Source organism: Bartonella sp. P0282, from assembly GCF_048452985.1.
Taxonomy (GTDB): Bacteria; Pseudomonadota; Alphaproteobacteria; order Rhizobiales; family Rhizobiaceae; genus Bartonella; species Bartonella choladocola.
In genome coordinates this window covers 57,672-115,342 of record NZ_WTFO01000002.1, presented here as the reverse complement: position 1 = coordinate 115,342, position 57,671 = coordinate 57,672, and the positions used below count along the sequence as shown (strand labels likewise).

Annotated in this window: 54 protein-coding genes and 1 pseudogene; 23 read left to right on the top strand and 32 right to left on the bottom strand. The window is 46.4% G+C overall.

What is annotated here, in order from left to right:
* Positions 1-128 precede the first annotated feature (128 nt).
* The 8 genes from GQS64_RS05875 to tpiA all read right to left on the bottom strand — a co-directional run bounded on the left by GQS64_RS05875 (position 129) and on the right by tpiA (position 8,792).
* Positions 129-458, bottom strand: a complete 330-nt coding sequence (locus tag GQS64_RS05875; protein WP_077991813.1) for an FtsB family cell division protein — start codon at positions 456-458, stop codon at positions 129-131.
* Between the two features lie 310 nt (positions 459-768).
* The gene (locus GQS64_RS05870) at positions 769-1,179 is read right to left on the bottom strand and encodes a TM2 domain-containing protein (protein WP_198230970.1); all 411 of its coding nucleotides are present in this window, start codon (positions 1,177-1,179) and stop codon (positions 769-771) included.
* A gap of 205 nt (positions 1,180-1,384) precedes the next feature.
* The gene (gene eno, locus GQS64_RS05865; RefSeq protein WP_077991811.1) at positions 1,385-2,659 is read right to left on the bottom strand and encodes a phosphopyruvate hydratase; all 1,275 of its coding nucleotides are present in this window, start codon (positions 2,657-2,659) and stop codon (positions 1,385-1,387) included.
* 91 nt (positions 2,660-2,750) lie between these two features.
* The gene (gene kdsA / locus GQS64_RS05860; protein ID WP_077991810.1) at positions 2,751-3,584 is read right to left on the bottom strand and encodes a 3-deoxy-8-phosphooctulonate synthase; all 834 of its coding nucleotides are present in this window, start codon (positions 3,582-3,584) and stop codon (positions 2,751-2,753) included.
* 547 nt (positions 3,585-4,131) lie between these two features.
* Positions 4,132-5,760 carry a CTP synthase gene (locus GQS64_RS05855; RefSeq protein ID WP_077994508.1) on the bottom strand — a complete coding sequence of 543 codons (1,629 nt, stop codon included), beginning with the start codon at positions 5,758-5,760 and terminating at the stop codon, positions 4,132-4,134.
* Between the two features lie 288 nt (positions 5,761-6,048).
* The gene (locus GQS64_RS05850; protein ID WP_077994506.1) at positions 6,049-6,681 is read right to left on the bottom strand and encodes a L,D-transpeptidase; all 633 of its coding nucleotides are present in this window, start codon (positions 6,679-6,681) and stop codon (positions 6,049-6,051) included.
* A 797-nt stretch (positions 6,682-7,478) separates the two neighbouring features.
* Positions 7,479-7,946, bottom strand: a complete 468-nt coding sequence (gene secG / locus GQS64_RS05845) for a preprotein translocase subunit SecG (protein ID WP_198230969.1) — start codon at positions 7,944-7,946, stop codon at positions 7,479-7,481.
* An 81-nt stretch (positions 7,947-8,027) separates the two neighbouring features.
* Positions 8,028-8,792: a triose-phosphate isomerase gene (gene tpiA, locus GQS64_RS05840; protein WP_077991807.1), complete on the bottom strand. Its 765-nt coding sequence runs from the start codon at positions 8,790-8,792 to the stop codon at positions 8,028-8,030.
* 160 nt (positions 8,793-8,952) lie between these two features.
* On the opposite strand from tpiA, the gene GQS64_RS05835 reads away from it, so the two are divergent.
* Genes GQS64_RS05835 through glp form a run of 5 tightly spaced genes read left to right on the top strand, consistent with a single transcriptional unit; the run spans position 8,953 to position 14,375 of the window.
* Positions 8,953-10,842 carry a peptidyl-prolyl cis-trans isomerase gene (locus GQS64_RS05835; RefSeq protein ID WP_077991806.1) on the top strand — a complete coding sequence of 630 codons (1,890 nt, stop codon included), beginning with the start codon at positions 8,953-8,955 and terminating at the stop codon, positions 10,840-10,842.
* Positions 10,843-10,849: 7 nt separating this feature from the next.
* Positions 10,850-11,866: an anthranilate phosphoribosyltransferase gene (gene trpD, locus GQS64_RS05830; protein ID WP_077991804.1), complete on the top strand. Its 1,017-nt coding sequence runs from the start codon at positions 10,850-10,852 to the stop codon at positions 11,864-11,866.
* A gap of 5 nt (positions 11,867-11,871) precedes the next feature.
* Entirely contained in the window at positions 11,872-12,663 is a 792-nt protein-coding gene (trpC, locus tag GQS64_RS05825) for an indole-3-glycerol phosphate synthase TrpC (protein WP_198230968.1), read from the top strand.
* Position 12,664: 1 nt separating this feature from the next.
* Positions 12,665-13,168, top strand: a complete 504-nt coding sequence (gene moaC, locus GQS64_RS05820; RefSeq protein WP_198230967.1) for a cyclic pyranopterin monophosphate synthase MoaC — start codon at positions 12,665-12,667, stop codon at positions 13,166-13,168.
* On the top strand, positions 13,149-14,375 hold the full coding sequence (glp, locus tag GQS64_RS05815) for a gephyrin-like molybdotransferase Glp (RefSeq protein ID WP_198230966.1): 1,227 nt from the start codon (positions 13,149-13,151) through the stop codon (positions 14,373-14,375). The genes moaC and glp overlap by 20 nt, the downstream gene beginning before the upstream one ends.
* Before the next feature lie 15 nt (positions 14,376-14,390).
* Here the strand turns inward: glp and GQS64_RS05810 are convergent, their stop codons facing one another.
* From GQS64_RS05810 to yajC, 4 genes are all read right to left on the bottom strand, one after another.
* A complete protein-coding gene (locus tag GQS64_RS05810) occupies positions 14,391-15,242 on the bottom strand; it encodes a phytoene/squalene synthase family protein (RefSeq protein WP_198230965.1) in 852 nt (283 codons plus the stop codon).
* Positions 15,239-15,625: an Mth938-like domain-containing protein gene (locus tag GQS64_RS05805; RefSeq protein ID WP_077991794.1), complete on the bottom strand. Its 387-nt coding sequence runs from the start codon at positions 15,623-15,625 to the stop codon at positions 15,239-15,241. The genes GQS64_RS05810 and GQS64_RS05805 overlap by 4 nt, the downstream gene beginning before the upstream one ends.
* Complete coding sequence (secD, locus tag GQS64_RS05800; RefSeq protein WP_198230964.1) at positions 15,625-17,865, bottom strand: protein translocase subunit SecD; 2,241 nt, start codon at positions 17,863-17,865, stop codon at positions 15,625-15,627. The genes GQS64_RS05805 and secD overlap by 1 nt, the downstream gene beginning before the upstream one ends.
* A gap of 245 nt (positions 17,866-18,110) precedes the next feature.
* Positions 18,111-18,638 (bottom strand): preprotein translocase subunit YajC, encoded by a 528-nt coding sequence (gene yajC, locus GQS64_RS05795; RefSeq protein ID WP_198230963.1) that lies wholly within the window; start codon positions 18,636-18,638, stop codon positions 18,111-18,113.
* Between the two features lie 260 nt (positions 18,639-18,898).
* On the opposite strand from yajC, the gene GQS64_RS05790 reads away from it, so the two are divergent.
* Positions 18,899-19,762 (top strand): ATP-binding protein, encoded by an 864-nt coding sequence (locus GQS64_RS05790; protein WP_198230962.1) that lies wholly within the window; start codon positions 18,899-18,901, stop codon positions 19,760-19,762.
* 89 nt (positions 19,763-19,851) lie between these two features.
* On the opposite strand, the gene GQS64_RS05785 is transcribed toward GQS64_RS05790, so the two are convergent.
* From GQS64_RS05785 to GQS64_RS05730, 12 genes and pseudogenes are all read right to left on the bottom strand, one after another.
* Complete coding sequence (locus tag GQS64_RS05785; RefSeq protein ID WP_246798515.1) at positions 19,852-21,012, bottom strand: peptidoglycan DD-metalloendopeptidase family protein; 1,161 nt, start codon at positions 21,010-21,012, stop codon at positions 19,852-19,854.
* 279 nt (positions 21,013-21,291) lie between these two features.
* Positions 21,292-21,951 (bottom strand): protein-L-isoaspartate(D-aspartate) O-methyltransferase, encoded by a 660-nt coding sequence (locus GQS64_RS05780; RefSeq protein ID WP_198230961.1) that lies wholly within the window; start codon positions 21,949-21,951, stop codon positions 21,292-21,294.
* Positions 21,952-21,954: 3 nt separating this feature from the next.
* Positions 21,955-22,718: pseudogene (gene surE / locus GQS64_RS05775) on the bottom strand (5'/3'-nucleotidase SurE).
* A gap of 20 nt (positions 22,719-22,738) precedes the next feature.
* Positions 22,739-24,016, bottom strand: coding sequence for a serine--tRNA ligase (gene serS / locus GQS64_RS05770; RefSeq protein ID WP_077991786.1), 1,278 nt, complete (start codon positions 24,014-24,016; stop codon positions 22,739-22,741).
* A 61-nt stretch (positions 24,017-24,077) separates the two neighbouring features.
* Positions 24,078-24,875 (bottom strand): twin-arginine translocase subunit TatC, encoded by a 798-nt coding sequence (gene tatC, locus GQS64_RS05765; protein ID WP_077991784.1) that lies wholly within the window; start codon positions 24,873-24,875, stop codon positions 24,078-24,080.
* A 20-nt stretch (positions 24,876-24,895) separates the two neighbouring features.
* Positions 24,896-25,663 carry a Sec-independent protein translocase protein TatB gene (gene tatB, locus GQS64_RS05760; protein WP_246798514.1) on the bottom strand — a complete coding sequence of 256 codons (768 nt, stop codon included), beginning with the start codon at positions 25,661-25,663 and terminating at the stop codon, positions 24,896-24,898.
* 63 nt (positions 25,664-25,726) lie between these two features.
* Complete coding sequence (locus GQS64_RS05755; RefSeq protein ID WP_198230960.1) at positions 25,727-26,053, bottom strand: twin-arginine translocase TatA/TatE family subunit; 327 nt, start codon at positions 26,051-26,053, stop codon at positions 25,727-25,729.
* Positions 26,054-26,167: 114 nt separating this feature from the next.
* Complete coding sequence (scpB, locus tag GQS64_RS05750; protein WP_198230959.1) at positions 26,168-26,872, bottom strand: SMC-Scp complex subunit ScpB; 705 nt, start codon at positions 26,870-26,872, stop codon at positions 26,168-26,170.
* A gap of 1 nt (position 26,873) precedes the next feature.
* The gene (locus GQS64_RS05745) at positions 26,874-27,698 is read right to left on the bottom strand and encodes a segregation and condensation protein A (RefSeq protein ID WP_077994504.1); all 825 of its coding nucleotides are present in this window, start codon (positions 27,696-27,698) and stop codon (positions 26,874-26,876) included.
* 81 nt (positions 27,699-27,779) lie between these two features.
* On the bottom strand, positions 27,780-28,796 hold the full coding sequence (gene nagZ, locus GQS64_RS05740; protein WP_198230958.1) for a beta-N-acetylhexosaminidase: 1,017 nt from the start codon (positions 28,794-28,796) through the stop codon (positions 27,780-27,782).
* Between the two features lie 87 nt (positions 28,797-28,883).
* On the bottom strand, positions 28,884-31,004 hold the full coding sequence (locus GQS64_RS05735; RefSeq protein WP_198230957.1) for a molybdopterin oxidoreductase family protein: 2,121 nt from the start codon (positions 31,002-31,004) through the stop codon (positions 28,884-28,886).
* A 54-nt stretch (positions 31,005-31,058) separates the two neighbouring features.
* The gene (locus tag GQS64_RS05730; protein WP_198230956.1) at positions 31,059-31,910 is read right to left on the bottom strand and encodes a DMT family transporter; all 852 of its coding nucleotides are present in this window, start codon (positions 31,908-31,910) and stop codon (positions 31,059-31,061) included.
* A gap of 280 nt (positions 31,911-32,190) precedes the next feature.
* Between GQS64_RS05730 and GQS64_RS05725 the strand changes: the two genes are divergently transcribed.
* From GQS64_RS05725 to GQS64_RS05715, 3 genes are read left to right on the top strand one after another with little or no spacing between them, the layout of a single operon-like run.
* On the top strand, positions 32,191-32,952 hold the full coding sequence (locus GQS64_RS05725; protein ID WP_225868150.1) for a L,D-transpeptidase: 762 nt from the start codon (positions 32,191-32,193) through the stop codon (positions 32,950-32,952).
* A 25-nt stretch (positions 32,953-32,977) separates the two neighbouring features.
* The gene (locus GQS64_RS05720) at positions 32,978-33,835 is read left to right on the top strand and encodes a 23S rRNA (adenine(2030)-N(6))-methyltransferase RlmJ (protein WP_198230955.1); all 858 of its coding nucleotides are present in this window, start codon (positions 32,978-32,980) and stop codon (positions 33,833-33,835) included.
* A 19-nt stretch (positions 33,836-33,854) separates the two neighbouring features.
* Complete coding sequence (locus GQS64_RS05715) at positions 33,855-34,382, top strand: hypothetical protein (protein ID WP_198230954.1); 528 nt, start codon at positions 33,855-33,857, stop codon at positions 34,380-34,382.
* A gap of 47 nt (positions 34,383-34,429) precedes the next feature.
* On the opposite strand, the gene GQS64_RS05710 is transcribed toward GQS64_RS05715, so the two are convergent.
* Positions 34,430-34,600, bottom strand: a complete 171-nt coding sequence (locus GQS64_RS05710; protein ID WP_198230953.1) for a hypothetical protein — start codon at positions 34,598-34,600, stop codon at positions 34,430-34,432.
* 715 nt (positions 34,601-35,315) lie between these two features.
* Here GQS64_RS05710 and GQS64_RS05705 point away from each other — a divergent pair.
* The 6 genes from GQS64_RS05705 (at position 35,316) to GQS64_RS05680 (ending at position 40,694) form a co-directional block, all read left to right on the top strand.
* Positions 35,316-36,077 (top strand): SDR family oxidoreductase, encoded by a 762-nt coding sequence (locus GQS64_RS05705; RefSeq protein ID WP_198230952.1) that lies wholly within the window; start codon positions 35,316-35,318, stop codon positions 36,075-36,077.
* Between the two features lie 2 nt (positions 36,078-36,079).
* The gene (gene uvrC / locus GQS64_RS05700; RefSeq protein WP_198230951.1) at positions 36,080-38,092 is read left to right on the top strand and encodes an excinuclease ABC subunit UvrC; all 2,013 of its coding nucleotides are present in this window, start codon (positions 36,080-36,082) and stop codon (positions 38,090-38,092) included.
* 171 nt (positions 38,093-38,263) lie between these two features.
* On the top strand, positions 38,264-38,845 hold the full coding sequence (gene pgsA / locus GQS64_RS05695; RefSeq protein ID WP_077991759.1) for a CDP-diacylglycerol--glycerol-3-phosphate 3-phosphatidyltransferase: 582 nt from the start codon (positions 38,264-38,266) through the stop codon (positions 38,843-38,845).
* Between the two features lie 9 nt (positions 38,846-38,854).
* Positions 38,855-39,106 carry a molybdopterin converting factor subunit 1 gene (moaD, locus tag GQS64_RS05690; protein ID WP_077991757.1) on the top strand — a complete coding sequence of 84 codons (252 nt, stop codon included), beginning with the start codon at positions 38,855-38,857 and terminating at the stop codon, positions 39,104-39,106.
* 3 nt (positions 39,107-39,109) lie between these two features.
* Positions 39,110-39,589, top strand: coding sequence for a molybdenum cofactor biosynthesis protein MoaE (locus tag GQS64_RS05685; RefSeq protein ID WP_198230950.1), 480 nt, complete (start codon positions 39,110-39,112; stop codon positions 39,587-39,589).
* 250 nt (positions 39,590-39,839) lie between these two features.
* Positions 39,840-40,694, top strand: a complete 855-nt coding sequence (locus GQS64_RS05680; protein WP_198230949.1) for a YbaY family lipoprotein — start codon at positions 39,840-39,842, stop codon at positions 40,692-40,694.
* A 151-nt stretch (positions 40,695-40,845) separates the two neighbouring features.
* Here GQS64_RS05680 and ndk read toward each other — a convergent pair whose 3' ends face one another.
* On the bottom strand, positions 40,846-41,268 hold the full coding sequence (gene ndk / locus GQS64_RS05675) for a nucleoside-diphosphate kinase (protein ID WP_077991751.1): 423 nt from the start codon (positions 41,266-41,268) through the stop codon (positions 40,846-40,848).
* A 216-nt stretch (positions 41,269-41,484) separates the two neighbouring features.
* On the opposite strand from ndk, the gene GQS64_RS05670 reads away from it, so the two are divergent.
* Both GQS64_RS05670 and GQS64_RS05665 read left to right on the top strand, forming a co-directional pair.
* A complete protein-coding gene (locus tag GQS64_RS05670; protein WP_077991743.1) occupies positions 41,485-43,371 on the top strand; it encodes an ABC-F family ATP-binding cassette domain-containing protein in 1,887 nt (628 codons plus the stop codon).
* Between the two features lie 625 nt (positions 43,372-43,996).
* Positions 43,997-45,286 carry an MFS transporter gene (locus GQS64_RS05665; RefSeq protein WP_198230948.1) on the top strand — a complete coding sequence of 430 codons (1,290 nt, stop codon included), beginning with the start codon at positions 43,997-43,999 and terminating at the stop codon, positions 45,284-45,286.
* Positions 45,287-45,299: 13 nt separating this feature from the next.
* On the opposite strand, the gene GQS64_RS05660 is transcribed toward GQS64_RS05665, so the two are convergent.
* From GQS64_RS05660 to GQS64_RS05645, 4 genes are read right to left on the bottom strand one after another with little or no spacing between them, the layout of a single operon-like run.
* Positions 45,300-45,560, bottom strand: coding sequence for a hypothetical protein (locus GQS64_RS05660; protein WP_198230947.1), 261 nt, complete (start codon positions 45,558-45,560; stop codon positions 45,300-45,302).
* A complete protein-coding gene (locus GQS64_RS05655) occupies positions 45,557-45,724 on the bottom strand; it encodes a hypothetical protein (protein ID WP_198230946.1) in 168 nt (55 codons plus the stop codon). Before GQS64_RS05655 ends, GQS64_RS05660 begins: the two co-directional genes overlap by 4 nt.
* On the bottom strand, positions 45,724-46,173 hold the full coding sequence (locus GQS64_RS05650; protein ID WP_077991739.1) for a DNA polymerase III subunit chi: 450 nt from the start codon (positions 46,171-46,173) through the stop codon (positions 45,724-45,726). Before GQS64_RS05650 ends, GQS64_RS05655 begins: the two co-directional genes overlap by 1 nt.
* A 1-nt stretch (position 46,174) precedes the next feature.
* Entirely contained in the window at positions 46,175-47,662 is a 1,488-nt protein-coding gene (locus GQS64_RS05645; RefSeq protein WP_198230945.1) for a leucyl aminopeptidase, read from the bottom strand.
* Positions 47,663-48,015: 353 nt separating this feature from the next.
* Between GQS64_RS05645 and lptF the strand changes: the two genes are divergently transcribed.
* From lptF to rsmA, 6 genes are all read left to right on the top strand, one after another.
* Positions 48,016-49,206, top strand: a complete 1,191-nt coding sequence (gene lptF / locus GQS64_RS05640; protein WP_077994497.1) for an LPS export ABC transporter permease LptF — start codon at positions 48,016-48,018, stop codon at positions 49,204-49,206.
* A complete protein-coding gene (gene lptG / locus GQS64_RS05635; protein WP_198230944.1) occupies positions 49,203-50,294 on the top strand; it encodes an LPS export ABC transporter permease LptG in 1,092 nt (363 codons plus the stop codon). The genes lptF and lptG overlap by 4 nt, the downstream gene beginning before the upstream one ends.
* Complete coding sequence (locus GQS64_RS05630) at positions 50,295-52,658, top strand: LPS-assembly protein LptD (RefSeq protein WP_077991734.1); 2,364 nt, start codon at positions 50,295-50,297, stop codon at positions 52,656-52,658.
* 106 nt (positions 52,659-52,764) lie between these two features.
* Positions 52,765-53,736 (top strand): peptidylprolyl isomerase, encoded by a 972-nt coding sequence (locus GQS64_RS05625; RefSeq protein WP_198230943.1) that lies wholly within the window; start codon positions 52,765-52,767, stop codon positions 53,734-53,736.
* Positions 53,736-54,743, top strand: coding sequence for a 4-hydroxythreonine-4-phosphate dehydrogenase PdxA (gene pdxA, locus GQS64_RS05620; protein ID WP_198230942.1), 1,008 nt, complete (start codon positions 53,736-53,738; stop codon positions 54,741-54,743). The genes GQS64_RS05625 and pdxA overlap by 1 nt, the downstream gene beginning before the upstream one ends.
* Positions 54,740-55,576: a 16S rRNA (adenine(1518)-N(6)/adenine(1519)-N(6))-dimethyltransferase RsmA gene (rsmA, locus tag GQS64_RS05615; protein WP_198230941.1), complete on the top strand. Its 837-nt coding sequence runs from the start codon at positions 54,740-54,742 to the stop codon at positions 55,574-55,576. Before pdxA ends, rsmA begins: the two co-directional genes overlap by 4 nt.
* 232 nt (positions 55,577-55,808) lie before the next feature.
* On the opposite strand, the gene gmk is transcribed toward rsmA, so the two are convergent.
* Together gmk and GQS64_RS05605 are read right to left on the bottom strand one after the other, a co-directional pair.
* Positions 55,809-56,477, bottom strand: coding sequence for a guanylate kinase (gmk, locus tag GQS64_RS05610; protein WP_198230940.1), 669 nt, complete (start codon positions 56,475-56,477; stop codon positions 55,809-55,811).
* 60 nt (positions 56,478-56,537) lie between these two features.
* Entirely contained in the window at positions 56,538-57,425 is an 888-nt protein-coding gene (locus GQS64_RS05605) for a YicC/YloC family endoribonuclease (RefSeq protein WP_198230939.1), read from the bottom strand.
* Between the last annotated feature and the right edge of the window lie 246 nt (positions 57,426-57,671).

The window sequence follows — 57,671 nt, the reverse complement described above, 5'->3', positions numbered from 1 at the left end:
TTAAACTCCCTTAATTGGTGTTTTAAAAAATACGCTTTCCCCGCCGAACATACAAGCACTATAAATGTTTGTAAAACGTGGTGTAAAATATTGATATGATTGTTTTTTAAGAAATGAACAGAATTTTTTTATTTTGACAGATCACCTTGACCCGTCAGGATAACAAATTCATTCGGCTTGGAAAGATTTAAATTTTTACGGGCATATTCATCAAGCATATCGCGTTCGATATGCCCGTCTTTTAAAAGTGAAACCTTTTTTTCAATTCCTTTACGTTGCTCTTCAAGAGATTTCAGCTCGTTATTGAGACTATCAATATGCTGTTCTACTTTGACGCGCGAATATAATCCATATTCACCGTGATAAATGTGGTAGCCAAAATAGCTGAGCACACCAATTGTCATAAGCGGCAATATAAATCGCCCCTTGATTGATCTGCGTTTCTGTTTTGTCCACATCATATTCTTTCCTGTCGAGCTTCTATCAGTCATGCACGATTTTGATTAAAGATAGATTACCGGAAGACTAAATTCCGAAAAAACAAAACAAACTGAAATATCGCGCGCCCCCTGCCATTATCAAACCGCAAAACAATTGCCAGCAGGCAAATACCCGATCACAATAAATGAATGTTTGGTCACGAAGAAACAATGTTCTCCTATTTTCCGGTCAGAGAATGAAAAGCCGAAATTAACCCTGAGCTATATCCGATCATGACAAAAATTCCTGCCCTTTCCGGCGTTCATCCATTTATCGGAAATGATTGGCTTAAAGATATTCGCTCGTAATCGGATTTCCATCTTTGTCTTTGAATTTTCCCATAAGAATCACGATAAAGTCTATAATTGTCCAGATCAGGGAGATGATCGAACCGAAAACCGTGATTGTGAGAAGAAGCATCAACACGCCTGTACCAATTTTTCCGACCATAAAACGATGTACACCGAAAATCCCGAAAAACCAGCAAACGATTGCCAGAACAACTTTTGAATGCTTGCTGTCGGTTCGCAACGGGAATATATTTTTTGCAAAAACGCCTTCAGCAACAAAATCGACTTCCCGTCCCTCGGAAGGTTCCCCCTTGCCGTGCCAGTCAAGCCGCGAAAATTCATATCGGTTGCCGTCAAATCCCGAAATAAGACCTTTGTTCCTGTTGTAGCTTATAATCGAACCGCGCATGAAAACTCCTGATCTTTGCGTGACAAGTTGCAAAATCACCAATCTGATCGGCAATCAATTTTGCACTTTTTTAAATTCAAATCCGATGAGTTGGAATTACCCGATTAAATAAGTAACAAACTTGAAAAAACGAGTCTCAAAAACGCAAAAAAAGCGGGCATCATGCCCGCTCTTGAAAATCAAAATTGGTAAAGCCGTTTTTCAATCAGATACGAAAAGCCGAAATACCGGCATAACGTGCCTGGGAACCAAGCTCTTCTTCAATCCTTATCAATTGATTATATTTGGCAAGCCGGTCGGAACGGGCAAGAGAACCTGTCTTGATCTGTCCGCAATTGGTGGCAACAGCAAGATCGGCTATGGTCGAATCCTCGGTCTCTCCCGAACGGTGAGACATAATAGCCGTATAGCCGGCCTTATGGGCGGTTTCGACAGCATCGAGCGTTTCACTCAAAGTACCAATCTGGTTGACTTTGACGAGCAAAGAATTGGCAACACCCATTTTGATACCGTCGCGCAAACGTGCAGAATTGGTCACAAACAAATCGTCACCAACGAGTTGGCACTTTTTGCCGATGCGATCGGTCAGAATTTTCCAGCCATCCCAGTCGTCTTCGGCCATACCGTCTTCGATTGTAATAATCGGAAAATCGGAAATGAGCTTTTCGAGATAATCGGCCTGTTGTTCGGCATTGCGTGTTTTGCCTTCGCCCGAATAAACATATGATCCGTTTTTGTAAAATTCCGATGACGCACAATCAAGACCGAGTGCAACCTGTTCACCCGGTTTGTAACCGGCAGCTTTGATCGATTCCACAATAAATTCGAGTGCTGCTTCTGCACTCTTGAGATTGGGAGCAAAACCGCCCTCGTCACCGACATTGGTGTTAAGACCTGCATCTTTCAAACGTTTTTTCAATGTATGGAAGATTTCTGCCCCGTAACGTACTGCTTCCTTGATTGTGGGTGCACCGACCGGCAAAATCATGAATTCCTGAAAATCGATCGGGTTATCGGCATGAACGCCGCCATTAATAATATTCATCATCGGTGTCGGCATCAAATGGGCTTGTGTGCCGCCAACATAGCGATAAAGCGGAAGACCGGCAGAATTTGCTGCCGCTTTGGCCGCTGCCAAAGACACACCGAGAATAGCATTCGCTCCAAGACGTGACTTGTTCGGCGTACCATCAAGTGCAATCATCGCCTCATCAAGCGCAATTTGATCTTCTGCGTCGAGACCACCGAGTTCCTGAAGAATTTCACCGTTGACTGCACTTACGGCTTTTTCAACCCCTTTGCCTTGATAGCGAGAGCCACCATCGCGCAATTCGACAGCCTCATGGGCGCCGGTCGATGCGCCTGAGGGTACAGCAGCCCGACCAAACGCACCATCTTCCAACACAACATCGACTTCAACAGTCGGATTTCCACGACTATCCAGAATTTCACGGCCAACAATATCTACAATTGCAGTCATCTCACGTTTCCTTCCCGTTCAGGGTTCGTTATTTTTCAATGAATAGACAAACTCTCTTTATGAGGGAATACCCATTGCCTTATAAAATCGATTAAAGTTTTTTTGCCAGCCGGTCAAATGCCATTAATGTTTCAAGCAGATGTGGCAGGTTTTCAAGCTTGACCATATTCGGTCCGTCAGACGGCGCATGGTCGGGATCCTGATGCGTTTCAAGAAAGACACCTGCTACACCGACTGCGACAGCTGCACGTGCAAGTGTTTCAACAAATTCGCGTTGTCCTCCCGAAGATGTGCCCTGCCCGCCCGGTTGCTGGACAGAATGCGTCGCATCAAAAATGACCGGAGAACCGAATTGCGCCATGATCGGGAGTGCACGCATATCCGAGATCAATGTGTTATAACCGAAAGAAACACCTCTTTCACAAGCCATCACATTCGGATTTCCGCTTTCGGTAATTTTCGCCAGCACATTTTTCATATCCCACGGGGCGAGAAACTGGCCTTTCTTGACATTGATAACGCGCCCTGTTTTGGCAGCAGCAATCAACAGGTCGGTTTGTCTGCAAAGAAAAGCGGGGATTTGCAACACATCGACATGAGGGGCAACAATTGCACATTGTTCTTCGGTATGAATATCGGTCAAAACCGGAACTTTGAACTCGCGCTTCAAATCGTCAAAAATATCCATTGCCTTTTCAAGACCAATACCACGCTTGCTATTGAGCGATGTGCGATTGGCCTTGTCAAAACTTGATTTATATACAAAACCGATGCCCAGTTTTTCTGTAATCTCCTTGATCTTGCCTGCCATATCGAAAGCGTGCTCGCGGCTTTCCATCTGGCAAGGGCCGGCAATAATTGAAAGGGGCGCACTATTGGAAAATTTAACATTACCCACGGTGACAGTGCTATTCGGTTTTGTCATTTGATCCTCTAATCCAGTCATTTTGACATGATCTTTACTGATTGTCAGACCTTACCTTATAAAACCCGAACTGTTCAATATCATTGTTTCGGAACAGTCCTGAAAAGCTGAAAACTCTTTCCCAAAAAATTCTGTTTCAACCTTATGAATTTTTTTATTTATGAGAAGCTCCGATAACGGGGGCTATTAATAATATTTGATCGGCCATGACGATTTGAGAGTTATGCCAATTGGAAGTTATGCCAGTAGGAATTTATGCCGGTAGGAATTTATGCCAGTAGGAATTTGTGCCGGTTGAAAGCCATTATTGCGACAGTTCGATCGGACCTTTCCCGAATTTTAAATTTTCAAAACGTCTTGCTGAATGACCCGTTATAAAGCCGAACCCGGAACCGGCATTTTCCATACAAAAAACAGTTTTTGAACACTATGAAAATCTTGATTATTTTGATCGGCTGAAGCCTGAGGCCGGCGCAACAAAAAGCCTTGCAAATGCGCATCCCGTGCAATTTGCAAGGCCTGAAATTTTTGAAACTACAAGCTTCGGTTATACCAATCGGCTTTGTACCATTGCAGCCTTGATAAAGGAGGCAAAAAGCGGATGTGGCTCAAACGGACGAGATTTCAATTCCGGATGATACTGAACGCCTATAAACCAGGGATGATCTTGATATTCTATCGTTTCCGGCAAGACACCATCCGGTGACATGCCGGAAAAAATCAGGCCGCAATTTTCGAGCCTTTCCTTATAGTCTATATTGACCTCGTAGCGATGACGATGACGCTCGAAAATATCGGTTTTGCCGTAAATCTTTGCAATAGCACTATCTTCCTTCAAAATGGCTTCATAAGCACCCAGACGCATCGTGCCGCCAAGATTTCCAGACTCGGCACGTTTTTCGAGATCATTTCCTTTAAGCCATTCTGTCATCAGACCGACCACCGGTTCATCGGTCGGACCAAATTCGGTGGAAGACGCATTCTTGATGCCGACAAGATTTCGCGCGGCTTCAATACAGGCCATTTGCATACCGAAACATATACCGAAGAATGGAACTTTACGTTCGCGGGCAAAACGGATTGCCATAATCTTGCCTTCGGCACCACGTTCCCCGAAAGCACCCGGAACAAGAATGCCGTGAACTTTCTCCAAATAAGGAGCCGGATCTTCTTTTTCAAAAATTTCCGATTCTATCCATTCGAGATTGACCTTGACCTTATTGGCAAGGCCACCATGCGTCAAAGCTTCATTCAACGACTTATAGGCATCTTTCAAGCCGGTATATTTACCGACAACCGCAATCGTCACTTCACCTTCCGGATTATGAAGCCGACGGTTGATTTCAACCCACTGATCCATTTTCGGTTCAGGCGCAGGATCAATTCCGAAGGCAGCAAGCACTTCCGAGTCAAGCCCCTCGCGATGATAGGCGATCGGGACATCGTAAATCGTATCGACATCAAGTGCCTGAATAACTGCCGAAGGACGGACATTGCAAAAGAGTGAAAGCTTGCGACGCTCCGATTCCGGAATAGGACGATCGGCACGAACCAACAAAATATCCGGTGCGATACCAACCGATTGCAATTCCCTTACCGAATGTTGTGTCGGTTTGGTTTTCAATTCACCGGCAGCAGGAATATAGGGCATCAATGTAAGATGCATATAAACCGTTGTATGGGGAGGCAATTCATTATGAAGCTGCCGGATTGCTTCCAGAAACGGCATCGCTTCAATATCACCGACAGTGCCGCCGATTTCGCACAAAACGAAATCGTAATTTTCATTTCCTTCCATGATGAAATTTTTAATTTCATCGGTAACATGAGGAATGACTTGAACTGTCGCACCGAGATAGTCGCCGCGCCGCTCGCGTTCGATGATATTCCGATAAATCCGGCCGGTCGTGATATTGTCCTGCTTATTGGCAGAACGGCCGGTAAAACGCTCGTAATGTCCGAGATCAAGATCGGTTTCGGCTCCGTCATCTGTCACGAAGACTTCACCATGTTGGTAAGGTGACATCGTGCCCGGATCAACGTTGAGATAAGGGTCGAGCTTGCGAATCCTCACACGGTACCCGCGAGCCTGTAACAATGCAGCTAAAGCTGCTGCGGCAATGCCTTTTCCAAGGGAAGAAACCACGCCACCAGTAATAAAAACATATCGTGCCATGGGCTTATGGAGATAACCGTTCATTGATGATTCTTCCAGCAAAAAATTGGGTTTTATGCAAATTTTCTGTCTTTTGCATTTCGTTTTCAAATCCCTTTAAAGGATTGAAATAGCGTTCCTGACAGTTCCGTCTTAAAGCATTTTATAATGAGAACCAAAAGACAAACTTCAACAACCGGTCGAAGAAAAGCTAACGAAATGATTCATATTTTCACTTCAACCAATTGTATTCATTCAATAAAAAAGCCCCGTCATATACGGGGCTTTGAACTTTTTCATTCTGTCAAGTTACAGCACAACGACTTCTGTGCCGACATCGACACGATCATAAAGATCAAGGACATCATCATTAATCATACGGAAACAACCGTTTGACGCCGAGGAGCCGATTGTCCACGGCTGCACTGTTCCATGAATACGGATATAGGTGTCTTTATCACCCTGCCAAAGATAAAGAGCACGTGCGCCGAGCGGATTTCCTGGCCCACCATCCATACCATTGGCAAATTTTGCATAATGTTCCGGACTGCGTTTCACCATGTCTTTTGTCGGAATCCAGCGTGGCCATTCCCGTTTGAAACGTATATTTGCAGTTCCTTTAAACTGTAGACCAATTTTACCGACGGCAATTCCATAGCGTCTTGCTGTCGTTGGCGTTTCGATCAGGTAAAGAAAATAGTTTTTAGGATCAATTACGATTGTGCCGGGCTTATAGCCAGAAAATGATACTGTCTGCGGACGATATTTTTCCGGAACATTATAGCTTTTTACAGATGGTATCTGCACATGTCCGACAGGAGCGATAGAAGCAACTTGCGCGCTATCCGCATCATTGCTATCAGCGATTTCTTCTGAAAAGGCAACATTGCCCGACAAAAAAAACAAGCCGGACAAACCGGCAATCAATAAACGGTGGTTCATTTCAAGCTCAATTCCGCGACGAAGATTTGAAAGGTTCTTTTGCAATACAAAAAGCTTTGCAATACAATTGCCCTTTCCATACGACCAATTTCGTATCTTCTCAATCTTTTTCAAGTGGTGAAATAAAAGATGATGAATTGCTATGGCAGCAATGCAACACATTTTTAAGAATGATTCAAAACGTGCATAGAGCGCTCTATTTTGACAAACATTTTGCCGATAGTGAAAGACTTCAACGAATTTTCTTGATCGTTACAAAATAACAACCAATTTCAATCATTTGGAAGAAATTTCTCGAACCTTTTCATCTTGATTTCTTGAACTTTTTCACCTTGATATTGCACGCCCCCTCCTCTTTTGCTGCCTATTTTCCGGTTTTCAACTTTAAAAGTCTTCTATTTTGAACCGGCATGTTTCACACATGTCTATTGTTTTCCCCGCACCTCCTCAATAGGAGCGCCCAATCCTGTTGTCACAGAACCTCGTTAACAGAATCTTTTTGAATAGGTTAATGATAACATTTAGCCGATCTGCTGCATTAGTGAACGAATACAAGCCGAAACACAATTTGCCATATGATTTATTTTATATGATTTGGCAATTGCAGTAATGTTTTGATTGTTAAAGGTTCGGGATCAAACAGAAAGATTATCTCCGGATATTCAAAATCGAACCTCGTAAAAAGGCATAATCCTTAAAAAAATTCAGTACCGCACAAAATCACCACTATGCAAAAAGAGCGAAAACGCTCTTTTTGAATTTTTTACGAAAAACCGGAAACAGAAATATTCCTGCCATCAATTATTCGGAACGGGATTTTCCGGTTGTTGAGGAACCGGATTCTGTTCTGCCGGCGTTCCTGTGCTGTTTTGAGGCTGCGAGCTGTTCTCGCTGCTGTTTCCATCCTTGCCGCCGAGCTGTTCAAAAATCGTCGGTTCTTTTGAATTGTCGGCAGGTGCTTGTCCGGTTCCGGTTGACGGTGCATTCTCTACAGGTGTTTTTGCATCATTCACCGGAATACGGTTGATAATATCGGCGCCAGGTTTGGAGACACTATCCAGCACCACCAGCGCGATAGATGTCGCAAAAAAGCAGATAGCCAGAATCGCAGTTAAACGCGTCAACGCATTTTTTGTGCCGCGTGCAGTCATGAAACCGGAACCGCCACCAATACCGAGACCACCACCCTCCGAACGTTGAATTAACACAACGCCGACAAGTGCAATGACAATTAAAAGGTGGATGACAATCAATACTGTCTGCATAAGCTCTGCTCTGATGTTACTGTTCGCCGCTCTTTACACGCAAATTACACATATTCCAAGAGGTGCAATGAAAAACTTTAGTTATAATTTACGATAAGCACTGCAAATTGCCAAAAAATCGCTCGCTTTCAAGCTTGCGCCGCCAATCAACGCACCGTCCACGTTTTCAACACCTAAAAGTTCGACTGCATTGGACGGTTTTACCGATCCGCCGTAAAGGAGACGGAAGAGCAGTCCGGACTGACCAAAGCGTGCCACCAGTTCATCACGCATAAATTTGTGGACTTCACCCACATCTTCGGCTGTTGGAGTTTTACCTGTGCCGATTGCCCAAACGGGTTCATAGGCTATCACAGTATTTTGCGGTGTAGCACCATCGGGAACAGAACCGGCCAATTGTTTCTTGATAATATCGAGTGTTTTGCCACTTTGACGTTCTTCCAGCTTTTCACCGACACAGATGATGGCAACCATTCCGGCACGCCAAGCTGCTTCGGCTTTCTGACGAACGAGTTCATCTGTCTCGTGATGGTCATTGCGCCGTTCCGAGTGACCGACAATGACATAACTTGCACCGGCTTCCTTGAGCATCGGAGCCGAAATATCGCCGGTATGCGCACCAAAGTCTGCAGTGTGGCAATCCTCGCCGCCGAGACGAAGCTTTTCGCCATCAAGGCTGTCGGCCGCACGTGACAATAACGTGGCGGGCACACAAATAAGTGCCTCGAACAGCCGGCCGAAATCCGAATTGACACCGGCGGATATAGCCCGTAATTCGGCGAGAGATTCGCCGGTTCCGTTCATTTTCCAATTTCCTGCAACAAGCGGTCGAACATTCGGTGTCATGATTTTACCTCAATAACAGTCTTAAAACGGCGCATTAATCGCCTTAACTAACAAATTGCACCATTAAAGCAAGTCTTAAACCTTGCATATTGCGCGTCTTTGTTGCACATCCTATCAGAGCTTTCTGCTGAAATGAAGCCAATTAAAACGGAATTAGCCAATGCTTGATACAATACGAAGTGCTGTCAATTCTTGGGTCGCCAAGGTTTTTCTCGGTTTACTTGTTCTATGCTTTGTACTTTTATGGGGGGTACCGGAATTAAGAAAAACCAGTGGTCACGATTTATTCATCTCCGGAAAATCAACGATCAAAGCCGATGCTTACAGGCTTGCACTGCGCGACCAGATAATGCGTTTTTCAGTTGCCAATCGTATGCAGCGTTTGCTTTCGGAAGGTGAAGCACAGCAATATGGTATCCCGCAATTGGTGTTGGCTCAGCTTCAACAGGATGTTCTGTTGGACGAACAGGCGCGGCTTATGAAAATCGGTGTCTCCAAAGACGGTATTGCGCGTGCTATCGGAGCTGACCGGTTCTTCCAGCAGGATGGGCATTTCGATCGCAATCTCTTTAACGGTTATCTGCGTCAACTCAACACTCATGAAGGCGATTTTGTCGACTATTATGCGGCAAAAGAAAAACGTGACCAGCTCATCTATTCGGCGACCGGCTCCATGAAAGCACCCGCCGTTTTCTATTCGGCATTACTGAACTATCGCGGCGAAACACGCTCGGCAGACTATCTGGTTATTTCACCCAAAGAAGCCGGCAAGCTTGAGGAGCCGACAGAAGACAACCTGCAAAAATGGTTTGACGCTCACAAGAGCGAATTTCACGCCCCCGAATATCGTCAGGTCACGCTTATGGAGATGACTCCCGAAAGCTTGATAAAACCGGCCGACATTTCAGAGGATGAAGCTAAAGAATATTATAATGCAAATAGTTCACATTTTATCTCTCCTGAAGAACGTACTGTCCAAATATTGCGCTTCAAATCAAGACCGGAAGCTGATGATGCTTCCGCAAAGCTTAGAGGTGGGATGACTTTCGATGATCTTGTCAAATCCGAGCACAAAACGCTTGCTGATATAACCAAAGGGCCTGCTTCAAAGACCGGCTTCCCTTCGACAATTTCTGCCGATATTTTTGGTCTTGAACAGGGTAAAGTCAGCGATGTTATCAATGATCTTGAAGGTCCGGTCATCATGCGTGTCGTAAACATTACGCCGCAGGGTCCCATTCCTTTTGAAAAAGCAGAACCGGACATTCGTAACATTCTGGCAAAAAACAATGCTGCCAAGGCCATGCGAGAAGACCATGATGCGATAGAAAATGCCCGTTTCGAGGGGGTATCCCTTGATGACCTCGCAAACCAGTACAAACTTGTTTTACGCAAAATAACAATTGATTCCAAAGCACAAACACCTGCAGGGCAAACCGTTGGTAACCTGCCACAACAATCCATTCTGGTTGATGGAATCTTTCAGGCGGCTGAAGGCGCAGACCTTGACCCTATCGCAATTCAGGGTGGCGGTTATGTCTGGTATCGCATCGACAAAGTCATAAATGCCCGCGATAGAACTCTTGACGAAGTAAAAGACAAAGTTGTGACCGGATGGAAAGCTGACGAAACTCAAAAATTGCTCGACGAGAAAGCTTCGCAACTGGAAAAAGAATTGTCCGATCATAAAACGATTGACGATCTTGCAAAACAACTCGGTGTCACAAAGAAAACAGCCCGCGGGCTAAAGCGCGGCGGTTCGGACGAGGTTCTGGGGAGCGACGGTGTCAATGCCGTGTTTTCAGGACCGAAGGGGCACAGCGGTATCTCAAAAGCTGCCATTCATACCCAACGCATCGTTTATCAGGTAACAGAAGTGGTAGAACCGTTGAATAATGACGAAAAATCTGTCGAAGATAATATAAAAGAAAACATCGATGCCATGATCGAAACCGATCTGCGCATGGAAATGTTGCAGATAGCCAATGAAATCGCACCTGTGAAAGCCAATACAAACAACCTTAGAGCGATTACCAACACTTTCCAATGAGGATCTCATGAGTGACCTAAAACCTTTCATAAACAAGGTCGCAACCGGCGCTTCACTCACAAAAGATGAAGCCGAACAGGCCTTCACGATCATGATGTCCGGCCAGGCGACACCTGCCCAGATTGGCGGTTTTTTAATGTCGCTGAGGGTACGTGGTGAAACAATAGACGAGATTACCGGCGCTGTTGCATCCATGCGCAAAAAAATGTTGCGGGTAGATGCTGTTGAAGGCGCTGTCGATATTGTTGGTACAGGAGGCGATCAATCCGGCTCTTACAATGTGTCAACGGCAACAGCTTTTGTTGTTTCCGGTGCCGGTGTACCGGTCGGTAAACACGGCAATCGGGCACTCTCGTCAAAATCCGGTGCGGCTGACGCTTTGGCGGCACTCGGTGTCAATATTGATGCAACCCCCGAAATGATAGGACGCTGCATCCGCGAAGTGGGGCTTGGTTTTATGTTTGCCCCGACACATCACTCGGCCATGCGCCATGTCGGGCCTGCACGGGTCGAACTTGGCACACGAACAATCTTCAATATACTTGGGCCTCTTTCAAATCCGGCAGGTGTTACCAACCAGTTGATCGGTGTTTTTTCACCGCAATGGGTGGTGCCGATTGCAAAAGTTCTTCAGGGGCTTGGGTCGAAATCGCTCTGGGTTGTGCATGGTAGCGGTATGGATGAATTGACAACCGCCGGTGAAACCGAAGTCGCAGCCCTGAAAGACGGAGTCCTGACAACATTTACCGTCACGCCCGAAGACGCCGGTTTGAAACGTGTTACCATGGCAGACCTCAAAGGGGGTGACCCGCAATATAATGCACGTGCGCTGCGTGCAGTGCTTGAAGGGGCAAAAGGGGCTTATCGTGATATTGTTCTTTTGAACGCTGCCGCCGCCTTTATCATCGCCGGAAAAGCCGACACATTAAAAGAGGGTGTCAAAATTGCCGAGCAGAGTATCGATCAGGGTAAAGCCAAAGAAAAGCTTGAGCAATTGATAAAGGTTTCAAATGACCTTGGATAACGTCAATGAGTGATATTTTAAAGAAAATCGAATCCTATAAACGGCAGGAAATCAGCAAGGCCAAACAGGCCTTGCCACTTGAAAAACTCAAAAGCCTCGCCGCAGAAGCCGATCAACCACGTGGTTTTTATCGTGCATTGAAAGCAAAAGAAGATGCAGGTCTTTTCGGTTTGATTGCCGAAATAAAAAAAGCCAGTCCTTCAAAGGGTCTCATCAGAGAAGATTTTGACCCGCCGGCACTTGCAAAAGCGTATGAAGAAGGGGGAGCTGCCTGTCTTTCTGTTCTCACCGACGCGCCCTCTTTTCAAGGCTCGCCCGAATATTTGCGCTCTGCCCACAGAGCCTGCAATCTTCCTGCCCTCAGGAAGGATTTTCTGTTCGATACCTATCAGGTTTATGAAGCCCGTGCATGGGGGGCGGATTGCATCCTTATCATACTTGCCGCTGTTGATGACGATTTGGCAAAAGCACTGGAAGAAACCGCCTTTGAACTTGGTATGGATGTGCTCATCGAAACGCATAATGAAAATGAAGTTGAACGCGCGTTGAAACTTCGTTCACCTCTTATCGGAGTGAATAACCGCAATTTGCGTAATTTTGAAGTTGATCTTGCCAATTCGGAAAGGCTTTCCCATATGGTCCCTGATGATCGATTATTGGTCGGTGAAAGTGGAATTTTCACCCATGACAATCTGAAAAGATTGGAAAAAAGCAACATTCGTTCTTTTCTGATCGGGGAAAGTTTGATGCGCCAGACTGATGTCGCAAAGGCCACAAAAACCTTGTTAGGGCTATGAAATGACAGATAAACTGACCCATGTGAATGTCAAAGGTGAAGCACACATGGTTGATGTCGGAGGTAAAAGGGAAACTGACCGTACAGCCATCGCACATGGTTCGATAAAGATGGCAAGAGAAACACTCGAAGCAATCGAGAATGGCAATGCCCCGAAAGGCGATGTTCTGGCGACGGCCAGAATTGCCGGTATTATGGGAGCAAAAAAGACATCGGAACTCGTTCCGCTATGTCATCCGCTGATGCTCACAAAAATATCTGTCGACATCACACCCGATCACGATTTACCCGGTTATCAAATTACAGCCACCGTTGGCCTTAATGGAAAGACCGGTGTCGAAATGGAAGCACTGACTGCCGTATCGGTGACTTGTCTGACCATTTATGACATGGCAAAAGCTCTGGATAAAAGCATGGTCATAAGCAATATCTGTTTACTGGAAAAGCGGGGAGGAAAATCTGGCACGTGGAAGCGAGAAGATAAAAATGCCTCTCATCAATGTTGACGAATCTTTAAAACGTTTATTAGCCGCAACGCATACACTTGAAAGCGAGCTGACGCCGCTTGCTGAAATCGGTGAAGCACAAGTGCTTGCACAAGATGTCATTGCAGAACTGACAGAGCCGCCCTTTCGTTCATCTGCGATGGATGGTTACGCCATACGCTATCAAGATTACGAACAGAACAGAGAATTCGACCTCGTAGGAGAATCAGCTGCTGGCAAAGGCTATAGCGGAAAAATCGGGAAAAACGAAGCAGTCCGCATATTTACGGGTGCTCCCGTTCCCGATGATGCCGACACAGTGATTATTCAAGAAGATGCAAAGCTTGAAGGCAACCGTGTCAGTTTTACGAAAGCACCCGAAGCGGGAGCCAATATCCGGCCCAGAGGGGGAAATTTTCAAAAAGGCGACAGCGTTCTTGAAAAAGGACGGATTATGACACCGTCGGCCTTGGCACTTTGTGCCTCGACCGGGCATGGAGCGGTCGAAGTTGTCAAAAGACCTAAAATTGCAATACTTGCAACCGGAAACGAACTCGTAGAGGCAGGCGAAATTCCGGGAAAAGACCAGATTGTTTGCTCGAATTCCTACGGCCTTGCCTATCTTGTCAGAGCGCATCATTGTGATGTCGTCGATCTCGGCATTGCTCGCGATAACGAAGAATCGATCCGTGAAAAAATTGAACGTGCAAGGGAAGAAAAAGTTGATCTCCTCGTCACGAGCGGCGGGGTTTCGGTTGGTAAATATGACCTCGTGCAAACGGTATTGAAGTCGGAAGGTATGAAACTCGACTTCTGGAAAGTGGCAATGAGGCCGGGAAAACCGTTAATGTTCGGCGTTTTGCCTGACGATCACAAAATGTTGGTACTGGGGCTTCCCGGAAATCCGGTCTCCAGCATGGTTTGCGGTCATATTTTTCTGGTGCCGATATTGGAAAAACTATCCGGACGCAATTATCGTCCGCATATTGAAGATGCGCTTCTTGCGGTTCCGCTTCCCGAAAACGGCCCAAGGCGTCATTTTGTCCGTGCCAATCTGACTGTCAATTCAAAAGGCGAGCGCTGGGTCACACCGGTTCGCAGTCAGGATTCGTCGTTGATACGATTAATGGCCAATGCCGATTGTCTCATCATCCGCGAGGAAAATGGAACGCCCCTTCAGGTTGGAGAACCCTGCCGTATTTTCATTCCCGAAGGTGCAGGCTTATAGTTTTCCAATATAGCTTTATAGTTTCGGCATGCGTCCACTCAAAGCTGCTTTTGTAATCAGCAGATAATGGCGAAGGGGCGAAGGTGTCACACATTCCTTGAATGCGAGTGCACCTTTCTTTTCAATCTTCTTCAATGCCTCCGGTATAATTGCCAGAGGCAAAAAAGCCGGTTTAACGGCTGCATCGAGTGTCCGATAATGGTGATAGAATTCCCGATAATGTTTTTCAGCCAACCCGATTGCGGCACTCAACATTTTTTCCTGCCGTTCCACGGGCTTTTGCGTCGTTTTTGAAACGAGGTAATCATCCGCAGTCGGTTCAACCATAGTCTTCGGAAAATACTGTTTTCCGTGTGCCTTTATCAAAGGAAGCGAACGCAAGAGCCGACACACGACATCCGCGACACCGCCATGCCCCGAAGCGTCCGCTGTCTGCGACGAAGCATTCCGATCAAGAATTCGACATGCCAGCTCCAAAAGAGCACTTGCTGTTTCCCCACAATAGCCTTCAAGGCTTGTCACGTCGGGCATTTGGTCGTCATAAAAGTCGAACACACGTGCGTCACAATAGCGTAATAAGGCCGCTTTCGGTAATTCGTATTTATGGATAGTGGAAAGCAATGCACTTAACACAGGATTGCCCTCTCCCGTTTTATCGGCTTCGATCGCATCACGCCACCAGTGTAAGCGAATTTCGCCGATCATCGGTTCACGTACAGTTTCCGAAATGCGATTCATCTCTACATTGAAAGCAAAAAGGCTCGCCAAGCCTTCGCGGTGGCATTGCGGCGCGAATAAAATCGAAAGATAGCGATCTCTATCGCTCTCTTTTAAAAGTCTGAAACAATGGGAAATATCCTCGTTCATTCAACTGCATAGAAGATTGCAGCAACCGCACGATCTTCTGCGAGAAGTACGTTGAATGTGCGGACTGCCGCACCGGTGCTCATTGTGTCAGCCGAGATATGTTTGTTATGCAATAAAGTTCGCAAATTTTGCGGTAGCCGCAACAGGTTTTCTCCTGTTCCGACAAGCAACACTTCAATTTTATCCGCTTCATCCAGAATATGTTGCATATCAGCCATTTCCGGCACGGGGGCTTTCATTTCAATCCCGTATATGCCCGATGGAACGCAAACAATCGAACCCCGATGGGACATGTCTGCAAAGCGGAACCCGCCATTTCCATAAGCATCAATTGGCGCACGTCCTGGAAAATGCGCTTCCTTCATCTTGATTGCATCAGACATTACAAACCTTTGTCGCCAGTCTGATTTGGCTTCACTTTCAAAAGTACAAGCAGCGGACCAGCTATAAATATAGACGAATACGTACCTATGATTATACCAATGAGCAGCACTGATGCAAAATCTTTCATGTCTGCACCGCCAAAATAATAAAGCGGAAGGTGCGCAACCAAAGTCGCAAGCGATGTCAAAATTGTACGCGATAATGTACGGTTGATAGCAATATCAACGAGACTGCGCATATCTATCGCGCCGCGCTTTTTAAGAAGCGAACGCACCCGATCATAGACGACGATCGTATCATTGAGCGAATAACCGATGATAGCGAGTAATGCTGCAATGCTCCAAAGATTGAACTGCCATTGGAACAAAAGAAAAATGCCAACAAGAATAATAATATCGTGTACCGTCGTCAAAACCGCACCAACGGCAAATTGCCAGCGGAAACGCAATAAAACATAAATAAATATCGCCAGCAAAGATACGAAAATGGCAAGCGCACTGACACGGCTCAACTCGGTTGAAACAGTCGGCCCGACTATATCAAGGCGCTGCAATGTATAATCATTTCCGAATTCGCCCCGAAGTTTTACTGCAACGGTTTGTTCTGCATCCTCGCCGTTGCCTTGGCTGGCAATCGTCAATTCCGCTTCCGAAGGTTTTTTTGTCGGCGAAACATTGACACCGCCGATATTGAGGTCGGAGACGCGATCAGCAATGTCATAAATATCGGCTTTACCGTTTTTTGCCTCCAGCACTGCAAGCGACCCACCGGCAAAGTCGATGCCGTAATTGACCCCTGCTGTTACATAAAGGCTGCCGGTCAAAATAATCAGAACAGTCGATACTGCGAGTGTTATTTTGCCCAGTTTCATAAAGCGGATACTGGTATTCGGCGGGATAATGCGAATAATGCGTTGCGGAATTTCGCGAGGATGAAATGTCCTGATCCACCAACTTATCATCATCCGTGTGAAGGTAAATGTTGTGAAGAGTGATGTCAGAATGCCGATCGTAACAGTCAGTGCAAAGCCGTGAATCGGGCCTGTTCCCAACATAAAGAGCACAAGGGCGGCGATGAAAGTTGTGACATTGGCGTCGACTATCGTGCTCATTGCACCGGAAAATCCGGCTTCGACCGCCTGCGTAACCGAATAATTGTTGCGCCGTGCTTCACGTATACGTTCATAAATCAAAATATTGGCGTCAACCGAAACGCCGATTATCAGGACAAGACCGGCAAATCCGGCAAGCGTTAGCGGAGTGCCGATAATGCTCAAGACTGCAACCAGCATCATCAAATTGGCGGCCAGTGCGACATCTGCCGTCAATCCGAGTAAACCGTAGGACAAGATCATGAACACGGCGACAATGACAAGAGCTCCGAAAGCCGCGTGAAGACCGGCTTTAGCGTAGGCAGTGCCGAGATCGCCCCCTACAGTCCGTTCTTCAATGAAGGTCAGATCTGTCGGCAAAGGACCTGTTGTGAGCACCGTTTCGAGATTGTGTGCAACGTCATCCGGCAATGGCCCCACACGAATATAACCATCGTTGATAGGGACAGGAAATCTCATAGCGGCCAGAACTTCATTGTCGAAAACAATGATGAGGCGCTTATCAGGATTTTTTCCGGTAAATCCGGAAAGCTTCTGCTCCCCTTCACTATCCAGTGCAACAGTCAGCAATGACCCGTTTTTGTTTTTTTCCGCATAAGCACCGGCAATGTTGTCATTGGTGAGAAATGGCGGCTCTTTCAACAAATAGCTTACCGGCGGATCATCCATCGAATAGGTAACGATCGTCCCTTCAGGACGAGCGATTTTACCCATAACAACTTCATTGACCGGAACAGATGTATCTTCTTCATAAAGCGAAAAACGGGCAGTAACGCTGACTATATCTTTGAGAAGTTGGACATCGAAGAGACCTGGAACTTCAATGCGGATTTTATCCCTGCTTTGCTTGGCAATGGAATAGTCTTTGAAACCGGCAGCCCCTATATCAAGCCGCCTTTTCATGACATCTATCGTAGCGTCACGTTTATCAAGTTCATTCTTTGGTAATTGAACCACAAGGCGTGAACCGCCCTGTAAATCGACACCCATCGGCAAATGAAGCGTAGAATAAAATTTTGGCAGGTGGTCAAGAACAGTGCGAGGCAAAATATTTGGTAATGCGACAACAACACCAAGCAGCACGATCACCCAGATCAGAAGCCGTTTCCAGCGAGGAAAATAAAGCATAAGCAGGCTCCCGAATTTACCTCGAAATTTACTTCCTTGAAAACTGAAATCACCACCCGATCATAACGCTTCTACCCGAAAACGTAACACAAGCGCGCGGCCACCTTTTTTTTAAAAAGATTTAACCGCCAGTTTCCAGAGGAATGCCAACAATGATTGCATTCCCGAGAATCAACGATTCCCGTTTAACGGGAATCATCTTTAGCAAACTTGAAAAAAACGTCAAATAGCCGTTTTAACTTTACTCACGCTCCGGTCTTTTCGTGACTTTCCGAAGTATCGGTATTTTTTTGAGCTCCGGATGTTTCAGCCTCGTGGGCGTTCTGGTCTGCCTGTTCGTCTTCGGTTTTTTCTTCAGTCTGAACATTGTCCTGACGGCCTGCATCGGTAAGCTGTTTTTTACCCTTTTTCGCTTTCAAAGCCGGTTTTTGCCTTGGCTCGGATACAGGCTCACCCTTGACTTCGACCGTCAGAATTTTTGACCGCAAGACACGAACACGTGTATTTTCAGCAATTTCCACCTCTAACTCGCCAGTGGCATCGCCGATGACTTTTGTAACGCGACCGATAAGACCACCTTCAGTCACCACTGTATCACCACGACGGATAGCATTAAGCATTTCCTGACGCTTTTTCATCTGGTTACGTTGTGGCCGTATAATGAGAAAATACATGATGACGAATATCAGAATAAAAGGTGCAAACGTCATCAAAGTTGACACTTCCCCCGTCGAACCACCAGCGGCCTGTGCATAAGCGTTGGTAATAAACATTAACTATCTCCTAGCTTTGGTAGCGGGCATCACCCGTTTTGGACATATCCGTTTTGGACATATTCGTTCAATCGATAAGTCGAACTTCACGATTTACATGGTCGAAGCTCGATCAACCGCTTCAAGCGGTCACCATTCAATCCTAGGCATTAAAGCTTTGCCCTTGATAACGCAACCGACAAAGCTTTCAAGAAGAAAAATTTTGGTTTTATTCTCACACGTGATAATGACATACGTAAAACAATTGGCGGAAGATTCAAATGACTGATGAAACATTAAACCGTAAACTCGATCAATTGATTGCAATATTGTCGCGCATGGCACCGCCTGAAGTTACTCCCCTTGATATGGATCAATGCGACTGCTTTGTCTGGAACCCTGAAAAATTGACGCTCAATCCGGTCAAACATGTAAACAGGGTCGATATTGATCTTATCAAAGGCGTCGATCAGGCACGTGATGCGCTCATTGAAAATACGCGCCAATTTGCCAACGGCTTGCCCGCTAACAACGTTCTTCTTTGGGGCGCGCGTGGCATGGGAAAATCTTCACTGGTAAAATCCGTTCAGGCAAAAATTAACCAGCAAAATAAAGACAAACGTCCCCTAAAACTGATTGAAATCCATCGCGAGGATATAGGAACACTTCCCGTATTGTTAAGTGAACTCAGAAAAACACCCTATAGATCCATTATTTTCTGTGATGATCTGTCGTTCGATCAGGATGATACCTCTTACAAGTCGCTCAAAGCCGCTCTCGATGGCGGTGTTGAAGGGCGTCCGGAAAATGTTCTTTTTTATGCAACCTCGAACCGTCGTCATTTGATGCCGCGCGAAATGATCGACAATGAATCGTCGACGGCTGTCAATCCATCGGAAGCGATTGAAGAAAAGGTCTCGCTTTCGGACCGATTCGGTTTATGGCTCGGCTTCCACAAATGTGGTCAGGATGAATATCTCGATATGATTGACGGATATGTCCGTCATTACGGGCTTGATGAACCACTGGATAAAGTCCACCACGACGCACTTGAATGGGCAACAACGCGTGGAAACCGTTCGGGGCGTGTCGCATGGCAATTTATTCTCGCCCTTGCCGGTCGTTTAGGCAAGAAACTCGATTGAAAACATCATTATGGAAATCACAAAAAAGCCGGTTCAAAACCGGCTTTTTAAGTAACTTCATTTATAGAATTTTTTCATTGATGGTTTTGTCAGTTTTCCAGATATTTGATCGGGTTAACAGGACTTGAGTTCTTGCGCACTTCAAAGTGGACACGCGGTGTCGATGCATTGCCCGACATACCCGATTTTGCGATTTCATCACCACGGCGAACTTTTTGGCCTCTTTGAACCAGAATCTTGCTGTTATGTCCGTAAACAGTCACAATATTATTCTCGTGGCGGATAAGCACTGTATTGCCGAATTCTTTCAGGCCGTCACCGGCATAAATAACAACGCCGTTTTCTGCTGCCTTAACCGATGAACCTTCCGGCGCCATAATATCAATACCGTCATTCGTACTGGAGCCATCTTTCTGACCGAAGCTTGACAGAATGCGCCCCTGTGCCGGCCAACGCATTTTTGAAATGCCCGTTGCTTGCGGTGCGACAACGGCTACATTTTCAGCCTGATTGATTGTTGTATCGCTGCTTTTGGCAACCGCCGGTTCTGCTGCCGGTTTTGCCGTTTCATTTTGTGCAGTCTTTGCCGGCTCGGTTGCTGCCGGAGCGGGTGTCTGCGGGGTTGCAGCGGCTGTTTTTGCGGGCGTTGTCTGTTTTGTTTCAGGAAGAGCGGCCGGTGTCGCTGTTTTTGTGTTTGCCGAAGCCACTTCGGTGTTATGACCACCCGGAACAATTAATGATTGGCCGACCCGTATAGCTCCATTGCTCAAGCCGTTTGCGCTTTTGAGTGATTCGACGCTCACGCCGGTTTTGCGGGAAACACTATAAAGAGTGTCACCACTCTGAACGATATAGCTGCCATTTTTCTTCGCTGTTGTCGACGAACCGGACGATGAAGATGAAGGCATTTCTCCAAGGTTATGCGGCGGTGTGCCCATGACCTGACCTGCAGATGCTACCTGGGTGGGTTGGGAAGCTGACGCGCTATAGGTTGGTTGCGATTGCGACTGGGCGGCTTGATAGGACGGTTGGCCTGCAACCGGCGGTAGTTCGCTACTTTGAATAGAACCCGTCGTTTGCGGCATTTGCTGATAACCGGCCTGTTTATTGATCGCCTGTTGTTGATTGGCGGTTGCGCCAGTGTAAAAACTATCCGTAAAACGTTGGGTACCGGAACTGCATCCCGTGGCAAAACCAGCTAGGATGAACAATGCCGCTGTTTGAAGATAGCGGTGCGAAGCTTTACTCATTATTGTCAAACGCATGTTTTTTGTCCATTTACCCGATACTCAACTAAGCGCATTAAATCGTGTTAATGTTACTTGACGGTTAAAATTTCTGTTAAGGTTAAAAAAAATTATTGCCGATAAAAGCTTGGCTTACGGTTCCCGACAGGTTTTTAACCGTTACAAAATATATATCATTTTCATGCATTTGACAAAAAACGGGGTTTGTCCATTAACTTCCGACAAAACCGCCCGACTTTACGGTGCCATTATTTTCAACCCGTTCGCGTTTTTTGATGCGGTTTATAAAATTGCCGCGATCCCTTCAATAAAAGGTTGATAGCGCACACGAAACATATCCATCCGCTCGAACCGGCTACCGGTTTTGCGATACCTCACGACCATCTGTTCGCCCTCGTCCGGTCCGATTGCTTCTATCAGAATTCCGTTTGCTGCCAACAAATCCAGAAATTCTTGAGGTTCTCTATTTCGCGAAGGCCAAACCAGAATCCTGTCATAGGGGCCTGAACCCGACAATGCACGGCTACCGTCCATTTGCCGTAAAACGATGTTATCTATTTCAAGTGCATGAAATCTTTGGCGAGCAATGTCGCACAAAGTTTTATAGCGTTCGACCGTTGTAACACGACCGGCAAGTCTCGCCAATAATGCTGCGGTAAAACCCGAACCGGTTCCGATTTCCAGCACACGGTGTTTCTTTTCCAATGCCAAAGCCGAGATAATATATAATTGTTCTTCAAGCCGTTCGATATATTCACCGCATTCAATCGGAATGACTTTGTTCTCATAAGCACTTTCAATAAATGGTGCCGATACAAAGCCGCGTCTCGATGTTCGCTCCAGAGCTGCAAACAAGGCCATATCATCAAGCCCCCTGCCCCGCATTTTGAGGACAAGATTTATCACTTCCTCCCGCTCTGACAAAGGCGAAGCAGCTTCCATTCGTCACGCACTCCCAAGTGCTTTTTCCAATGAGTGAAGAAAATCATGGGCTGTCAGGTCAAGTTTCATAGGTGTGACAGAAATGGCCTTGTCTTGCAGGACATCAATATCTGTCTTTTCTTTGTTCTCGCCCTTTCCCCTGCTGAAATACATCCAGTAATAGGGCAAGCCGCGGCCGTCTGCACGCTTGTCAATCAGAATCTTGTGCCCGCGATGACCGAGCGGAGCAACGGACAAACCGGTAACTTCGCGAGCTTCACAAGCAGGGAAATTCACATTCAAAAGAACACCTTCAGGAAGCGGAATTTTTACGAGCTTTTTCAAAATATCGGGCGCAAGAGACAATACTGTATTCCAAGGTATATTGTCGCGGTTCGTTTCATGCAAAAATTCTTGCGAAAGGGCAATCGAGCGGATTCCCGCATCATCCCCTCTACTGCACCCGAAACAGTGCCCGAATAGCTCACATCGTCAGCCAAATTGCCGCCGGCATTAACACCCGAAAGTACAAGATCTGGTGCTTCCGGCATAATATGCTTGACGGCCATAATGACACAATCGGTCGGCGTACCCTTCAAAGCATAATGTTTTTCATCAATCTGACGCAAACGCAAAGGATCGGAAATTGTCAAAGAATGCGATACACCACTTTGATCTTCTTCCGGAGCAACAACCCAGACATCATCAGAAAGTTTACGGGCTATCTGTTCGAGAACTTTCAACCCTTCCGCATGGATACCATCATCATTGGTTAGCAAAATACGCATATTGAAGTTCCTTGAAAAAATTAAGCTTCAATCCGTTCCAATCCGCCCATATAGGGGCGCAGAACTTCCGGAATAACCACCGAGCCATCTTTTTGCTGATAATTTTCCATGACTGCAATGAGACAACGGCCGACCGCAACGCCTGAACCGTTCAGAGTGTGAACGAAGCGAGGCGATTTTTCGCCTTCTTTGCGGTAACGCGCGTTCATGCGCCGTGCCTGAAAGTCGCCACATACAGAACAACTCGATATTTCGCGATAGGTATTTTGCCCTGGCAACCACACTTCAAGGTCATATGTTTTACGGGAACTAAATCCCATATCGCCTGTACACAAAGTAATTGTGCGGAATGGAAGCCCCAGCCGTTTTAAAATGTCTTCGGCACAGCCGGTCATGCGTTCCAATTCATCCAACGAGCTGTCTTCGTCGGTAATAGACACCATTTCGACTTTCCAGAACTGGTGTTGGCGCAGCATTCCGCGTGTGTCACGACCGGCAGCACCGGCTTCCGAACGGAAGCATGGTGTTAACGCAGTGACACGAATTGGAAGCTTTTTTGCATCCAGAATATCGCCTGCAACGAGATTTGTCAGAGGCACTTCTGCTGTAGGGATAAGCCAACGGCCGTCGGTTGTCTCGAACAGGTCTTCGGCAAATTTTGGCAGTTGGGCAGTACCGAAAAGTGCGCTGTCACGAACCAGAACCGGAACTGAAACTTCACGATAGCCATGTTCCAGAGTGTGGACATCAATCATGAATTGGCCGAGTGCCCTTTCAAGACGGGCGAGTTGTCCCGACAAGACTGTGAAACGCGCGCCGGAAAGTTTGACTGCACGATCAAAATCCATTTGACCAAGTTTTTCACCGATTTCAAAATGCTGTTTCGGCTCGAACGGGAAAGATGGTGGTGTTCCCACCTTATAGCGTTCCACATTATCCTTTTCGTCGCGCCCTACGGGAACATCGTCAAGCGGAATATTGGGAATACGCGAAAGGGCATCATCAAGGGCTGCTGTCAGATCTTTCCCTTTTGTCTCTGCTGTTGAAAGGAATGTTTTGAGTTCCGCCACTTCCGACTTCAAAGCTTCGGCCCGTTCCGTATCACCGGAAGCCATAGCCTGCGCAATTTCTTTGGATGCGGCGTTACGTCTTTCCTGGGCAACCTGCACATGTGAAACGTGGTTACGCCGTTCAAGATCAAGCGCTATCAATTTCTCTGCCTGTGGTTCGGCATTGCGTTTTGCCAAAGCTTCGTCGAGTTTTTGCGGATTTTCGCGAATCCATTTGATATCAAGCATCAAGATATTCCTGTATAAAATTTTTGAATTCTATTTCTGTTCTTAAACCACAATGGACTAATCAGGAAGCCTTGTTCTTTTCTTTTGCTTCTTTCTTTTCGATCCAGCGTGAAACAATTATAGAAACTTCATAAAGCAAAATTGTAGGAAGTGCGACGCCAAACATTGTAAAGAAATCGGAAGGTGTCACCATTGCCGCAACAACAACAGCAATCAGAATTGCCCATTTCCGTTTGGAAACCAGCATTTTCGACGTAATAAGCCCGGCTTTTGTCAACAGGCTGGTAACAAGAGGAAGCTGGAAGATAAGCCCGAATATAAGAATGAAAGACTGCATGAAGCTCAGATAATCGGAAATACGTGCAATAAATTCAACTTTCAAATGAGAATCAGGCAACAATTGCTGTGAAAGCGAAAACCACAACATCATGGGCGCGAGCACACAATAGACGAATGCCCCACCCAAAAGAAATAAAATTGGTGCACTGATGAGAAACGGCAAAAAAGCCCGCCTCTCATTGCGATAGAGCCCCGGTGCGATAAAGCTGTATAATTGGAACGCAAGATAAGGAAATGACAAAATGACACCGCCAAAAGCTGCAAGCTTCATTTTTGTCAGAAATGTTTCCCAGACCTGTGTCGATTGCAGCCGGATACTATCAGGATTGCCACCCGAAATTTTCATTGCCCATTGGTAAGGCCATAACAAAAAGTTCAGTATATAATCCTTGACGAAAAAGCAGATGATGAACGCAATGGCAAACGCGATTAAAGACACAATAATGCGCTGTCGCAACTCGATCAAATGATCCAGTAGCGGCGCCGAACTCGCTTCGACTTCGTCTTCATCCTCATGCACGATGATTTTTCCTATTTTATTCAAACACCGATAGTGGTTTTCTTTTTCGTTTCAGAAACCGCCCCTTTTACACTCTTCTGTTTGCGTGAAGGAGCGTCTGCCACCCGAGTTTTAACACCTTTTTTTGACGCGGACTGTTTTGAAGAAGTGGCTCTATTGGTCTTAGTCGCAGCTTTCGACTTGGTAGAAGAATTATTTTTCGCCGCTATCTTTTCTTTTGTTGCTTTTCTGGCCGGTTGTTTTGTTTTTTCAGCTTCATCCGAGCTTTGCGGCGACGCATTTTCCGCTCTCGCTACAGTGTCGCCACCGGCCGATGCCATTGGAACTTCGGCCGACTGGAATTTTTTGTCATCGACAATTCTTACCGAACTTGTGGCAGAACTTCCCGTTATTTGCCCTTGAGGCGCGCCATTTTTTGCATTAACCGGTTTTTCTTCGCCAGCATCTTCCGTTGAAGACGCACCCGATTTGGATGTGCCATCATCATTCTCTTGAACATCTATGCTTGCTTTGACGTCTTTTGCTACGTCACGGATAGGATCGAATATTTCTGTGAGTTTTTTGCGTGGATCAAGATCTTTCACATCCGAAAGTGTTTTTTGCAAATCATCGAGTTCGGCTTCACGCATCGCCTCATCAAATTGACGCCGGAACTCGTTGGCTGTCGAGCGCATACGCGCCGTCGCCTTGCCGATCGCTTTCAACATTTTCGGCAAGTCTTTCGGGCCGACCACAACAATCAGCACGATAAGGATGACAATAAATTCCGGTCCATCAATTCCGAACATTATTCAAAGACCCTTTCCCATAAGAAAGGCTTTCTCAAGAAAAGCTCCGTCAACAAGAAAACTTTACGATTTCGTCGTTTTACGTTGCGTTGTTTTAGCTTTCGATTTGGTTGAACGGGATGCGGTTTTCGCTGCCGCCGGTTTACGTGTACTCGCTACACGTTTGGCCGGTTGAACTGTCTCTTCCGGTTGAACATCAATAGTTTTGATTTCCGGCCGCTCTGCCGGTTGCTGAGTTTCAACCTCGTCGTCTTCTTTTAGACCTTTTTTGAAACTCTTGATACCTTTGGCAAAATCGCCCATGAATTCAGAAATTTTACCACGACCGAATAGGACAAGAATGATGAGTAGGATCACTATGAGGTGAACAGGTGAAAAGAAATTTCCCATTATGTACTCTCTTCAATGCTGGAACTGTCTTAATGTGTACTTTTAGACACTTTTTTCAAGTCTTTTAAACACAACCACGTGTATTTACATTTTTTATTCCCAAACAAGGTGATTTTAAGATTTTTCTTCCCGATCAAGTGGACTTAAAAGTCCTAATTGTTCCAAATTGACATCTTCAAGCGGTTCTTCTTCATCGGTCAGAATATCAGGATCGGCGGTTGGTGATGGCATACGGAAACTTGCCGGTAATCTTGACGATAGAAGACCTGCACCTTTCAGCTCTTCCATCCCCGGTAAATCGGAAATTTCCGGCAGGCTGAATTCATCGAGAAAAGCAAGGGTCGTTCCGTAAGTGACGGGTCGCCCCGGAACGCGCCTCCTTCCACGAATTTTCACCCAACCTGCTTCCATCAATACATCCAACGTACCTTTCGATGTTTCAACGCCTCTAACGTCTTCTAGTTCCGCACGTGTTATCGGTTGGTGATAGGCAATAATTGCCAGCACTTCCAAAGCGGCACGAGAAAGCTTCCTCGGACGTTCTTCTTGTCTGTTCAGAAGAAAAGCAAGATCGGGTGCTGTACGGAAAGCATAGGCATTACCTACTTTGACGAGATTGACACCGCGTTTTTTGTAATCCTGTGTAAGCACATCCATAATGGCAGCAATATTTGCGCCCTTAGGGAGCCGCTCTTCCAAAGCGCGGTCGGTTACCAGCTCGCTCGACGCGAAAACAATCGCTTCAGCCATGCGGACAAGTTCGGGCGTAATGTCAAGTTCGCCATTCTGGTTTTTTTCTGCTGTGTTTTGTTCAGCCATTTCACTTGGTTCCCTGCTCTGCCCGATCGCCGTTCACCGTTTTTTGCTCGCCTTCCGTTTTTTTGTGCGCCCGAAGATAAATCGGAGCAAATGGTGCTGCCTGACGAATATCAAGCTGTTTTTCTCTCACCATTTCAAGGCTTGCCGCAAAAGTGCTCGCTAAAGCGGTGCGACGTTCCTGCGCTGTCGGAATAAAGGCAAAAAGGAATTTGTCCAAAGCCTGCCAGTCCTTTGCTTCGCCCATCAACCGCACCAATATTGCACGCGCGGCCTTTAGCGACCAGACCTCCCGCTTTCCCACTTCGACGCGCTTCACTGCCTGCCTTTGGCGCAAACCGGCATAAGCCATCAACAGATCATAAAGCGATACATCATAGAGGTGCTTTTTTTCCACAACGACCATTTCCGGATTGGCGCGCTTGAAAACATCACGTCCCAAACGGTTACGGTTTACAAGTTGGCCTGCCGCTTCGCGCATGGCTTCAAGCCGTTGCAAACGGAATTGCAACAATCCGGCAAGCTCTTCGCCACTTTCACCTTCATCATCCGATCTCTGTGGAACCAGAAGGCGGGATTTAAGGTAAGCAAGCCAGGCCGCCATCACCAGATAATCGGCTGCAAGATCCAGTCTCAATTCATGCGCTGTTTTAACAAAATCAAGATATTGCTGCACAAGTTCGACAATTGATATATGTGCCAAATCGACTTTCTGGTTACGTGCCAATTGTAACAATAAATCAAGCGGACCTTCAAACCCCTGAACATCGATCACCAGTGTCGGTTCACTGACGCCATGTTCTTCTTCCTGTTCCCAAATCGGTTCCATTGCCCTCTGGGCAGGATGTCCGGTGTTCTTTCTCCCGCTCGACGGCGATTTTTTATCGTTTGGTGCCAAATCTTATATCCGTTATTTGAACATCAAGAGACTGTGAAATTCTTCCCGCAAGGCCTTTTCATCGGCATTGTCAGGCTGGGAAACCCAATTCGTCGCCGCTTGCGCACGCGCAGCCGATTTGCCTTCAAGCCAAGGTGTTGCAGCAGCAATTTTCTCCATTTCCTCTTTCTCGCCATTGCAGTGCAAAACCAAATCACATCCCGCGGCAAAAGCCTCTTTTGCCAAATCGCCCAGATCGCCTGAAAGTGCCTTCATCGACAAGTCATCTGTCATCAACAAGCCGTCAAAGTCGATCTCGTTGCGGATAATGCTACCCACTATCTTTTTCGACAAAGTCGCCGGTTTTTCCGGATCGACACTTTCATAAACAACATGCGCAGTCATTGCCACCGGCAGATCGGATAATGCCTCGAACGGAGCAAAATCGGTAAGCCGCAAAGTCTCTAACGGAGCATCGACACGTGCAAGGCTTTTATGGGTATCACATAATGCACGACCGTGACCCGGAATATGCTTCATGACCGGCAAAACACCGCCTGCTTTCAAGCCTTCGGCTGCTGCACGTCCCAAAGCTATCACAGTTTCACAATCGTTGCCATAAGCACGGTTCCCAATAATATTGTCCGCACCTGCAATCGGAACATCGAGAACCGGCAGACAATCTGCATTTATTCCCAATCGCTGCAAATCGAATGCGTGAAGACGTGACATGATAAAGCTTGCGCGCACCCCTTTGGCTTTATCCTTTTTATAGAGTTCACCCAAAGTCGCTGCCGTTGGATAATCGGGTGCAAGAGGTGCACGCAACCGTTGAACACGTCCACCTTCCTGATCGATAAAAATAAAAGCATCATCGCGACCGCAAGCCGAGCGAAGCGATGCAGTCAATTGTTTGATTTCGTCGGCCGAGCCGATATTTCTTGCAAAAAGAATGAAAGCCCAAGGCCGGTTTTCAGCGATAAAATCCTTTTCGTCATTTGTCAGTGAAAGGCCGGACACACCAACAATCATAGCTTTCATTTTTTGCATCTTTTACTTGTCTCGCCGTCCCCGGCGCCTTTCCATATTTTCTTATATTTGTTTTATAAGATCTTCGGGTAAATACAGTTCATTTTACTAATGTCGCGTTTTTTCGGAATTTTCCAGTTTTTTCAGCCACACTTTTATGTCGTGAACGGCAAGCCCGCCATTGGGAGCCGGTGAATCTGCTCCGGTCAAAACATTTATCCCTTCGCCCCGAACAAAACTGGAATTGGCAAACAATCCTTGCGAGATAACAACCCGCCTTTTCAGGCCGTCAAACAATTTCGCATGCAGAGCCACACTGCCACGGTGATTGCCTATCTCGACAAGATCGCCATCCGCAATTTCATAAATTGCCGCATCGTCGGGATGCATCATGAGCGTCGGGCGAATTTCTTTCAATAAAGATGTCGGCGATTCCGAAAATGTCGAATTCAGAAAATTATGTGCAGGCGAGGTAACAAGCTTGAACGGATGTTCTTCATCGGCTTTTTCGATAACATCCCACTGGTCGGGAAAATCCGGCATTTCATCATAAGGTCCTTGATAGCCCATTGTGTCAGGGGGAGTATCCGGAGCTTTATAACCCGTCCATCGGGCCTTGAAACGGAATTTTTTGTCAGGCCATGCAAAACCGTTCAGGAAATGTGCCCGTTCAAAAGGCGGCTGAACGTCAAGCCAGCGCTTTTTCTTAAGTTCGTCATAAGTGCCGCGGTGTGACGCTCTTAGCATATTATCGATAAGTTCAATGGCTGTCTTGTCAAATCCCGCCATATGACCGAAACCGAGTCGCTTTGCCAATTCGTTTATAACATAAAGATTGGGTTTCGGTCCGAGCGGCGGTTCAATCAATTTCGGCCCCAAGAGAATGTGCTGTTGGCCACCTGCCCGATAAATATCATCATGTTCGAGAAACATTGTTGCAGGCAGCACGACATCGGCCATTTTTGCTGTATCTGTCATAAATTGCTCATGAACCACTGTAAAAAGGTCTTCGCGTGCCAAGCCTTTGCGGATCAACCTTTGTTCGGGTGCAACATTTGCCGGATTGGTGTTCTGGATAAACAACACAGTTACAGGCGGGCCACCGTAAAGCGTTTCTTGATCGCCAAGCAGGATTCTGCCGATTTTCGATTGATCCAGCGAACGGATTTTCGGGTCAAAGAAAGCCGTTCCTTCAACTTCATTCTTGTTAAGGGCAAATATCGACGCATTGGAAAAAAATGCACCGCCACCTTCATATTGCCACGCCCCCGTAACAGCGGGCACAGAAAGCGCTGCGTGCATTGCAACCGCGCCGTTACGTTGTCTGGTAAAACCATATCCGAGCCGGAAGAACGTGCGTTTGGTTGTACCGACCCAATGGGCAAAGGTTTCGATCTCTTCAACAGACAGGCCGGTAATTTCGGCTGCCCATTGTGGCGTTTTTGTTTTCAAGTGGCGCTCGAACCCATGCGGATCATCGCTATAGCGTTCCAGATAGTTCCAATCGGCAAAACCATCCCGAAACAATATATGCATGACGGCACAGGCCAAAGCAGCATCGGTTCCCGGCCTTACAATCAGGCCGAGATCGGCCTGACGGACGGTCGCACTCTCGAAAACATCAATTGCAACAATGCGCGCATGGTGGTCTTTACGCGCTTTGGTGACATGGGTCATCACATTGACCTGCGTACTTGCCGCATTGGTCCCCCAGATCACCACAAGATCGGATTTTTCCATTTCGCGCGGGTCGACACCGGCTATTCGGCCGGTGCCGGCAAAATAGCCGGTTGCCGCGGTATTGGTACAAAATGTCGAAAATTGCCCCGAATATTTTCCAGCGTGGCGCAAACGATTGATTGAATCGCGCTGCACCAATCCCATGGTTCCGGCAAAGAAATAAGGCCATATCGTGGTTGAATCATATTTGCTCTCTGCCTTTTGGAAGCGTTCGGCTATGAGGTCGAGTGCATCAGACCATGAGACTTCTTGCCAATTGCCCTCGCCTTTGGAACCTTTTCTGACAAGCGGCTTCAACAATCGTTCGGGATTGTGTACACGCTCGCTATAACGGGCGACTTTTGCACAGATAACACCTGCCGTATAACTATTTTCCTTTGCCCCCCGAATTCTGCCTATTTTTGTCGGAGACAACAATTCCACATCAAGTGCACAAGTTGAAGGACAGTCGTGGGGACAGGCTGTATGGCCAATTTCTACGTTGCTCATGGCAATTCCGACTCAAATCAGTAAAGACGGATTTATTTACCAATTTTACTATTTTCAGGCTAGTCGCACAGCAATAACGCCAAGAACAATTATCAGTGAGGCGACAAAGCGCAAAAAGCTGACACGTTCACGCAATACAAAATACGACAGAATAACAGCAAAAACGATTGCGCTTTCACGCACGGCGGCCACAAGTGCCACCGGTAACTTTGTCATTGCCCACAATGCAAGGCCATAGGATCCGAGCGACAAAAAACCGCCAATAAGCCCGATAAACCAATATTTTCTGAAGCTGGACAAAAAATGCTGACGTTTCTTGCGTTTTGCTAGGTCATATACGACTTTCGCCCCGCCGATCCAAAAAAATAACCACAAGATATAAGAAACGGGCGCCCCTGATAATCTGATACCGATCCCGTCAAGGAGAGAATACAGAGCTATAAAAGCAGCCGTCAGCAAAGAAAGCGGAATGATAGAAGGTTCAATCCTATCGCTGCGTCTTACTGCTTCAAAAGCCAAAGTCAGCACTCCCGACGAGATAAGAATAACGCCGCACCACGCCACCAAAGACAGTTGTTCACCGAGAACCGGCCCGCTGACTATCGCAACGAGAAGCGGTGCGACACCACGCATGACCGGATAGGATTGGCTGACATCGCCTTTTTGATAAATGACCCCGACAAGCATCATATATATGATCTGCACAAAGACAGAAACCAGCAAAAACGGCAGGCTCGCAAGTGACGGTAAGGATTGGAAAGGAATTCCTGCAAGTGCAAGAAGAGAAGAGCCGGCCATGAAAACCGTAATATTGGCTTTTGCCTCACCGGTTAACTTCAGAAGAATGCTCCATAGCGCATGCATCAATGCCGCCAAAAGCACAAGTGACACCATCAAGCCCGACATCCCGCATACTTCCCGCTCGACAAAACAACAAAAAGCAAATCTATAAAAACAACAAAATTATATGAAATTAAAAAAATCAGATTTTATAGGCTCTATCAAATCACGTTAATTTTGTGTTAAAAGCTTCCCGCACAAAAATTGATTTGCAGAGAAGAGTCGATATCTATTTTCTTTTATCTGCTCGTCAAACCTTATCGAAGGATATTTGCTTTTTCCAATCATGGCAGACCAAAATCGACCTACAGTCGTACGGTTTGTCGGGGCTATCGAGATCTTTAAAATGAACAGACGCTTTTTCCTTCTTTCAGCACCGCTTTTTCTCGCCGGTTGTACTTTTCGCCACCCTTTACCCAAAATGGTTCCTATTGATACCGGCGAGCCGGTAACGACAACGACCTATGTTATAAGGCGGCACAAGGCAAAACCGAAGGTTACGCAAAAGAAGAAGGTCAGTTACGGCGAATACCCGTTAAACGAAAAATACGCATCCATGTATGCCGCCACTACCGATAACGGTTTTCCGGTGAATGCTGTTGATACAAGGCGGATCAATCCGGAATATCTGCGTCAGGAAGTTGCATTCCATATGCCCTATAAGCCGGGAACTATTGTTGTCGATCCAACCAACTTCTTTTGTTATTTTGTGCTTTCCGAAGGACGCGCCATGCGTTACGGCGTCGGTGTTGCGCGGTCGGCCGCGGCCGATTTTCAGGGAGAAGCAACAATCGGCCGCAAAGCGGTGTGGCCAACATGGCACCCGACTGCAAGCATGATGCAAAAGCAGCCGCAAAGATACGGCCATCTGTCGGATGGCATGAAAGGCGGCCCCGGAAATCCGCTGGGTGCCCGCGCTCTTTATCTTTATAGAGGTGGTACAGATACACTTTTCCGTTTACACGGAACAGTCGAACCCTGGTCAATCGGCAAGCGGGTATCCTCGGGCTGTATACGTTTCCTCAATCAGGATATTATCGACCTTTATAGCCGCGTACCGGTGGGAACCCGCGCTGTCGTTCTGCCGCATAAAATCGGCCTCGGCTAATGTGAGGAACGGTTAGAACAAAACAATGAATTATCGCCATATTTATCATGCAGGCAATTTTGCCGATGTGTTCAAACATATCATTATCGCCCGCATCATCGAATATCTTAAAAAGAAAGACCATGCGTTCCGTGTGATTGATACACATGCAGGCATCGGCATTTATGATCTTGCTTCGGATGAGGCACAAAAAACCGGTGAATGGATTGATGGCATCGGCCGCATTCTCGATCAAGCTGTGGCTCCGGATGTTGCATTACTCATCAAGCCCTGGCTTGATGTCGTCAACGAGCTTAATGATAAAAGCAAAAAATTCGGCCGTTATCCCGGTTCACCTTATATCGAGCGAAAACTGTTGAGAAAACAGGACCGGCTAACTGCGATAGAGCTTCATGAAGCCGATTATAAAAAATTGGCGAATAATTTTGCCGGTGATTATCAGACCCGCGTCATCCATCTCGACGGATATCTTGCCCTTGGTGCCCACGTGCCGCCAAAGGAAAAGCGCGGACTTATCGTTGTTGACCCGCCATTTGAAAAAAACGACGAATTCGAGCGGCTTATCGAAGGTCTTGAAAAGGCGTATAAACGGTTTCCCGGCGGAATCTACGCACTTTGGTATCCTGTCAAACATTACAATGAACTCAATTGGTTTATGAACGAGTTGAGAAGCACTTCGATCCCGAAAATCTTGCGACTGGAGATTAGAATTAAACAACGCTCCGAAATGCCCGGACTTGACGGGTGTGGTATGATTATTGTTAATCCGCCCTATGTACTGCCCCATGAAATGGACGAGCTTAAACCATTTTTGCTTGCTCGCCTTGGAGCAGACAAACATGCACAATTAATCAACGAATGGATAAATGGTGAAGCTGTTTGAACTTGACGGAATAGCGACAATGAAACATATTGCAGGAATAAATGGTCAACGTGGAATAATCATGCACAAGTCATCGTTCTTTAATGCAAGTTTTCGCAAAGTTTTGTCTCTCTCGGTTTTCGGGCTTGGCTTCTACGCCTACGTGAATTCTGCAACAGCAGCCGACTTGGCAACATCGCTTGCTCCCCGTTCGCAAGCCTCTTCAGTCAACGATGCGGGCGTGTGTGGTTATAAACGCATTCTTTGGGAAGTCGGTTACAAATTCCGTCATGAGGTGCGTAACGTTCCGGGTCTGCCGCCCGTTCATATCGAACATGTTACAGATATAACAATGGGCCGTGGCGAAAATCCGGCTACAAAGCTCAATATTCCCCGCCAATTTTGCCGTGCGACAGCCATTATGAATGACGGGTCAAGCTATCCGCTTTATTATATGGTGGAATATGGTCAGGGCTTCACAGGTGTAAGTGGCTACAATGTCGAATTCTGCGTTGAAGGTTTCGACAAATGGCGAATTCAGGACGGTAACTGTCGGGCAGTCAAATAATAAAAGCCGGACACGCGCTGCCTCTCTTCTCCGTTCCCGTCTTGTGATTATACAAGTTTCATAACACGTTCTGAGGACTTCGATCTGAAATGCCAGTTCTCGGCAAAGTTGCGCATACCATTCTCCCGATCAAGAATCCTTCCGATCTCTGGCGATGAAATCATTTCGGGCGGGCAGCATTTTACAAGTGTCCTGAACAGATTATCAGCAGCACGCATTGCTATTTCCGATCATCTGCTTGTTGGCTGCGATCGCACATTTTAAAATGTCGTCCCGAAAGCGGAATATCGGGGCTTGCGAGCCAAAGCTTGAGTGGTTTATTCCGACTGTGGTCATGAATATCTCTCTCGTGTTGAAGGTTTTACAACGAGATCTGCTATGATATAGGGCGTGTTATTTTTTCCCGAATAGACAAGATAAAAGTTGAACAGACAAATTCATATATCCGGCGAGGTTGAAAAGCCGGTATCACCAACATCCCGCACATTGAACCCTAGTTCTGCCTGACAATGATTTTGTGGAGCTTGTTTAAAAAATATTGCGTTTGGTGGAAAACTCCAGTGACGAAAATCAATTTCCGACAAACGGGCGCTTGAGTGACTGTGGTTCACTGCCAGATATTTTTCTCACTAATATACGCGCATTCATAAATTCAAAATCGCAATGTTATCGGGCAATATCACCGCTTTTCATATCTGATGAATTAGTCCGTCAGAATCCGGTAAGTTTAGTGTTACAAATAGAGCCTTCATCTATGAACCGATGATAACACATAAAAGCGCACGTTTTTTGCTTCACCGCATGGGTGATTTGTTTTGTGATTTTACAAGCCTTGATTTCACCGAAAAATATCGCCATTTTGGATTGTAATGTTCCAAACTTGTTGCGAGCCTGGATATTACACAAAATTGTCAATGGAAACTGTTTGATTAAATGGAAAAGAGGCGTCCTGTTGTTCTGATTACAGGCGGTGCCAAACGTTTAGGCGCCGCAATGGCGCTTGATCTGGCTGCAAACGGTTTTGATCTCGCGATTCATTACAATGAAGCACGGCAGGAGGCCGATGCACTTCTGCATAAATTGGAAGCTTCCGGAGCCAAAGCTTTATCTTTTCAATCCGATCTTTTGAAAACCCATGGCAGAGGTCTTGTCGAAACAGTAACGGAAAAAATGGGACCGGTTGAAATTCTTGTCAACAATGCTTCGCTATTTCTCGATGATGGTATCGGCGCACTTGATATGAATGTTTGGGATAACCATTTTGCTATACATGTAAAAACGCCCGCTCTATTGGCCGACCGTATGTTTGTTTTATTACCGGAAAACCTCAAAGGTTTGATCGTCAATATTATTGACCAAAGGGTATTGAAGCTTAACCCCAACTTTTTGTCATACACATTATCCAAGTCGACCTTATGGACATTGACGAGAACTCTGGCTCAAGCACTTGCACCGCGTGTTCGGGTCAACGCTATCGGTCCGGGACCGACGCTTAAAAGTTCGAGACAGGATGAAGACGATTTTGTAAGACAAGCGCATTCTGTTTTGCTGGAACACGGGCCTGACTTGGCCGAATTTGGTGCAACAATACGTTATTTTTGGTGTCAAACATCAATAACCGGACAAATGATTGCATTGGATGGCGGGCAACATTTAATGTGGCAAACGCCCGATATTGCAGGACGAAATGAATAATTATGAACTCCCTGACCGAACAAAACACTGATGCCGCTAAAAATCAGGAAGCGAAATCAGGTGAAGATCAACATTCGCGCTCCGACGGCCCCGATATTATCTGGGATAAGGGTGGTTTCAAAAATGATGATCTGAAGCTCACCGGTGCACCGCTCATTCAGGAATTTGTCAAAAATCTGCCGAACAAGCCCGGAGTATACCGGATGTTCGACAAGGATGGAAACGTCCTTTATGTCGGCAAAGCGCGGAATCTGAAAAAACGTGTGTCGAATTATGCGCGTGGACACGGACACAACAACCGCATCGCGCGCATGATAAGAGCCACCCATTATATGGAATTTGTGGTTACCAGTACAGAAACCGAAGCCCTTCTTCTGGAAGCCAATCTCATCAAGCGGTTGCGCCCGCGTTTTAATGTTCTGCTGCGCGATGATAAAAGCTTTCCCTATATTATCATTACGCGCGACACACGCGCTCCTGCTATCTATAAACACCGTGGTGCACGCTCTCGCAAAGGCGATTATTTTGGTCCCTTTGCGTCTGCCGGTGCTGTAACGCGAACAATCAATGCTATGCAAAGAGCGTTTTTGCTCAGAACATGCACCGACGCAGTTATGGAATCACGCACGAGACCCTGCCTGCTCTATCAGATTAAAAGATGTTCGGCTCCTTGTACTCACGAAATCAGTGACGCCGATTACATGAAACTTGTCGACGAGGCGGAAGCGTTTCTTTCGGGAAAAAGTCAGGCTATTCAAGACAATATGGCAAAAATCATGCGGGAAGCTGCCGATAAACTCGACTTTGAAAGAGCCGCGGTCTATCGCGACCGTTTGTCTGCCCTGTCCCATATTCAGGGACATCAGGAAATCAACCCGCAAACTGTCGACGAAGCAGATGTTTTCGCGATCGCCCAACAGGGCGGCATGACCTGCATTCAGGTGTTCTTCTTCAGAACCGGACAGAACTGGGGAAACCGTTCCTATTTTCCGAAAGCCGACCCTTCAATTTCTGCTCCCGAAGTGCTCGGCGCTTTTCTTGCCCAATTTTATGACGACAAGCCGGTACCGAAGCTTATTCTGCTTTCCGACCATGTCGAGGAAGAAGAATTGCTTGCTACAGCCCTTTCCGAAAAAGCAGAGCGCAAAGTAACAATATCGGTGCCGCAAAGGGGTGAAAGAAAATCACTGGTTGAACATGCGCTGACCAACGCACGCGAAGCTTTGGGACGTCGGCTTGCTGAAACTTCAACACAGGATAAACTGTTGCAAGGAGTTGCAGAGACTTTCGGACTTGAAAAAGTACCCCGCCGTATCGAAGTCTACGATAACTCGCATATTATGGGAACCAATGCGGTGGGCGGCATGATCGTTGCCGGACGCGAAGGTTTTATCAAGAATCAATATAGAAAATTCAATATCCGTTCGACCGATATTACACCGGGTGACGACTTCGGTATGATGAAGGAAGTTATCGACCGGCGGTTCAAAAGGCTTATCAAAGAGCATGGTATACCGGTACCCCAAGCCGATGATACTTCGGCCAATGACGACAGTTTTCCTGCATGGCCCGATATTATTCTGATTGATGGTGGCGAAGGCCAGATGACAGTTGTGCACGAGATGCTCAGAGAACTCGGCATTGACGATGTTGTTACAGCTATCGGTGTTGCAAAAGGTGTTGATCGCGAGGCAGGACGGGAACGGTTTTTTGTTTCCGGTCGCCCGCCTTTCATGTTACCACCGCGCGACCCTGTCCTTTATTTTCTTGAGCGTTTGCGCGATGAAGCACACAGATTTGCCATCGGCACCCACCGCATAAAACGTAAAAAAGAAATGATGAAGAATCCGCTCGACGAAGTGGAAGGCATCGGACCGGCACGCAAGCGTGCCCTGCTTGGCCATTTTGGAACTGCAAAAGCCGTCGCAGGCGCGGCGGTGGAAGATTTGATGAAAGTTGAAGGAATCTCGGCAGCAACAGCTCAACAAATTCATGATCATTTTAATGAAAGATAATGCTTGTTTCTGACGATTCTATCGCTAATTAATAGAGGTAACTTGATTCAATTGGTACGCTCTTCTCAAAAAGGGTATATTTGATTGCTTTTTTAAGTTCACCCGATCGGCCGCTTTGTTCGTTTTGTTTTCAAGCAGCCTCAAGACGTTAAAAGGATTGAATACGGCAGAATGAAAAATCATACTTTATCGTTGCCAAACATCCTTACCTATGCACGCATTGTTGCCGTACCGCTTGTTGTCTTGTGCTTTTTTGTGGAAGGCCGTCTGCAATCGACCGATACAGCACGCTGGTGGGCGGTTATCATATTTGTGGTCGCCTCTATTACAGATTTTTTCGACGGTTATCTTGCGCGCGTCTGGAAACAGACCTCGAATATCGGTCGTATGCTTGATCCGATTGCAGACAAACTTCTTGTTTCGGCCTGCCTTCTGTTGCTAGCCGCTGATGGTACAATTGCCGGTTGGGCGCTTTGGGCGGCAATCATCATTCTTTGCCGCGAAATTCTGGTTTCAGGATTACGTGAATATCTGGCATCACTCAAAGTCAGTGTTCCGGTTTCGCGATTGGCAAAATGGAAAACGACCGTGCAAATGTTTTCCATTGTTTTTCTGCTTGCCGGCCCTGCCGGTGACAAAGTTATTCCTTATGCCACCGAATTTGGCCTTGTCATGTTGTGGGTCGCCGCTATTCTTACACTATGGACGGGCTGGGATTATTTCCGCGCCGGTCTTAAACACGTGATTGATTGAAGGATACGCATGAAATTACAATATTTTGCATGGGTTCGCGAACGTATCGGTCGCGGAGAAGAAACTCTTGAATTACCGCAGAATGTCAAAACGGTAGATGATCTTCTCTCCTATCTCAAAACCCTTGGGGAAAACTATGCTTTCGCTCTGGAGAACCCGGAGCTTATACGCGTGGCTATTGATGAAGAACATGTCGATCACGATAGCCTCATTGGAAATTCGCATGAAATTGCACTTTTTCCGCCGATGACAGGTGGTTGAAACATGAAAATTAAAATCTCTGTCCAGCCGCAAGATTTTGACATGGGTGTCGAAGTCGACAAAATCCGCAATCACTCTGCCTCGGTGGGTGGTATTGTGGCTTTTTGCGGTTTATGCCGAAGCGAAGGCGGGCGTCTTTCTGCTCTCGAAATCGAACATTATCCGGGAATGGCCGAGAAACGCATCAAACAGATTGTTGACGATGCCTCGACGCGCTGGTCACTGGAAGGCGTCACGGTTATCCACCGTTTCGGGACAATCAAGGTCGGGGAACAAATTGTTCTGGTTGTAACCGCCTCCCCTCACCGGCGGGAAGCCTTTGACGCGGCGAACTTCATTATGGATTTTTTGAAAACCGAAGCTCCGTTCTGGAAGAAAGAACATCTTCGTGACGGGACACCACAAAACTGGGTTGAAGCCAAAGCGACTGATGAACATACGAAGGTGAGATGGCAAAAAAAGTCCGGGCAATCGAAAAAATAATGCAAACCGTTTTTTTTAAAAGCAATGCTTGTAAAACCATTGTCTTTTATCGGGGAATAGAGAAGTAAACAACGAACAAATATATCCGCAGGTTTTGGTGGATCACAGGTCATTGTGCCTTATTTTTTCCAGAAAAAGAGGCATACTTATGAGGTAGCGCGTTGACGTACTGTCGGCAGCTACGGTGGTTCAATCAAACGGGGGCATTGACCATTGATATATCTGTGTTCAACAGGGGTAACATCAATTCATGAAACGACATATTCTGGCGGCTTTTACATTTGGCGCGACAGCGCTGGCAAGTGTTTCTCTCGTTGTTCTACCGGCGTTTATAATGAATACAGTTGTACCTACCTATAGCGTTGCATCGGAAACATTAACCATTCATGGTGATGTCACCTATCTCCAGCGGATAGAACTTCCGCAACATGCCTATCTCGTTGTTCAACTGGTCGATGTTACCAATGCTGATGGACCCTTCCCTATCGTTGCAGAAATCGCGCAACAGCCTAATGGTTCGGTTCCTATCGAATTTGATCTTCCGGTCGATCAGGCCAATATTGCTCCACAACACAAATACGCGCTTCAGGCTCGCATTGCCGTCGGCGATGTTTTATGGTTTGTAAGCGATGAAAGAAAGATGATTGTTCCCGAAGATAAAAACGCTCGTTATGAACTTGTATTGGGCATGGTCAATCAATCGACAACAACACCGAAACCCGTTTCAACGACAATTTCCGGACATGAATGGAAAGTCGAAGATATGTTCGGAACCGGCATTATCGACAATTCCCATCTGACTGTCGCCGTCGAGCCGAAAGCTGAAGATAAAAAGGCCGGTGACCACCCGAAATATCGTATAACCGGCAGTGGCGGCTGTAATCGTTATACAACCTCTGCTGTTATTGATGACGAGAGAGACATTATCTCGTTCGACCCGCCAGCTATGACTTTCATGGCCTGCGCAGAAGCGATTTCGCAACAGGAAAGCCGCTTCATCGAAATGCTTGCCAAAGCAAAATCCTACATGTTCGATGATCTGGGCCGACTTATTTTGAAAGATGAAAATGGCAATTATGTTGCCCGCCTTGTGCCGGATCTCTGACCTGTCGAAAAACAGAAAGAAACTTAAAAAAATACAAAATTTAGCAACTATCGGGAAACTCTGTCTTCCGGTTTTCAATGCCAACCGAATAAAAAGCCCGGTATCAGTTCCGGGCTTTATTATTACTCGAATTTTTTCAGTGACGTCATCATCAGCCGACAATTTCAGTGCCGGAAAACCAATAGGCAATTTCTTCTTTGGCTGTTGCGGGCGAATCGGAACCGTGAACCGAGTTTTCCCCGATCGACAAAGCGAATGTTTTGCGGATTGTCCCCTCGGCAGCATCTTTCGGATTGGTCGCACCCATGATTTCACGGTTTTTGGCAATGGCATTTTCGCCTTCAAGCACCTGAACAATTGTCGGGCCAGATGACATGAACTCTGTCAATTCGCCAAAAAACGGACGGTCTTTATGAACAGCATAAAAGCCTTCCGCTTCACGCAAACTCATCCACACACGTTTGGAAGCGACAACGCGCAAGCCTGCCTCCTCAAGCATCTTGGTGATGGCACCCGTAAGATTACGACGTGTTGCATCGGGTTTAATCATTGAAAAAGTGCGTTCTATAGCCATTTTGCCACCTTTATAAATATATTTTCAGTTGCGTCTCTATAACCGTATAACCGACATTTGCCAAGTAAAACCCTTTTCCCGTTAAGGCACAATTCGACAAATTATATGCATTATTTCGACTTGATAACGACTTTGAGCCTTTAACAAGTTTGTTAAACAATTATTGCAGCGATTTTTCTTGCCTTCGGTTCAAAACCCATGCAAAAGCCTTAGGTTATGTTGATATTGAACGATATTACAGTCCGCATAGCCGGGCGTCTCCTGATTGACCATTCCAGCGCCACGCTCCCTACGGGAACGAAAACCGGCTTTGTCGGCCATAATGGTGCAGGCAAGTCAACGCTTTTCCGTGTCATTATGGGTGATCTTGCGCCGGAAACAGGCGATGTTACCATCCCCAAAGATACCCGCATCGGACAGGTTGCACAGGAAGCTCCCGGAACTGATGATTCGCTCATTTCTATTGTCCTTGCGGCCGATAAAGAACGTACAGCATTGCTGAAGGAAGCCGAAACCGCAACCGACCCGATGCGAATTGCCGCAATTCATGCGCGTCTTGGCGACATCGGTGCGCATTCTGCCGAAGCACGCGCCGCCAGCATTCTATCGGGATTGGGATTTGATGCGGATGCCCAGCAGAGACCGGCATCGTCCTTTTCCGGAGGATGGCGTATGCGCGTTGCACTTGCTGCGGTTCTTTTTTCCGAACCCGATTTGCTCCTGCTCGATGAGCCGACAAACTACCTTGATCTTGAAGGAACACTCTGGCTTATCGAATATATACGCCGTTACCCCTATTCAGTCATTATCATCAGTCACGATCGCGAATTGCTCAACAGTGCTACAAACTCTATTTTGCACCTTGAGAATAAAAAATTGACCCTCTGGCGTGGCAATTATGACCAATTTGAACGCCAGCACGCCGAAACAAAAGAACTCCAACTGAAGCAGGCGGCTAAACAGGAAGCCCATCGCAAGCATATGGAGGATTTTGTCCGGCGTTTTCGTGCCAAAGCAACCAAAGCAAGACAGGCACAATCTCGCTTGAAGGCTTTGGAAAAACTGAAACCTGTCAGCGTATGGCAAGATGAACACGTCCAGCCTTTTTCATTCCCTTCTGCTGAAAAGATAGCCGCCTCGCCAATTATAGCATTATCGAAAGTCGATGTCGGATATGAAGCGGGAAAACCGGTATTAAAAGGCCTTGACCTTAGAATAGATAATGACGACAGAATTGCACTTCTGGGGGCAAACGGAAACGGTAAATCCACTTTGGCAAAATTGCTTGCAGGGCGCCTCAAACCCGAAGCCGGAACGATAACGGTTTCCCCCAATCTGAAAGTTGCATTTTTTGCCCAGCATCAGATGGATGATTTGAGGCCGGAAGAAAATCCGATCGAGCATGTACGCCGCCTCATGCCGAAACAACCGGAAGCAAAAATTCGCGCGGCCGTTGCCCGCATGGGCTTGTCCACCGAGAAAATGATGACAAAAGCCAAAGAGTTGTCAGGTGGTGAAAAAGCCCGCTTGCTCATGGGACTTGCAACTTTTGAAGGACCGAATCTTCTCATCCTCGATGAACCGACCAATCACCTCGATATTGACAGCCGTGAAGCTCTTGTAATGGCACTCAATGATTTTGAAGGCGCAGTCATTCTCATCGCGCATGACCGTCACCTTATCGAAGCAACAGCCGACCGGCTTTGGCTTGTAAGTAACGGAACAGTTCATCCCTATGAAGGCGATATGGATGATTATCGCAATGACATATTGGGCCTCACAAAAGCAAAATCCGTAGTCAAAGAAGAAAAACAGGCCACCCCGCAAAAATCAAAAAATGAACAACGCAAGGCCAGTGCCGAAAAACGCGCAGAACTGGCGCCGCTCAAAAAACAGATAACAGATACCGAAGCCTTGATAGAAAGGCTGCAAAAACTGATTGCGCGTCTGGACGGCGAGCTTGCAAAGCCTGATCTTTATGCAAAATCGCCCGAAAAAGGCGCGGAGCTTGCTAAAGAACGCGCAGATGCTGCAAGCAGGCTTGAAGACGCTGAAAGCCGCTGGCTTAAAATGAGTAGCGATTACGAGGACGCTATCGGGTAACAAGTCATGTAATATTACCCGCAGCAAGCAATATATTATCTATTGCTCAACCACCCGATAAAGCCGGAAAAACAGGCTTTATCGGGTTCTTTTTAATGTCAGGTCAACCATGAAGAACGGAAAATTTAGTCTGCAATGAACAGATTAAAGATCATATTCAAGTGTTTTCATGAAATTCCGTAAGCCGATTTCATTTGCAACCATATCGAGCTGCAAGCTCTCGTGGTAAATCAATATCGCCTGACGACAGGCGGTAAGTTCAATTTTATACTTGTCGAACCGCCATTCATCACATTTCCCAAGCTGCCAGCACCTGCCGTTTAAACGTTAAAAATATAGATAAAGTGCCTCATCATATAATTTTCGCCATAAATTTCTTGGTGTGAGCGAAGCGGCAAAAAGCTGTTATTCGCCAAAACCGAAGAGATACCCCGCTTAAAGCAAAATAAAAGCCGGAACAGATAATCGCTCACGTCTACAGCCTTAAAACCCGACATGTCGATTGTTTTATCGTTCATCACATTTTTTATTTAAACGAGACTCGACACAACAAAGAAATTTTTATAACTATTGTAAACTATTTTTATAATTTCATTACGATTAATAGGGTGGAGACTTTCCAATCATGTCAACAGCTATCGTCGAAGAAAATGCCCAACCCCATAATTCGGTTGCGCAGATTTTGCTTGCCAGTATGATCGGCACGACAATCGAGTTTTTCGATTTTTATGTCTTTGCAACGGCAGCAGCACTTCTGTTTCCCGTACTATTTTTTCCGAAGGGCGATCCGACTGTTGCGCTTCTAAGTTCTTTTGCCATTTTTTCGGCAGCGTTCTTCGCACGTCCTTTAGGATCAATCGTTTTCGGTCATTATGGTGACAAATTGGGTCGCAAAGTGACACTCGTTGCTGCATTGCTGACGATGGGTATTTCGACTGTTCTTATCGGTTTTCTACCGACATATGAATCCATTGGCTGGTACGCCCCGTTATTGCTGACACTCTGCCGTTTCGGTCAGGGTCTTGGTCTGGGAGGTGAATGGGGCGGCGCTGTTTTGCTGGCAACAGAAAACGCACCAAAGGAAAAACGTGGCTGGTATGCAATGTTCCCACAATTGGGTGCGCCCATAGGACTTATCCTTTCTGCCGGTACATTCTGGTTCATGTGGAATTTTTTAAGCGAAAGCCAACGTTTTGAATGGGGATGGCGGCTACCTTTTATTGCTTCGATTATCCTGATTATTATCGGCCTTTGGGTACGCCTTTCTATCAGCGAAACGCCCGAATTCAAAAAAGCGATAGAGCGTGCCGAACGCGTCAAAGTGCCATTGATCGATGTCTTTGTTAAATATCCGCGGGCGCTTTTCCTCGGCAGCTTTGCCGGTATGACCACCTTTGTATTGTTCTACCTGTGCAGCGCATATTTGTTATCCTATTCAACCCACCACCTTCACCTCACTTTCGGCCAAGCACTCGAAATCCAGATGGTTGGTGCTGTATTCTTCGGCCTTCTCATTCCGTTTTCAGGAAAAATATCCGACCGTATCGGACGCCGCACTCTGATGATCTGGGTTACGATTTTTATCGGGCTTTTTTCTTTTCTCATGCCCTATCTTTTGGATGGAGGCGTGTTCGGAAGCTTTATACTTTCAGCCGTCGGCCTTGGCCTGATGGGGCTGACCTATGGTCCGATCGGAGCAGCACTTGCCTCGCCGTTCCCCACAACAATCAGATATACCGGTGCGTCGATGACATTCAACTTTGCGGGAATTGTCGGTGCATCATTTGCTCCTTATATTGCCGAGACACTCGTCCAGAATTTCGGCACCGCTTATATCGGTTATTATCTGTTACTGAGTTCCTTTATCTCTCTGGCATGTTTTGTAGGCTTTACCGACAAAGAAATTTCTCACTGATAAATTAAAAATATCAGGCGAGCAAAAATAGGAAAAATAGCAGTGGCAGCAAAAAAGCTGCCACTGCTATTTTTTTCGGCATAACCGATGGTAAAACCAGATGAAGTAAAAGGGCCACCAGAACTGTTGTAGAGATAAAAATAACATTGGCTGCAAAGGCTATATTTTCGATATGGAACGTAGCTGATAAAATACGGGTCGAGCCAATCCATGACGTTATCAGGAAAGCGAAGAAAACAGCCCAGATAAGATGTAATAGCCGGATAAAATTCATCTGTCCCGATTTTTTCTGGTGGCTCTCATAATTGTACAAACGCCGAGTGCGATAATAATAACGAAAACCCACCGTCCGCCGCCGGAACCGTCTTCAATAAATTTTTCCGGATAGATCAAACCGGCCAAACCGATAAAAATAAGAATAACAGGGGTTATGCGCATCAGGCTTTTTTCTCCCAACGACGATCTTCGGTTTGTTGCCAATAAGTTAGCTGATGATTTTGTTCTTTATAGGATTTCCATTGTCTTCGTGCTTCTGCAAGAAGTTCCTGATCGCGGCCATCGAACATGACGACCAGACGCTCATAATTTTGCGGGTTGGAACAATCCGCGCCCTCGACCAGAAAACGCACCTGCGAACCATTCGGGTTTTCCTCTCCCACCGTCAGATATACCGGCTGAAGATCCGGAAATTTATCGCGTTCCGTTCCGTGACCGATAAACGAATCGTCAGCATAGACCCACAGGTAGGAATCCATTGCATCGCGACGTTCATCGCTCATAAACTGGATTGTCACTTTCCAGTGCCGCGCCAAAGAACGCTCGACAAGCCCTGGCAGGGCTTCATCAAGCGTTGATTGGGTCAAATGGTAGAAAAGGATTTCTGCCACCTCAAGCCTCGTAATTGTCACTAATCAGCCGGTCAAGCAAGCGGACACCGAAGCCCGAAGCCCAGGATTGGTTATATTCGTTCAACGGTGCTTCCATCGCAGTACCCGCAATATCAAGATGCGCCCAAGCGGTTTCGCCCACAAAACGTTGCAAAAATTGAGCTGCGGTAATCGAACCGGCATGACGGCCACAACTGTTTCTCATATCCGCAACTTTGGAATCGACAATTTTGTCATAGGTCTCGCTCAAAGGCATCCGCCACAGCTTTTCACCCGTTTTATACCCTGCATTCACAAGAAGACCGGCCAATTCATCCTGATTACTGAAAAGCCCTGCATATTCGGTTCCCAGTGCAACCATAATTGCACCGGTCAAAGTGGCGAGATCCACCATAATTGCAGGCTTGAAACGCTCTTTGGTATAAAATAATGCGTCCGAAAGAACCAGCCGGCCTTCGGCATCTGTATTGATAACTTCAATTGTCTGCCCCGACATCGACGTGACAATATCACCGGGGCGTTGGGCGTTTGCGTCAGGCATATTTTCAACAAGCCCTATCACACCGACCACATTGGCTTTGGCTTTTCGCGAAGCAACAGCTTTCAACAAGCCGGTAACGGCCGCAGCCCCGCCCATGTCGCCTTTCATTCCTTCCATGCCTGCACCCGATTTCAAGGAAATGCCACCGGAGTCAAAAACCACCCCCTTGCCGACAAATGCCAATGGGCGATCTTTGGCTTTTCCCCCTTGCCACTGCATGACCGCAAGATAGGGCGGACGTTTGGAACCGCGCGCTACACCAAGCAAAGCCCCCATGCCCAGTTTTTTCATATCTTTTTCGTCGAGGATTTCAACTTTCACGCCGATCTTTTCGAGTTTCTCGACTTCCTTGACAAACTCTTTGGTTCCCAGAATGTTGGCAGGCTGATTGACAAGATCGCGTGCAAGAAGAACCGAATCGGCAAGCGAATTTGCTCTTTCAATAAGAGCCTCGCCTGCTTTTGCATCCTCCAACTGGAGGACAAGTTTCATCGCCTTTGTGTGGCTATCTTTGGTCTTTGAAACGGTTTTATAGTCATCAAACGAATAATTGCGCAGCCTTAGCCCTAAAACAAAGTCGAGAATGTTTTCGTCTTTTAATTTTTCACCGGCTACAGTCAGGTAAATATCGGCTGAATCAGTATCTTTGAGGGATGCAAATGCTGCACCGCCAATTTTGATCCAATCGTCACCGTCAAGCTGTTCGGTATTGCCAATACCAAGAAGAACCAACCGGTCAAAACCCTTTTTGCCGTCACAAACTTCATCGACAACTTCAAGTTTTTTCCCTTTGAAGCCGCGTACCGAAACAATCCTTTCGATCAGTGCTTTTCCCACCATTTTTTCGACTTCAAAAGTGGTTTTCCTGTTTTCGTTAACAAGAACAACAACTGTCGCTTTCTTCGGCGCGGAAACCGTATTGCTATCTATTAAAATATCTTTTTGCATTCAATAACTCCTGCCAATTGCTGATTTAAAGCCGTAAATTCGCATAATCATATCGCTCGGCTTGCATTTAATCTTGTCTTTAATATCGAAACCGGAAGTGCAGTGTGACCTGTCGGCACTAAAATGTATTTTTTTGTCCTGTGCACTGCAAGATGTCTTTTGCCATCTTGCAACTTAACCGTCACTTGTGGCAAAAGAAAATTGTTAAGAAGCGGTTAACTAATTTTTTTTGCCTCTTGTTAGATTCATTATGATATTTGACAGAAAAGAGAAATGAACGGTTTGGATATGAATTCCCGCTTCTAAAAAGCTGGATGTCATGAATTTTGATAGTGAGGATGTATTTTTCGCCAATGCGCATTATTGAACTATACATCCTTCGGCGCGTTTTTGTTCTGTTTGCAGCAGTTCTGCTAGCGGCTGTCGGCATTAGCTGGACGGTGCAGGTTCTTTCCAGAATCAACTTCCTGACGACAAGTGGCCAGACTGTTTTTACTATTCTTCAATTTTCATCTTTATTTATTCCGTCGGTCATTCCCCTCGTCATTCCCTTCGCTTTGGTTATTGCGATAGCGCAAACCTTATCGACGATGAATCAGGATTCGGAACTCGTAGTTATCAATGCTTCGGGAGCACCAAGGGGAACCGTCTGGAAACCGATTCTCATCCTCGCAGTGCTGGCGGCTTGTTGTTCATTTGTGATTACCAATTTCATCAGCCCGCAGGCGCGTATCACCATGCGGCAAATGATGGCCACAACACATTCCGACCTTATCAATGTTTTTATTCAGGAAGGGAACTTTCGCGAATTAACCGATGATCTTTATATGGAAATTGGCGAACGTCACGATGACGGCACAATCGGGCGGCTTTTTATTGCCGACCAGCGAGACCCTTCTACCGACCTTTATTATTATGCCGTAAACGGTTCTATCGTCAGCAATGATAATGGGGATTTTCTTATCCTTAATAATGGCGAAGTACAAAGACGTGATAATAAGGCCGAAACCGTGTCGATTATCAAGTTCGGCTCTTATACATTCAACCTCAGCGATTTCACCGCGAGTGATGGAACACCGACTATTTTTCCGAAAGATCGCCCGCTCGTCTATTTGTTTCATCCCGATGCCAATGATTCTTATTTTCAAAGGCGTCCGTTGCAATATACCGCAGAATTACACCGTCGCTTCACCGATTGGCTTTACCCGATTGTTTTTGCCTTGATTGCTTTGGCAGTGGCAGGTGATGCACGCTCGCAGCGTCAGGCTCGTATTTCGGCATCGTTTTCCGCAATTTCGCTTTCGCTCCTCGTTTATGCGGTCGGCTATTTCTTTGGCGACCGTGCCGACAATGATCTCGGCTATATACCGCTTTTATATATTTTGCCGATCGGCGTTTGCGCTTTCATTGCCTTCCTGTTTATAACGAATCGAAAAATGACACTTCCCGACCGGTTCAGTGACAAACTTCTGACCGGTATGAAGCGGATTAGAGCAAAAATTTTCCGTCACAAACAATCTGATGTCAACGGAGGCGCATCATGATCGGTTGGACCTTGGGACGGTATTTTTTTACAAGATATGTAAAAACCACAATTTATTTTCTGCTCGGAATCTTCGTTCTGTCGCTGCTGATTGATTTCACGATCAATGCCGGGCGACTGGCAGGGCTACCCGGCTATTCGGCATTCGGAGCACTGGCTATCTCGGCACTGCGTATTCCTTTTAATATGCAACAGTTATTTCCGTTTGTTGCTCTGTTTTCGGCAATGGCAACGTTGATTACATTGAACAGAAAAATGGAACTTGTCGTTACGCGCTCTATCGGTGTTTCGGCATGGCAGTTCTTGACGCCTTTGTGTTTCGGCGCATTCTTATTCGGCCTTTTCGGAGTCATCGTCGTCAATCCGATCGCAGCCTGGGGAACATCGCAGTCGGAAAAAATACTTTCCGAGTGGAAAGGTAAAAATGTCGAGGCAACTGTGGATAACGAACGTGTTCCATGGTTAACGCAAAGAACCGATGTCGGCATTACAACCATAGGTACAAAATCGACTGCTGACGGCGGCTTGACACTGGTAGATACGACCTTCGTCGAATATAATGACGATGCGACAATCAAGGATTGGCTCAATGCCACACGTGCACACCTCACACACGGCTATTGGCTGCTCGAAAGTGGTGCTCGCTACAGGGCTGGCCATGAGCCTGAAAATTTTACACAATTGAAGATTCCGACAAATCTGAGACCGGAATTTGTCGAAGAAAAATTGGCCGATCCGGCAACCATCCCTTTTTACGATTTGCCCAGAAAAATTGAAATCGCCAGATCATTCGGTTATTCGGCCAATTCGTTCGATATGCAGTTGCAATCTCTGATTGCACTTCCTGCTCTTCTTATTGCGATGACATTGATCGCAGCAACTGTTACATTGAAATTTGTAAGGTTTGGTCAATCACGTACAATGATTTTGGGTGGAATCATTGCCGGGTTCGTGCTTTATGTAGTCACGGTTCTTGTGCAGGCTTTTGGCAAGGCGGCTTACGTGCCACCTGTCATTGCTGCTTGGGTGCCGGTTGTTATTGCGTTATTTTTTGGTATATCCTTTTTGTTGCATAAAGAGGATGGCTAGGTGAGACAATTGACAAGTGGAATGAAAATTTCAAACAGCCTCAGGGCGTTGGCACTCGGTACCGCATTGGGTTGCTCTTTGGGTATAGGCGCAGTTTATGTTGCTTCTGCCCAGGACTTCAGTGCTATGAAAGCCACGCATCAAACTGATCCTAACGCACGTATGTTGCTTTCAGCAGACGAGCTTGTCTATGATCGTGATGCCAATACGGTCACCGCACAAGGCAATGTGCAGATCGAATATGATGGCAACCGCATTGTCGCCCGTAAAGTTGTCTATAACCAGAAAACGAATCGCGTTCTGGCCGAAGGTGATGTTGAAATTGTCCAGCCTGACGGGAGCAAATATTATTCCCAGCAAATCGATATGACCGATGATCTGGGGGAAGGCTTCGTCAATTCTCTCAGAGCCGAAACACCGGATAACACACGATTTGCAGCAGTGAGTGCCGAACGCAGCGGCGGGCAGATGACTGTCTTCAATCGCGGTGCTTATACTGCCTGCGAACCCTGCTATTATAAGCCCGATAAGGATGTCCTCTGGCAGATTAAAGCGAAAAAGATCATCTGGAATGGCGCAACCAAAACAATGCGTTTCGAGGATAGCCATTTCGAGTTTTTCGGCTTGCCGGTTGCATGGTTTCCGGTTTTTGAAATGCCGGATCCGACAGTCAAACGCAAAACAGGTCTTTTAACCCCGAATTTTGTTTATACCAATGATCTGGGTTTCGGTGTCCGTAATTCCTATTTCTGGAATCTGGCTCCCAATTATGATTTTACACTTTCCGCAACCGGCTACACCAATCAAGGGCTGCTGACCGAAGGCGAATGGCGCCACCGTTTGGAAACCGGTACATATAATATCCGTTTTGCCCATATTTATCAGGCAAATCCTGATGATTTCGACCATGATACGATTGATAGCAATAACGATAATCGTTATATGGTGGCAACCAAAGGTGATTTCCGGATCAATTCCAATTGGACATATGGATGGGATATTCTAGCCCAATCGGATAGAAATTTCAGCCGCACCTATGATCTGGAAGGCTACAAAAACGATGTATTCCGTTCCCAGATCTATTTGGAAGGTCTTGCCGGACGTAACTATTTCGATATGCGCTTTTATCACTTTGAAGTGCAGGATTCGATGCTGAAGGATAATCCAAGCGAACGTTATACACGCCAACCATGGGTTCTTCCCCGCATTGACTATTCTTTTATACCTGACGAAGCAGTCTATGGCGGCGAATTCACCTTCCATGCCAATGTACAATCTATCTACCGTGATAAAGCGGATTTTGCATTTGCCGACTGGCAAGGACGCCCGCTTAATACGGCAAGACTTGCGGGTATGTCCGGAACAGATTTCCGCTTGACCTCCGACGTTGAATGGAAAAGAAGCCTGATTAGTCAAGGCGGTCTGGTGTTTACACCAATTCTGGCATTGCGTGGTGATGGTATAGGTGCGGACGCCCATGGTAATTATGGCGGCTACATGACAGATGGCAGCTATAGCCAGTTGGATATAAAATCGGGTGCTTTCCGCGGGATTGCAACTGCGGGACTGGATTTGCGCTATCCCCTGCTCTTTACTGCCGGTAATTCCACCCATGTCATCGAGCCGATCGCGCAAATTTTCATTCGCAATAATGAACAATATACCGGGCGCCTGCCTAACGAAGATGCCCAAAGCTTTGTCTTTGATGCCACAACATTATTTCAACGCGACAAATTTTCCGGTTATGATCGTGCAGAAGGTGGAACGCGCTCGAATGTCGGTCTGAGATATTCCGGTAACTTCGACAACGGGTGGTCGCTATACGGTCTGGCCGGTCAATCTTTCCAGATTTTCGGGAAAAACTCTTATAACGCCAAAGATTTCGTTAGCGTCGGGGCTGATTCAGGGCTGGAAAGCGCCCGTTCCGATTACGTTGCCATGATCGGTGCAAGCAATGAACATGGTTTTGCAATAGCCTCGCGTGGCCGTTTCGACAATGATTCCGGTTCGATACGGCGCGGCGAAGTAGAAGCTTCACAAAACTGGAAGCGGGTATCGCTTTCCTCGCAATACGCTTATATTCAAAGTCAGCCGGATTATGGCTATGCTCAGGATCGTCAGGAAGTCAGCCTCTATGGCAATTATAAATTCACAGAACATTGGTCGATTCATGCAAATTCAAGTTACGACCTTGTTTCCGATACTTTCGTGAGATTAGGCACGGGCGTGAATTATCTTGACGAATGTTTCGGCTTCAATCTCGGTTATTCTCAAACCCGTAACCCTTGGGAAAACGAGCCAAAGCATACATTCGGCTTTCTGTTGTCTTTCCGTACTGTTGCAGACATCGGCAAGGCCATGTAACAGTGTAAGTCAAGACGAGCGTCTTTTGGTGAATTCATGTTTTTATGATAAGAACAATATATCGATTATTTGTTGAAAAATTGGCAAAAAGCGGAAGCTAGAAACAATGAAGAAGATAAAAAACAGCTCATTGGCATTATGTATTGCGTCGCTCATGGGCGTAACTTTTTTACACAGCAACGCCTTTTGTGCACCACGAGCCCAGCAGGCCGGAGTTTCGGCGCAAACGGCTGTCGCCGTCATTGTTAATGGTAATGCAATTACCAATTATGACATTCAAAGGCGTGCTGCCTTCCTTAAATTGCAAAGAAAAACAGGAAATCTGACTGCGCAAGCCAAGGACGAACTTATTGAAGAAATGCTCAAGCGCGTCGAAATGAAAAAACGCAATATCGACGTTTCGGACGACGAGGTAAACAAGGCATTTATGGGCTTTGCCGAACGAAATCATATGACTGTGGCACAGCTTACAGATATGTTGGGCCAAGCCGGTGTAACAGCCGACCATTTTAAAAATTATATTCGCGTCCAGATGGGATGGGGGCGTTTGGTCAGTGCACGTTATCGCGTCGAGGGCGGAATTATTTCCGAACAGGAAGCCGTACAGCGTATGTTGAAAAACGGTGGCGTTAAACCTACCGCTAACGAATACGAATTGCAGCAAGTTATTTTTGTTGTTCCAAGTGACCGACGCAATGCAATATTGGGAAAAAGGAAGCAGGACGCCGAATTATTCCGCTCGAAATTTTCCGGTTGCAGCAATCTTAAACAACAAGCAACAACTATGCTTGATGTCACTGTGCGTAACCTCGGCCGCGTGCTTGAGCCTCAATTGCCGGAAGAGTGGGAAAAAGCAATCAAGGCAACTCCTGTCGGGCGCATGACCCCACCACAGGAAACTGCAAGGGGCGTTGAAGCCATTGCCGTTTGCAATATTAAAAAGGTTTCGGACGATAAAGTCGCTCAATTGGTCTTTACTATTCAGGACAATGAAAAGTCCGGAGATAAAAAGGCCGAGGACTTAAGTGAAAAATATGTGAAGGAATTGCGGTCGAAAGCCCGCATTGAAAATCCTTGATGCCTGTCCTTGCCGTCAGTAGTGGTGATCCTGCAGGAATCGGACTGGAAATTGCACTGAAAGCCTGGCAATTACGCCATTTTCGCCAGATACCGGCTTTTTTTGTTCTGGCTGACCCTGATATGGTCGCAAAGACAATTTCATTATTGAAAATGGATGTCCGCTCTGCGGTTGTCGATATTGACGCGGTCGAGAAAAAATTTGACGCGACTTTCCCGATTGTCGCATTAAATAACCGGCAATCGGCTGAACCGGGGCAACCTTCTTCAAAAAATGCAGCCGGAATTGTGGAAGCGATAGAACGCGGTGTTCGATTTGTGCACTCGAAAAAGGCATGTGCATTGGTTACGTGTCCGATAGCAAAAAAAATTCTTTATGATGCAGGCTTTCATTTTCCCGGTCACACAGAATTTTTAGCCGATCTCGCGGCAAAGCTTGATGGACGGCCTTATAAACCGGTTATGATGCTTGCCGGTCCTGAATTAAAAACCGTTCCGGTAACTGTCCACATTGCTATAAAAGAAGTTCCACACTCTTTAACCAAGGAATTGTTGGTCGAAACAGGGCGTATCGTTGCACGGGATTTATCCGAAAAGTTTGCTATAAAAACTCCACGACTGGCAATAGCCGGCCTTAACCCGCACGCCGGTGAAGGTGGTGCGATGGGGCACGAGGAAGAAACCGTTATCAAACCGGCGATGGACATTTTGCGCTCCGAGGGAATCGAGCTTATTGGTCCACTTCCGTCAGATACCATGTTCAATGCCCGTGCTCGCGAAAATTACGATGCTGCGTTGTGTATGTATCACGATCAGGCATTGATACCGGTTAAAACAATCGGGTTCGATGACACCGTCAACGTCACTCTGGGGCTGCCTTTTGTTCGCAGTTCCCCCGATCATGGAACAGCTTTTGATATAGCAGGAAAAGGAATAGCTTCACCTGAAAGCTTCATCGCCGCTTTGAAGCTTGCCGACAAACTTGCAAAAAACACGCACCAGTCATGACAATAGATTCACTCCCTCCTTTACGTGAAGTCATTGAAAAATTCGGCTTGAGTGCAAAAAAATCGCTTGGACAAAATTTTCTGTTCGATCTCAACTTGACCGCAAAAATAGCACGTCAGGCGGGTGACATAGCCGGAAAGCCGGTATTGGAAATAGGACCCGGTCCTGGCGGCTTGACGCGCGCCCTGCTCGCTCAAGGTGCAATTGTGACGGTCATCGAACGCGACACACGTTGCATTGCCGCGTTAGAAGAAATTGCTGGAATCTATCCTGATCGCCTGCGCATCATTTCAGGTGATGCACTTGTCGAAGACTATCAAAGCCTTTTTAATGGCACTGAAAAGCCTGCAATTGTTGCCAATCTTCCATATAATATCGGAACCGAACTTCTGATACGTTGGCTTTCAGCCGAACCTTGGCCGCCTTTTTATAAGTCCATGACATTGATGTTTCAAAAAGAAGTGGCCGAACGTATTGTGGCACTCCCCGGTTCCCCGCATTACGGCCGCTTGGGCGTTCTTGCCGGATGGCGCACATATTCGCGCATAATGTTCGATGTTCCAAGACAAGCCTTTACACCTCCCCCTAAAGTAACCTCCTCGATCGTTCACATCATACCGAATGATAATCCGCCACTCTGTAACCTGCATTATCTGGAAAATGTGACCAAAGCGGCATTCGGACAGAGACGCAAAATGCTCCGCCAAAGTCTCAAATCGCTCGGTGGCGAGTCTTTACTTGAAAAAGCGGGAATCGACGGCACAAGAAGAGCTGAAACACTCGATATAAAAGAATTTGTAGACCTTGCCAAAGCCCTTGAAGAACAAGGATAGAGCTTTTACCGCTTCAGAAAAACAACCGCCAGCAGACAAATTCCAGAGAGCACGCTACCCTCACTTTTCTATCAAGCAATATTGTTTGCAAACGATCAATTATTTTCGCTTCTCGAACCAAAACATGAGGCAATATTTTCGTGAAATGTCGCAAAACACCGAAAGGCGATTTATCGGGCAGCGTCATGTATCATTGACACTGCCAATGGCTGATATTCTCGTTCAGACCAAATTATTCCACTTTTTCATTCAATAAGCCATTTATGAAAGAAGTGAGGTAGAGACAGCGGCGTCTTTTCATTGCCTCGGCCAGATGGATGGCTTTTATAAGGGAAAATGACTGTTCGAGATCTTCGTTAATTATCACATAATCATATGATTTATAATGCTCGATCTCTCCTCGTGCATTATGGAGCCTGAGGTCAATCACATCTTTTGAATCTTCTCCACGTCCGGTTAAACGTGATTTCAACTCCTTCATCGAAGGTGGCAAAATAAAGATGGAGACAACATCATTCGGCATTTTTTCCTGTAATTGTCTGGCGCCTTGGTAATCAATGTCGAAAAGCATATCACGGCCTGCGGCGAGAGCTGTATCCACCGTTTCGCGTAATGTACCGTAAAAATGGCCGTGAACTTCCGCCCATTCTATCAATTCGTCATTATCGCGCTTCTCTTTGAATTCTTTTTCGCTGATGAAGTGATAATGAACACCATTAATTTCGCTCGGTCTTGGTTCTCGCGTCGTAACGCTAACCGATAATCCAAGATGACCGTCTTCCAATAATAAACGCGACAATGTGGACTTACCGGCACCCGATGGTGATGAAATCACCAACAATACACCGCGTCGTGTTCCCGCATTTTTCAAATTGAGTTCGCGTTCAGATGTATTTCCCATTGTCCATTCCTTCATTAATCGTCATAAAGCAGTAAAGCCCCAAGCGCCATGACTTTTCATTTATTCAACGTTCTGGATTTGCTCGCGCAACTGGTCAATCACCGCTTTCAATGACAGCCCAATGGTCGAGAGCGAGGCTGTATGCGCCTTCGAGCACAGAGTATTGGCTTCACGGTTGAATTCCTGAGCAAGAAAATCCAGCCTCCTACCGACCGGTTCATTCAATCCGAGCAAATATCGTGCAGCTTCGACATGCCCGTCAAGACGGTCTAGTTCCTCCTGAATGTCGACTTTTGTAGCCAGCAAAACCGCTTCCATTTCCAATCTCTGGCTGTCGAATTTGTCACCGGCTCCGAGAAGACAGTCAATAAGCTCTTTTAACCGGTCTTTTATTGCTTCTTGTGTTCGCGCCGGATCATTGCGTGCTTCATTGACCAGTTTTTCAATATTATCTATCTGGCCTGACAGAATCTTTTGAAGATTGCCCCCTTCTTTTTCGCGGGCAAATTTGAGTTCATTAAGGGCTTTTTCAAATCCGCCCACGATAGCCCGCTTCAGATCCTCGTTTTCGACTGTTTCATTCTCCGGCGTACCGTATTCAAGGATACCTTTCATATTCAACAAGCCGTCGATCGTGGGTTTTTGAATCCCGTATGTCTGTTCGAGTTCGTCGGATAACTTCAATACCCAATCGAGATACTCCCGATTGATTTTCGGGTGGGAATTGCCCGCAGCAAAAGACACATTAAGCGAGCAATTTATATTGCCCCTCGAAAAAAACTCGGACGCCTTTTTTTTCAATTCATATTCAATAGTGTCAATGGCAATGGTCGAGTGAAATCTCAAATCCAGATTCCTGCCGTTAACCGAACGCGTTTCCCAAACAATTGTCGCGTTTTCCGCTGTCATCATTGATCGGGAAAATCCTGTCATACTCTGCAATGTCACTAAACTCCTGTTAAATATTGTTGCCCCCTCAAACAACATTTCTGAAAACTAACGGGTGAAAACAGTCATAGAACATTCCCACGGTGGTGAGACATTCAAACTTTTTACAATTACAGACGGGAAAAGCGATCCTTCGACAGAACCGGTCTGTGATTTCTGTCGAGCTATGCCGATCGCTGTTTTATTTTCTACAAAATCACATTTCCGCACACCATCTTCAAGCACTTTGGTTTTTAAGTTTTTCCG

Excerpts from the sequence above, each read along its gene's own strand:
- GQS64_RS05875 (WP_077991813.1), bottom strand. The coding sequence starts at position 458 with ATGTGGACAAAACAGAAACGCAGATCAATCAAGGGGCGATTTATATTG.
- GQS64_RS05870 (WP_198230970.1), bottom strand. The coding sequence starts at position 1,179 with ATGCGCGGTTCGATTATAAGCTACAACAGGAACAAAGGTCTTATTTCG.
- eno (WP_077991811.1), bottom strand. The coding sequence starts at position 2,659 with ATGACTGCAATTGTAGATATTGTTGGCCGTGAAATTCTGGATAGTCGT.
- kdsA (WP_077991810.1), bottom strand. The coding sequence starts at position 3,584 with ATGACAAAACCGAATAGCACTGTCACCGTGGGTAATGTTAAATTTTCC.
- GQS64_RS05855 (WP_077994508.1), bottom strand. The coding sequence starts at position 5,760 with ATGGCACGATATGTTTTTATTACTGGTGGCGTGGTTTCTTCCCTTGGA.
- GQS64_RS05850 (WP_077994506.1), bottom strand. The coding sequence starts at position 6,681 with ATGAACCACCGTTTATTGATTGCCGGTTTGTCCGGCTTGTTTTTTTTG.
- secG (WP_198230969.1), bottom strand. The coding sequence starts at position 7,946 with ATGCAGACAGTATTGATTGTCATCCACCTTTTAATTGTCATTGCACTT.
- tpiA (WP_077991807.1), bottom strand. The coding sequence starts at position 8,792 with ATGACACCGAATGTTCGACCGCTTGTTGCAGGAAATTGGAAAATGAAC.
- GQS64_RS05835 (WP_077991806.1), top strand. The coding sequence starts at position 8,953 with ATGCTTGATACAATACGAAGTGCTGTCAATTCTTGGGTCGCCAAGGTT.
- trpD (WP_077991804.1), top strand. The coding sequence starts at position 10,850 with ATGAGTGACCTAAAACCTTTCATAAACAAGGTCGCAACCGGCGCTTCA.
- trpC (WP_198230968.1), top strand. The coding sequence starts at position 11,872 with ATGAGTGATATTTTAAAGAAAATCGAATCCTATAAACGGCAGGAAATC.
- moaC (WP_198230967.1), top strand. The coding sequence starts at position 12,665 with ATGACAGATAAACTGACCCATGTGAATGTCAAAGGTGAAGCACACATG.
- glp (WP_198230966.1), top strand. The coding sequence starts at position 13,149 with ATGCCTCTCATCAATGTTGACGAATCTTTAAAACGTTTATTAGCCGCA.
- GQS64_RS05810 (WP_198230965.1), bottom strand. The coding sequence starts at position 15,242 with ATGAACGAGGATATTTCCCATTGTTTCAGACTTTTAAAAGAGAGCGAT.
- GQS64_RS05805 (WP_077991794.1), bottom strand. The coding sequence starts at position 15,625 with ATGTCTGATGCAATCAAGATGAAGGAAGCGCATTTTCCAGGACGTGCG.
- secD (WP_198230964.1), bottom strand. The coding sequence starts at position 17,865 with ATGCTTTATTTTCCTCGCTGGAAACGGCTTCTGATCTGGGTGATCGTG.
- yajC (WP_198230963.1), bottom strand. The coding sequence starts at position 18,638 with ATGTTTATTACCAACGCTTATGCACAGGCCGCTGGTGGTTCGACGGGG.
- GQS64_RS05790 (WP_198230962.1), top strand. The coding sequence starts at position 18,899 with ATGACTGATGAAACATTAAACCGTAAACTCGATCAATTGATTGCAATA.
- GQS64_RS05785 (WP_246798515.1), bottom strand. The coding sequence starts at position 21,012 with ATGAGTAAAGCTTCGCACCGCTATCTTCAAACAGCGGCATTGTTCATC.
- GQS64_RS05780 (WP_198230961.1), bottom strand. The coding sequence starts at position 21,951 with ATGGAAGCTGCTTCGCCTTTGTCAGAGCGGGAGGAAGTGATAAATCTT.
- serS (WP_077991786.1), bottom strand. The coding sequence starts at position 24,016 with ATGCTTGATATCAAATGGATTCGCGAAAATCCGCAAAAACTCGACGAA.
- tatB (WP_246798514.1), bottom strand. The coding sequence starts at position 25,663 with ATGTTCGGAATTGATGGACCGGAATTTATTGTCATCCTTATCGTGCTG.
- GQS64_RS05755 (WP_198230960.1), bottom strand. The coding sequence starts at position 26,053 with ATGGGAAATTTCTTTTCACCTGTTCACCTCATAGTGATCCTACTCATC.
- scpB (WP_198230959.1), bottom strand. The coding sequence starts at position 26,872 with ATGGCTGAACAAAACACAGCAGAAAAAAACCAGAATGGCGAACTTGAC.
- GQS64_RS05745 (WP_077994504.1), bottom strand. The coding sequence starts at position 27,698 with ATGGAACCGATTTGGGAACAGGAAGAAGAACATGGCGTCAGTGAACCG.
- nagZ (WP_198230958.1), bottom strand. The coding sequence starts at position 28,796 with ATGCAAAAAATGAAAGCTATGATTGTTGGTGTGTCCGGCCTTTCACTG.
- GQS64_RS05735 (WP_198230957.1), bottom strand. The coding sequence starts at position 31,004 with ATGAGCAACGTAGAAATTGGCCATACAGCCTGTCCCCACGACTGTCCT.
- GQS64_RS05730 (WP_198230956.1), bottom strand. The coding sequence starts at position 31,910 with ATGTCGGGCTTGATGGTGTCACTTGTGCTTTTGGCGGCATTGATGCAT.
- GQS64_RS05725 (WP_225868150.1), top strand. The coding sequence starts at position 32,191 with ATGAACAGACGCTTTTTCCTTCTTTCAGCACCGCTTTTTCTCGCCGGT.
- GQS64_RS05720 (WP_198230955.1), top strand. The coding sequence starts at position 32,978 with ATGAATTATCGCCATATTTATCATGCAGGCAATTTTGCCGATGTGTTC.
- GQS64_RS05715 (WP_198230954.1), top strand. The coding sequence starts at position 33,855 with ATGAAACATATTGCAGGAATAAATGGTCAACGTGGAATAATCATGCAC.
- GQS64_RS05710 (WP_198230953.1), bottom strand. The coding sequence starts at position 34,600 with ATGCGTGCTGCTGATAATCTGTTCAGGACACTTGTAAAATGCTGCCCG.
- GQS64_RS05705 (WP_198230952.1), top strand. The coding sequence starts at position 35,316 with ATGGAAAAGAGGCGTCCTGTTGTTCTGATTACAGGCGGTGCCAAACGT.
- uvrC (WP_198230951.1), top strand. The coding sequence starts at position 36,080 with ATGAACTCCCTGACCGAACAAAACACTGATGCCGCTAAAAATCAGGAA.
- pgsA (WP_077991759.1), top strand. The coding sequence starts at position 38,264 with ATGAAAAATCATACTTTATCGTTGCCAAACATCCTTACCTATGCACGC.
- moaD (WP_077991757.1), top strand. The coding sequence starts at position 38,855 with ATGAAATTACAATATTTTGCATGGGTTCGCGAACGTATCGGTCGCGGA.
- GQS64_RS05685 (WP_198230950.1), top strand. The coding sequence starts at position 39,110 with ATGAAAATTAAAATCTCTGTCCAGCCGCAAGATTTTGACATGGGTGTC.
- GQS64_RS05680 (WP_198230949.1), top strand. The coding sequence starts at position 39,840 with ATGAAACGACATATTCTGGCGGCTTTTACATTTGGCGCGACAGCGCTG.
- ndk (WP_077991751.1), bottom strand. The coding sequence starts at position 41,268 with ATGGCTATAGAACGCACTTTTTCAATGATTAAACCCGATGCAACACGT.
- GQS64_RS05670 (WP_077991743.1), top strand. The coding sequence starts at position 41,485 with ATGTTGATATTGAACGATATTACAGTCCGCATAGCCGGGCGTCTCCTG.
- GQS64_RS05665 (WP_198230948.1), top strand. The coding sequence starts at position 43,997 with ATGTCAACAGCTATCGTCGAAGAAAATGCCCAACCCCATAATTCGGTT.
- GQS64_RS05660 (WP_198230947.1), bottom strand. The coding sequence starts at position 45,560 with ATGAATTTTATCCGGCTATTACATCTTATCTGGGCTGTTTTCTTCGCT.
- GQS64_RS05655 (WP_198230946.1), bottom strand. The coding sequence starts at position 45,724 with ATGCGCATAACCCCTGTTATTCTTATTTTTATCGGTTTGGCCGGTTTG.
- GQS64_RS05645 (WP_198230945.1), bottom strand. The coding sequence starts at position 47,662 with ATGCAAAAAGATATTTTAATAGATAGCAATACGGTTTCCGCGCCGAAG.
- lptF (WP_077994497.1), top strand. The coding sequence starts at position 48,016 with ATGCGCATTATTGAACTATACATCCTTCGGCGCGTTTTTGTTCTGTTT.
- lptG (WP_198230944.1), top strand. The coding sequence starts at position 49,203 with ATGATCGGTTGGACCTTGGGACGGTATTTTTTTACAAGATATGTAAAA.
- GQS64_RS05625 (WP_198230943.1), top strand. The coding sequence starts at position 52,765 with ATGAAGAAGATAAAAAACAGCTCATTGGCATTATGTATTGCGTCGCTC.
- pdxA (WP_198230942.1), top strand. The coding sequence starts at position 53,736 with ATGCCTGTCCTTGCCGTCAGTAGTGGTGATCCTGCAGGAATCGGACTG.
- rsmA (WP_198230941.1), top strand. The coding sequence starts at position 54,740 with ATGACAATAGATTCACTCCCTCCTTTACGTGAAGTCATTGAAAAATTC.
- gmk (WP_198230940.1), bottom strand. The coding sequence starts at position 56,477 with ATGGGAAATACATCTGAACGCGAACTCAATTTGAAAAATGCGGGAACA.